The organism is Rhodococcus sp. NPDC079359 (genome assembly GCF_040702585.1).
In the GTDB taxonomy this organism is placed as follows: domain Bacteria; phylum Actinomycetota; class Actinomycetes; order Mycobacteriales; family Mycobacteriaceae; genus Rhodococcoides.
In genome coordinates this window covers 1-55,910 of the sequence record NZ_JBFBLH010000015.1, presented here as the reverse complement: position 1 = coordinate 55,910, position 55,910 = coordinate 1, and the positions used below count along the sequence as shown (strand labels likewise).

58 protein-coding genes, 1 tRNA gene and 1 riboswitch are annotated in these 55,910 nt (G+C 64.5%); of the genes, 29 read left to right on the top strand and 30 right to left on the bottom strand.

The features are described 5' to 3' along the window. Window positions 1-5 precede the first annotated feature (5 nt). The 8 genes from AB0362_RS24530 (at window position 6) to AB0362_RS24495 (ending at window position 6,211) form a co-directional block, all read left to right on the top strand. Window positions 6-887, top strand: coding sequence for a DUF3105 domain-containing protein (locus tag AB0362_RS24530; RefSeq protein WP_068048298.1), 882 nt, complete (start codon window positions 6-8; stop codon window positions 885-887). Continuing rightward, window positions 887-1,609 (top strand): DUF305 domain-containing protein, encoded by a 723-nt coding sequence (locus tag AB0362_RS24525; RefSeq protein WP_317534205.1) that lies wholly within the window; start codon window positions 887-889, stop codon window positions 1,607-1,609. Before AB0362_RS24530 ends, AB0362_RS24525 begins: the two co-directional genes overlap by 1 nt. A 68-nt stretch (window positions 1,610-1,677) precedes the next feature. Further along, window positions 1,678-1,750: transfer RNA gene (locus AB0362_RS24520), tRNA-Arg, on the top strand. A 60-nt stretch (window positions 1,751-1,810) separates the two neighbouring features. Then, entirely contained in the window at window positions 1,811-2,698 is an 888-nt protein-coding gene (locus AB0362_RS24515; protein ID WP_317534204.1) for a hypothetical protein, read from the top strand. Between the two features lie 14 nt (window positions 2,699-2,712). Then, the gene (locus AB0362_RS24510) at window positions 2,713-3,300 is read left to right on the top strand and encodes a class I SAM-dependent methyltransferase (protein WP_317810844.1); all 588 of its coding nucleotides are present in this window, start codon (window positions 2,713-2,715) and stop codon (window positions 3,298-3,300) included. 71 nt (window positions 3,301-3,371) lie between these two features. Continuing rightward, complete coding sequence (locus tag AB0362_RS24505) at window positions 3,372-4,715, top strand: DUF2254 domain-containing protein (protein ID WP_317810845.1); 1,344 nt, start codon at window positions 3,372-3,374, stop codon at window positions 4,713-4,715. Window positions 4,716-4,750: 35 nt separating this feature from the next. After that, window positions 4,751-5,284 carry a MarR family transcriptional regulator gene (locus AB0362_RS24500; protein ID WP_269595637.1) on the top strand — a complete coding sequence of 178 codons (534 nt, stop codon included), beginning with the start codon at window positions 4,751-4,753 and terminating at the stop codon, window positions 5,282-5,284. A gap of 102 nt (window positions 5,285-5,386) precedes the next feature. Then, window positions 5,387-6,211 carry a hypothetical protein gene (locus AB0362_RS24495; protein WP_068048313.1) on the top strand — a complete coding sequence of 275 codons (825 nt, stop codon included), beginning with the start codon at window positions 5,387-5,389 and terminating at the stop codon, window positions 6,209-6,211. A 19-nt stretch (window positions 6,212-6,230) separates the two neighbouring features. Here the strand turns inward: AB0362_RS24495 and AB0362_RS24490 are convergent, their stop codons facing one another. The 7 genes from AB0362_RS24490 to AB0362_RS24460 form a co-directional block, all read right to left on the bottom strand. Continuing rightward, complete coding sequence (locus AB0362_RS24490) at window positions 6,231-7,007, bottom strand: enoyl-CoA hydratase (RefSeq protein WP_317810846.1); 777 nt, start codon at window positions 7,005-7,007, stop codon at window positions 6,231-6,233. Further along, the gene (mmsB, locus tag AB0362_RS24485; protein ID WP_317810847.1) at window positions 7,004-7,912 is read right to left on the bottom strand and encodes a 3-hydroxyisobutyrate dehydrogenase; all 909 of its coding nucleotides are present in this window, start codon (window positions 7,910-7,912) and stop codon (window positions 7,004-7,006) included. The genes AB0362_RS24490 and mmsB overlap by 4 nt, the downstream gene beginning before the upstream one ends. Continuing rightward, on the bottom strand, window positions 7,909-8,967 hold the full coding sequence (locus AB0362_RS24480; RefSeq protein WP_317810848.1) for an enoyl-CoA hydratase/isomerase family protein: 1,059 nt from the start codon (window positions 8,965-8,967) through the stop codon (window positions 7,909-7,911). Before AB0362_RS24480 ends, mmsB begins: the two co-directional genes overlap by 4 nt. After that, entirely contained in the window at window positions 8,964-10,103 is a 1,140-nt protein-coding gene (locus tag AB0362_RS24475) for an isobutyryl-CoA dehydrogenase (protein WP_269595634.1), read from the bottom strand. Before AB0362_RS24475 ends, AB0362_RS24480 begins: the two co-directional genes overlap by 4 nt. A 7-nt stretch (window positions 10,104-10,110) precedes the next feature. Next, window positions 10,111-11,619 (bottom strand): CoA-acylating methylmalonate-semialdehyde dehydrogenase, encoded by a 1,509-nt coding sequence (locus tag AB0362_RS24470; RefSeq protein ID WP_149408044.1) that lies wholly within the window; start codon window positions 11,617-11,619, stop codon window positions 10,111-10,113. Window positions 11,620-11,697: 78 nt separating this feature from the next. Next, a complete protein-coding gene (locus AB0362_RS24465; RefSeq protein ID WP_317810849.1) occupies window positions 11,698-12,450 on the bottom strand; it encodes an SWIM zinc finger family protein in 753 nt (250 codons plus the stop codon). Next, window positions 12,450-15,281 (bottom strand): DEAD/DEAH box helicase, encoded by a 2,832-nt coding sequence (locus AB0362_RS24460; RefSeq protein ID WP_317810850.1) that lies wholly within the window; start codon window positions 15,279-15,281, stop codon window positions 12,450-12,452. Before AB0362_RS24460 ends, AB0362_RS24465 begins: the two co-directional genes overlap by 1 nt. Window positions 15,282-15,361: 80 nt before the next feature. Between AB0362_RS24460 and AB0362_RS24455 the strand changes: the two genes are divergently transcribed. The 3 genes from AB0362_RS24455 (at window position 15,362) to AB0362_RS24445 (ending at window position 17,925) form a co-directional block, all read left to right on the top strand. Continuing rightward, a complete protein-coding gene (locus tag AB0362_RS24455) occupies window positions 15,362-16,267 on the top strand; it encodes an NADP-dependent oxidoreductase (protein ID WP_317549851.1) in 906 nt (301 codons plus the stop codon). A 97-nt stretch (window positions 16,268-16,364) separates the two neighbouring features. After that, window positions 16,365-17,087, top strand: a complete 723-nt coding sequence (locus tag AB0362_RS24450) for an HNH endonuclease family protein (protein ID WP_262498624.1) — start codon at window positions 16,365-16,367, stop codon at window positions 17,085-17,087. A 10-nt stretch (window positions 17,088-17,097) separates the two neighbouring features. Further along, on the top strand, window positions 17,098-17,925 hold the full coding sequence (locus AB0362_RS24445) for a shikimate 5-dehydrogenase (protein ID WP_317549852.1): 828 nt from the start codon (window positions 17,098-17,100) through the stop codon (window positions 17,923-17,925). 1 nt (window position 17,926) lies between these two features. On the opposite strand, the gene nagB is transcribed toward AB0362_RS24445, so the two are convergent. From nagB to AB0362_RS24430, 3 genes are read right to left on the bottom strand one after another with little or no spacing between them, the layout of a single operon-like run. Then, window positions 17,927-18,739, bottom strand: a complete 813-nt coding sequence (gene nagB / locus AB0362_RS24440; protein WP_317549853.1) for a glucosamine-6-phosphate deaminase — start codon at window positions 18,737-18,739, stop codon at window positions 17,927-17,929. Then, window positions 18,740-19,924 carry an amidohydrolase family protein gene (locus AB0362_RS24435; RefSeq protein ID WP_317810851.1) on the bottom strand — a complete coding sequence of 395 codons (1,185 nt, stop codon included), beginning with the start codon at window positions 19,922-19,924 and terminating at the stop codon, window positions 18,740-18,742. Beyond that, entirely contained in the window at window positions 19,921-21,168 is a 1,248-nt protein-coding gene (locus AB0362_RS24430) for a PTS transporter subunit EIIC (RefSeq protein ID WP_068048343.1), read from the bottom strand. The genes AB0362_RS24435 and AB0362_RS24430 overlap by 4 nt, the downstream gene beginning before the upstream one ends. A 169-nt stretch (window positions 21,169-21,337) precedes the next feature. Here AB0362_RS24430 and AB0362_RS24425 point away from each other — a divergent pair, with 169 nt between their 5' ends. Next, window positions 21,338-21,574, top strand: a complete 237-nt coding sequence (locus AB0362_RS24425) for a PTS glucose/sucrose transporter subunit IIB (RefSeq protein ID WP_317810853.1) — start codon at window positions 21,338-21,340, stop codon at window positions 21,572-21,574. After that, a complete protein-coding gene (locus AB0362_RS24420) occupies window positions 21,571-22,032 on the top strand; it encodes a PTS glucose transporter subunit IIA (protein WP_149408051.1) in 462 nt (153 codons plus the stop codon). The genes AB0362_RS24425 and AB0362_RS24420 overlap by 4 nt, the downstream gene beginning before the upstream one ends. Window positions 22,033-22,034: 2 nt before the next feature. Here AB0362_RS24420 and AB0362_RS24415 read toward each other — a convergent pair whose 3' ends face one another. Then, complete coding sequence (locus AB0362_RS24415; RefSeq protein WP_037193713.1) at window positions 22,035-22,781, bottom strand: GntR family transcriptional regulator; 747 nt, start codon at window positions 22,779-22,781, stop codon at window positions 22,035-22,037. 179 nt (window positions 22,782-22,960) lie between these two features. On the opposite strand from AB0362_RS24415, the gene AB0362_RS24410 reads away from it, so the two are divergent. Next, window positions 22,961-24,178: a benzoate/H(+) symporter BenE family transporter gene (locus AB0362_RS24410; protein ID WP_149408052.1), complete on the top strand. Its 1,218-nt coding sequence runs from the start codon at window positions 22,961-22,963 to the stop codon at window positions 24,176-24,178. A 10-nt stretch (window positions 24,179-24,188) separates the two neighbouring features. Beyond that, window positions 24,189-24,662 (top strand): thioesterase family protein, encoded by a 474-nt coding sequence (locus AB0362_RS24405; protein ID WP_149408053.1) that lies wholly within the window; start codon window positions 24,189-24,191, stop codon window positions 24,660-24,662. 4 nt (window positions 24,663-24,666) lie between these two features. On the opposite strand, the gene AB0362_RS24400 is transcribed toward AB0362_RS24405, so the two are convergent. Then, window positions 24,667-25,692: a phosphotransferase family protein gene (locus AB0362_RS24400; protein WP_317810852.1), complete on the bottom strand. Its 1,026-nt coding sequence runs from the start codon at window positions 25,690-25,692 to the stop codon at window positions 24,667-24,669. A gap of 114 nt (window positions 25,693-25,806) precedes the next feature. Then, window positions 25,807-26,121, bottom strand: a complete 315-nt coding sequence (locus AB0362_RS24395; protein ID WP_149408054.1) for a hypothetical protein — start codon at window positions 26,119-26,121, stop codon at window positions 25,807-25,809. Window positions 26,122-26,714: 593 nt separating this feature from the next. On the opposite strand from AB0362_RS24395, the gene AB0362_RS24390 reads away from it, so the two are divergent. Further along, a complete protein-coding gene (locus AB0362_RS24390) occupies window positions 26,715-27,428 on the top strand; it encodes a hypothetical protein (protein WP_317810909.1) in 714 nt (237 codons plus the stop codon). A gap of 43 nt (window positions 27,429-27,471) precedes the next feature. On the opposite strand, the gene AB0362_RS24385 is transcribed toward AB0362_RS24390, so the two are convergent. The 3 genes from AB0362_RS24385 to AB0362_RS24375 are packed head-to-tail and all read right to left on the bottom strand — an operon-like array spanning window position 27,472 to window position 30,334. Then, the gene (locus AB0362_RS24385; RefSeq protein WP_149408056.1) at window positions 27,472-28,893 is read right to left on the bottom strand and encodes an NAD(P)(+) transhydrogenase (Re/Si-specific) subunit beta; all 1,422 of its coding nucleotides are present in this window, start codon (window positions 28,891-28,893) and stop codon (window positions 27,472-27,474) included. Next, window positions 28,893-29,216 carry an NAD(P) transhydrogenase subunit alpha gene (locus AB0362_RS24380; RefSeq protein WP_068048360.1) on the bottom strand — a complete coding sequence of 108 codons (324 nt, stop codon included), beginning with the start codon at window positions 29,214-29,216 and terminating at the stop codon, window positions 28,893-28,895. The genes AB0362_RS24385 and AB0362_RS24380 overlap by 1 nt, the downstream gene beginning before the upstream one ends. Next, a complete protein-coding gene (locus AB0362_RS24375; protein ID WP_068048363.1) occupies window positions 29,216-30,334 on the bottom strand; it encodes a Re/Si-specific NAD(P)(+) transhydrogenase subunit alpha in 1,119 nt (372 codons plus the stop codon). The genes AB0362_RS24380 and AB0362_RS24375 overlap by 1 nt, the downstream gene beginning before the upstream one ends. Before the next feature lie 254 nt (window positions 30,335-30,588). Here AB0362_RS24375 and AB0362_RS24370 point away from each other — a divergent pair, with 254 nt between their 5' ends. Both AB0362_RS24370 and AB0362_RS24365 read left to right on the top strand, forming a co-directional pair. Further along, complete coding sequence (locus AB0362_RS24370; RefSeq protein WP_317810908.1) at window positions 30,589-31,029, top strand: HIT family protein; 441 nt, start codon at window positions 30,589-30,591, stop codon at window positions 31,027-31,029. Beyond that, the gene (locus tag AB0362_RS24365) at window positions 31,026-31,670 is read left to right on the top strand and encodes a Type 1 glutamine amidotransferase-like domain-containing protein (RefSeq protein WP_317549860.1); all 645 of its coding nucleotides are present in this window, start codon (window positions 31,026-31,028) and stop codon (window positions 31,668-31,670) included. Before AB0362_RS24370 ends, AB0362_RS24365 begins: the two co-directional genes overlap by 4 nt. A 24-nt stretch (window positions 31,671-31,694) precedes the next feature. Here the strand turns inward: AB0362_RS24365 and AB0362_RS24360 are convergent, their stop codons facing one another. Further along, the gene (locus tag AB0362_RS24360) at window positions 31,695-32,006 is read right to left on the bottom strand and encodes a hypothetical protein (protein ID WP_068048371.1); all 312 of its coding nucleotides are present in this window, start codon (window positions 32,004-32,006) and stop codon (window positions 31,695-31,697) included. 192 nt (window positions 32,007-32,198) lie between these two features. Here AB0362_RS24360 and AB0362_RS24355 point away from each other — a divergent pair, with 192 nt between their 5' ends. From AB0362_RS24355 to AB0362_RS24345, 3 genes are all read left to right on the top strand, one after another. Beyond that, a complete protein-coding gene (locus AB0362_RS24355) occupies window positions 32,199-32,714 on the top strand; it encodes a DUF3558 domain-containing protein (protein WP_269595613.1) in 516 nt (171 codons plus the stop codon). Between the two features lie 4 nt (window positions 32,715-32,718). Continuing rightward, window positions 32,719-33,255 (top strand): DUF3558 domain-containing protein, encoded by a 537-nt coding sequence (locus AB0362_RS24350; protein ID WP_269595612.1) that lies wholly within the window; start codon window positions 32,719-32,721, stop codon window positions 33,253-33,255. A gap of 90 nt (window positions 33,256-33,345) precedes the next feature. Beyond that, window positions 33,346-34,728 (top strand): FAD-linked oxidase C-terminal domain-containing protein, encoded by a 1,383-nt coding sequence (locus AB0362_RS24345; protein ID WP_149408061.1) that lies wholly within the window; start codon window positions 33,346-33,348, stop codon window positions 34,726-34,728. Here AB0362_RS24345 and AB0362_RS24340 read toward each other — a convergent pair whose 3' ends face one another. From AB0362_RS24340 to AB0362_RS24295, 10 genes are all read right to left on the bottom strand, one after another. Continuing rightward, window positions 34,729-36,039 (bottom strand): aspartate aminotransferase family protein, encoded by a 1,311-nt coding sequence (locus tag AB0362_RS24340; RefSeq protein WP_317810907.1) that lies wholly within the window; start codon window positions 36,037-36,039, stop codon window positions 34,729-34,731. After that, window positions 36,040-37,176, bottom strand: coding sequence for an ABC transporter substrate-binding protein (locus tag AB0362_RS24335; RefSeq protein ID WP_094638603.1), 1,137 nt, complete (start codon window positions 37,174-37,176; stop codon window positions 36,040-36,042). Further along, entirely contained in the window at window positions 37,173-37,931 is a 759-nt protein-coding gene (locus tag AB0362_RS24330) for an ABC transporter permease subunit (RefSeq protein ID WP_317810906.1), read from the bottom strand. Before AB0362_RS24330 ends, AB0362_RS24335 begins: the two co-directional genes overlap by 4 nt. Then, the gene (locus tag AB0362_RS24325; RefSeq protein ID WP_094669468.1) at window positions 37,928-38,707 is read right to left on the bottom strand and encodes an ABC transporter ATP-binding protein; all 780 of its coding nucleotides are present in this window, start codon (window positions 38,705-38,707) and stop codon (window positions 37,928-37,930) included. Before AB0362_RS24325 ends, AB0362_RS24330 begins: the two co-directional genes overlap by 4 nt. Next, window positions 38,704-39,639: an ABC transporter permease subunit gene (locus AB0362_RS24320; protein WP_317810905.1), complete on the bottom strand. Its 936-nt coding sequence runs from the start codon at window positions 39,637-39,639 to the stop codon at window positions 38,704-38,706. The genes AB0362_RS24325 and AB0362_RS24320 overlap by 4 nt, the downstream gene beginning before the upstream one ends. Then, window positions 39,636-40,667, bottom strand: coding sequence for a TIGR03842 family LLM class F420-dependent oxidoreductase (locus tag AB0362_RS24315; RefSeq protein WP_149408066.1), 1,032 nt, complete (start codon window positions 40,665-40,667; stop codon window positions 39,636-39,638). Before AB0362_RS24315 ends, AB0362_RS24320 begins: the two co-directional genes overlap by 4 nt. Window positions 40,668-40,670: 3 nt before the next feature. After that, on the bottom strand, window positions 40,671-42,092 hold the full coding sequence (hydA, locus tag AB0362_RS24310; protein WP_317534187.1) for a dihydropyrimidinase: 1,422 nt from the start codon (window positions 42,090-42,092) through the stop codon (window positions 40,671-40,673). After that, window positions 42,092-42,931: a nitrilase-related carbon-nitrogen hydrolase gene (locus tag AB0362_RS24305; RefSeq protein WP_197477958.1), complete on the bottom strand. Its 840-nt coding sequence runs from the start codon at window positions 42,929-42,931 to the stop codon at window positions 42,092-42,094. The genes hydA and AB0362_RS24305 overlap by 1 nt, the downstream gene beginning before the upstream one ends. A gap of 104 nt (window positions 42,932-43,035) precedes the next feature. Continuing rightward, window positions 43,036-44,550, bottom strand: coding sequence for an ATP-dependent DNA ligase (locus tag AB0362_RS24300; RefSeq protein WP_317534186.1), 1,515 nt, complete (start codon window positions 44,548-44,550; stop codon window positions 43,036-43,038). Between the two features lie 208 nt (window positions 44,551-44,758). After that, window positions 44,759-46,336: a carboxylesterase/lipase family protein gene (locus AB0362_RS24295; RefSeq protein WP_269595602.1), complete on the bottom strand. Its 1,578-nt coding sequence runs from the start codon at window positions 46,334-46,336 to the stop codon at window positions 44,759-44,761. Window positions 46,337-46,434: 98 nt separating this feature from the next. Here AB0362_RS24295 and AB0362_RS24290 point away from each other — a divergent pair, with 98 nt between their 5' ends. The 6 genes from AB0362_RS24290 (at window position 46,435) to AB0362_RS24265 (ending at window position 52,031) form a co-directional block, all read left to right on the top strand. Continuing rightward, on the top strand, window positions 46,435-47,082 hold the full coding sequence (locus tag AB0362_RS24290; RefSeq protein ID WP_317534185.1) for a hypothetical protein: 648 nt from the start codon (window positions 46,435-46,437) through the stop codon (window positions 47,080-47,082). Between the two features lie 118 nt (window positions 47,083-47,200). Then, on the top strand, window positions 47,201-48,598 hold the full coding sequence (locus AB0362_RS24285; protein ID WP_317534184.1) for a sugar porter family MFS transporter: 1,398 nt from the start codon (window positions 47,201-47,203) through the stop codon (window positions 48,596-48,598). 63 nt (window positions 48,599-48,661) lie between these two features. After that, window positions 48,662-48,761, top strand: a riboswitch (TPP riboswitch). Beyond that, window positions 48,755-49,477, top strand: coding sequence for a TenA family protein (locus AB0362_RS24280; RefSeq protein WP_317534183.1), 723 nt, complete (start codon window positions 48,755-48,757; stop codon window positions 49,475-49,477). Its footprint overlaps the riboswitch before it by 7 nt. Beyond that, window positions 49,474-50,487: an ABC transporter substrate-binding protein gene (locus tag AB0362_RS24275; RefSeq protein ID WP_317534182.1), complete on the top strand. Its 1,014-nt coding sequence runs from the start codon at window positions 49,474-49,476 to the stop codon at window positions 50,485-50,487. Before AB0362_RS24280 ends, AB0362_RS24275 begins: the two co-directional genes overlap by 4 nt. Next, window positions 50,465-51,301 carry an ABC transporter permease gene (locus AB0362_RS24270; RefSeq protein ID WP_317549873.1) on the top strand — a complete coding sequence of 279 codons (837 nt, stop codon included), beginning with the start codon at window positions 50,465-50,467 and terminating at the stop codon, window positions 51,299-51,301. The genes AB0362_RS24275 and AB0362_RS24270 overlap by 23 nt, the downstream gene beginning before the upstream one ends. Next, entirely contained in the window at window positions 51,294-52,031 is a 738-nt protein-coding gene (locus AB0362_RS24265) for an ABC transporter ATP-binding protein (RefSeq protein ID WP_317549874.1), read from the top strand. The genes AB0362_RS24270 and AB0362_RS24265 overlap by 8 nt, the downstream gene beginning before the upstream one ends. A gap of 75 nt (window positions 52,032-52,106) precedes the next feature. Here AB0362_RS24265 and AB0362_RS24260 read toward each other — a convergent pair whose 3' ends face one another. Next, window positions 52,107-52,763, bottom strand: a complete 657-nt coding sequence (locus AB0362_RS24260) for an NAD(P)H-dependent oxidoreductase (protein ID WP_317549875.1) — start codon at window positions 52,761-52,763, stop codon at window positions 52,107-52,109. Window positions 52,764-52,836: 73 nt separating this feature from the next. Here AB0362_RS24260 and AB0362_RS24255 point away from each other — a divergent pair, with 73 nt between their 5' ends. Next, window positions 52,837-53,199: a helix-turn-helix domain-containing protein gene (locus AB0362_RS24255; RefSeq protein ID WP_149408076.1), complete on the top strand. Its 363-nt coding sequence runs from the start codon at window positions 52,837-52,839 to the stop codon at window positions 53,197-53,199. Window positions 53,200-53,214: 15 nt separating this feature from the next. On the opposite strand, the gene AB0362_RS24250 is transcribed toward AB0362_RS24255, so the two are convergent. Both AB0362_RS24250 and AB0362_RS24245 read right to left on the bottom strand, forming a co-directional pair. Next, window positions 53,215-53,535 carry a homoserine dehydrogenase gene (locus AB0362_RS24250; RefSeq protein WP_068048442.1) on the bottom strand — a complete coding sequence of 107 codons (321 nt, stop codon included), beginning with the start codon at window positions 53,533-53,535 and terminating at the stop codon, window positions 53,215-53,217. A 230-nt stretch (window positions 53,536-53,765) separates the two neighbouring features. Continuing rightward, window positions 53,766-54,536 carry a hypothetical protein gene (locus AB0362_RS24245; RefSeq protein WP_094688133.1) on the bottom strand — a complete coding sequence of 257 codons (771 nt, stop codon included), beginning with the start codon at window positions 54,534-54,536 and terminating at the stop codon, window positions 53,766-53,768. 187 nt (window positions 54,537-54,723) lie between these two features. On the opposite strand from AB0362_RS24245, the gene AB0362_RS24240 reads away from it, so the two are divergent. Continuing rightward, on the top strand, window positions 54,724-55,008 hold the full coding sequence (locus AB0362_RS24240) for a GNAT family N-acetyltransferase (RefSeq protein WP_068048422.1): 285 nt from the start codon (window positions 54,724-54,726) through the stop codon (window positions 55,006-55,008). The last annotated feature ends 902 nt before the right edge of the window (window positions 55,009-55,910 follow it).

Here is a 55,910-nt window from a genome sequence, read left to right as displayed (position 1 = left end):
CAGCGATGCCAACGGGTCCCGACAAAGGCAGTCAGAACAAGTCGGCTGCGAAGGCAGACAAAGCCATCAATGCAGCCAACAAGAAGTCAGCTCGCAAGAAGAAGGGCGGCGTGCCCACCGCGACGGGCAGGCAGATTCCCTGGCTGACAGTTGCCGGTGTCGTTGTCGTCGTCGGTCTCGTTGCGGGCCTCGGGATCAATCTGTATCCGAAGTACCAGGACCGCGCCGAGGCGCAGAAGTTCGCGCCGAGCGAGGCCAATCAGGATCCGTCGACCGGCATCGAGGGTGTCGCGATCCAGGAGTACCCCGCGGCTCTGCACGTCGGGCGCACACAGCGGGTCGCCTACGACCAGTCGCCGCCGTTCGGTGGACCGCACGATGCCGTGTGGGCCACCTGCACGGGAATCGTGTACCCCGAGGCCATTCGCACCGAGAATGCCGTGCACTCGCTCGAGCACGGTGCCGTCTGGGTCACCTACAACCCCGACGATCTGAACGAGGACCAGGTCCAGTCGCTGGCCGATCGCGTCGACGGTGAAACGCAGATGATGATGTCGCCGTACCCCGGCCTCGATTCCCCGGTCTCGCTGCAGTCCTGGGGCCACCAGCTCAAGTTGGACAGTGTGGACGACGAACGCATCGGCCAGTTCATCTCCGCCCTGCGCCTCAACCGTTTCGCCTACCCCGAGGTCGGGGCCAGCTGCGCATCGGTGCCTGGAACCGGTGACAACGCCTTCGACCCGGACAACCCGCCCCTGTTCGACGCCTCTGCACCCGGCGCGGACGCGGTACCGATGGACGGTGCCGGCATCACCCCCGATGCCAGCGAGACCGGCGGGACCGGCGGAGTTCAGCTGCCGAGCGATCTTCAGGTCCCCACCAACTGATGACCGAGCCGACGACAAACGACAGCGCGGACGCCACCGCGTCCGCCACCAAGCCGAGCCAGCGCACCGCGCTGGTTGCGCTGGCGCTGATCGCCGTCCTGGCGATCGGTTTCGCGCTGGGCTTTCTGGTGCAGAGTCCGTTCCGGGACGACAACACCGCACCTGCTGCGGACTCGGTGGACGTCGGCTTCGCGCAGGACATGACCGTGCACCACAACCAGGCGATCGAGATGGCGGCGGTGGCGTTGACCAACGCGCCGGATCAGGCCGTCAAGAGCCTGGCGTTCGACATGCTCACCTCGCAGCAGAACCAGGTGGGACAGATGCAGGGCTGGTTGGCCCTGTGGGACCGAGCGCCGATCTCGACCGACGGCTACATGACCTGGATGGCCGAGGACGACTCTCACGCTCACTCGATGGGCGGGATGTCCATGGATCCCGGATCCTCGGATCCCACCAGGGCCATGCCCGGCATGGCCAGTTCCGCTGAGCTCGCCGCGCTTCGCCAAGCCACCGGCTCGGATGTCGACGTGATGTTCCTGCAACTCATGCTGCGCCACCACGAGGGCGGCCTGGCGATGATGGAGTACGCGCAGACTCACGCGCAGTCACCGGCGGTGATCAATCTGGCGAACTCCATGGTCGCCACCCAGACCAGCGAGTCGACGCTGATGAAGCAGATGCTCGCCGAGAAGGGTGCGCAGCCGCTGCCCGAGGGGTGATTTCGGCTCGGGTCGCGGATGCGCTAGTCTTTCGTACAGCCCAACAGGCACACCGGTTAGTCCGGTGCGCCCCCGTAGCTCAGGGGATAGAGCGTTCGCCTCCGGAGCGAAAGGCCGCAGGTTCGAATCCTGCCGGGGGCACACATCTTTCACGCATGTCACCGTCGTACGGTGGCTGCTCGAACGAGACGGTGGACTTCGATGTCCGAGAATCTCCCCCGAGTCGAGACCGTCGTCGACGACCTGTACTCACTCCCTCCCGCTGATTTCGTCTCGCATCGTGCGGCGTACGTCACCCGGTTCAAGAAGGCTGGCGACAAAGCCGCTGCCACCCGAATCGGTGCCCTGCGCAAGCCCACGGTCGTGGCGTGGTTGGTGAACACACTGGCTCGACGAGACGAATCGGCTCTGGCGGAACTGTTCGATCTGGGTGAGCAACTCGAACGAGCACAGCAGCGCGGCGACGGCCCCCGACTGCGTGAATTGTCCACTGCCCGAAGCACTTCGATACGCGCCCTGACCGATCGAGCAGTCTCGCTCGGACGCGACCTCGGGGCGACCGTCGGCGACAACGCAGCCCGCGAGATCTCCAACACCCTGAACGCGGCGATGGCCGATGCGGAGATACGCGACCGCGTCCGCGCGGGCAGAACCGTGGTGGCCGAAACGTACAGTGGCTTCGGGCCTGCGCTGCTCTCGATCGTGCCGGACTCGCCCGACGATGACGACGCCACCGCCGATGACGACCCGGTTTCTGCCGAGGTCGAGGACAACCGGGAGAAAACCGACGAAGCCGAACGAAACCGACTGCTCGCCGAACTCGAGTCGGCCGAATCCGATCTCGATACCGCGCGAACCGAAGTCGACGAAGCCCAAGCGGACACCGAACGAAAAGCGTCCGAACTGCGCAGCGCTGCAGAAGAAGTCGAGCGAATCGAGACCGAGCTGAAGGCTGCCGGAGCCCGCGCGCAGGCTGCGCGAGAAGCACACGAGGCCGGTGTCGTAAAGGCGGAGTCGACGGCGGCGGCACTCGAGGCAGCCCGCGCCCGGGTCGTCGAAGCCCGGTCGGCTCTCGACTCCCTGACCTGACCTACCCTGGCGGGGTGACCACACGCTGGCAAGCCGAGAACTCCGCAGACGATTCCGCGCGCTACATCGAGCGATTCGACCGCCTGGCCGAACGCGGCGTGGATCTGCACGGCGAAGCCCGCATGGTCGACGCGGTGGTCTCGCCCGCGTCGAGCATTCTCGATGCCGGATGCGGGACCGGCCGACTCGGTGTCGAGTTGGCCCGCCGCGGACACCGTGTGACCGCAGTGGATCTCGATCCCGTTCTGGCCGAGGCCGCTCGAGCACACCCCGAACTCGACGTCCATGTCGCCGATCTGACGACGCTCGATCTGGGCCGGACGTTCGACGCGGCCGTGGCAGCGGGCAACGTACTCGTTTTCATGAAGCCCGGTACCGAACGCACTGCGCTCCAACGCATCTGGGCACATCTGACCGAAGGCGGAGTGTTCGTCACCGGATTCGCCACCGATCGGGAGTACACCGTGGACATGCTCGACGAGGATCTGGCGGCGGTCGGCTTCGTCCTCGAGCACCGATTCTCGACGTGGGATCTGCGGCCGTGGCGCACCGACGCGGACTGGGCGGTCACCGTGGCACGAAAGCCGGCCCTGCTGGTCTGACACGGCATCGGTCGAGCGACGGGATTCGAGACCGAGGGTTGATTCGGACGCCTACGGGAAGACTGTGCGTCATGAAGGAACACATGGCGAAGCTGCGGGAATCGTTCTGGTTCATTCCCGCCGTCCTCGGGGTTGTCGCACTCGTGCTCGCGCAGGCTCTGGTCAGTCTCGATCGCTATCTGCTCGATACCCGGGTGGATCTGACGGGCTCGCTGCTCTATCACGTGGGTGCCAGTGGCAGCCGAGACATCCTCGGCGCTATCGGCGGGTCCATGCTCGGCGTGGCTGCGACGTCGTTCTCCATCACCATCTCGGTCCTCGCCACCGCCAGTTCCTCGTACGGCCCCCGCCTGGTGCGCAACTTCATGGCCGACCGCGGCAATCAGGTGGTGCTCGGCATCTTCGGTGCCACGTTCCTGTACTCGCTGATGGTGCTGCGGTCGATTCGCTCGATCGAATCCGACGGCTCGGTCTTCGTGCCGGACATCGCCGTCAACGTTGCCGTCGCACTCGCGGTGGTCGACGTGGGTGTGCTCGTCTACTTCATTCATCACATCGCACAGTCGATCCAGGTGGCGACGCTGTCCGGCCGCGTCCGCGACGAACTGTCGGAGTCCGTCGACGCGCTCTACCCACCCGAGCAACCCACCGATGCGGCGTCGGCAGGGGGCGTCGTCAAGCCGCCCGTCTACACCACGGTGCTGGCCGAGGAGTCCGGGGTGATCATCGACATCGACGAGGACGCCGTGTTGAACATCGCTGCCGACACCGACACCGTGATCGATGTTCATCGAGTGCCCGGTGAACATGTCGTTGCCGGTGAACCGCTCGCCGATGTTCTGGCCGATCGATCGGCGAACATCTCCGCCGACGCGGTCGGACGGGTTCGAGGGTCGTTCGCCATCGGCACCAGTCGAACACCGCGGCACGACATCGCTTTCGCCGTCGAGCAGATGACCGAAATGGCTGTGCGCGCCCTGTCGACGGGCGTCAACGACCCGTACACGGCACGCAACGCCATCGACGATCTCACGGTCGGACTGGTCGCGGTCGTCCAGCGTCCCAGGCCCTCCCGCGCTCGTTGCGGCTCCGACGGCACCGTTCGGGTGATCACCCGCCGCGTCGCGGTTCCGTCACTGATCGACCATGCCCTCGATGCGGTGCGGATCTACGGCACCGGCAGCCCCATGGTGGTGCAGGCCGGCATTCGCCTCGCCGAGCGAGTGGGTCGTGCGGCACAGGATTCGGAGAACGTCGACGCCGTACTGACTCAACTGGACTTGCTGGACCGCACCTTGGCCTCCGGCGACACCGATACCGCCCGCACAGCCGAAGCCCGCGAGCAGATCTCGCTTGCCCGCGCCGCGATCACGGATCGAGTTCCGCTCGCAGTACCTCGCGTCGTCATTCGGTAGACGCCGGAACCGGACACCGTGGGAGGATGGTCGGTATGCCAGCACCGTCTCCGCTTCCCCTCGATCCCATTGCAGAGGCACACCGCCAGTGGACCAAACACGGATGGTCCGACGCCGCCGACGGTATGGCCGCAGTGACCTCGTTGATGCGCGCGCAGCAGATCATGCTCGCCCGGGTCGAGGAAGCGTTGAAGCCGACGGGACTGACCTTTTCGCGCTACGAGCTGCTGACGTTGTTGACCTTCACCAAGAACGGGGCTCTGCCGATGGCGAAGGCGAGCGCACGTCTGCAGGTGCATCCCACGAGCGTGACCAACGCTGTCGATCGTCTCGAGTCCGTGGGATACGTTCGACGCATCCCGCATCCGAGCGATCGGCGCACCACACTGGTCGAAATCACCGAGCAGGGGCGCACATTGGCCGTCGAGGCCACAGAGCGGTTGAACTCACTGGTGTTCGCACGCCCCGGTCTGGCACGGGACAAATTACTGGCGCTCGTTCGGATCTTGGCGGAACTACGTTCGGATGCAGGCGATTTCGACAGTGACGAGATCACTACATCGTTCTGAGTTCGATCGTGACTCGTCACAAGACAATGGCACACCCGTACCGTTCGTGGTGCAATTGCTCCAGGAACAGGTCGGAGCCGATCTGCTGAAGGGCGGGGCGGGGTGCTGGTTTTGGGGGTCGGGGCGGGTGCGCACGGCGCACGCGCAATTCTGACGTATCTGGACAGCCCCCACCGCACACCCATCGTGTCCAGGACGGTGCGCCGAGCCCCGGGTCAGTCGCTGTCCACCACGATCGCCACCGGCGTCGACGCCATCCACTCCATCGCCGCGACGATGTCGCTCCCGGTTCAGTTCTCCGCCATCGCCTATCGGGTTGCCACCGATCCCGGCTCGGTCGCCACCAGCGGTACGGCCCGCACGGCCTCGCTCGTTCCGGAAACCGCTGCGCAGGTGCGCTATCTGCGCTTCATCGGGCTGGTGCCCAATCACGGCGTCACTGTGTTGTGCGATATCGGAAGCACCGGAACCACTGTCACCGTCATCGACCTGGCGTCCACTCGCACCCTCATGACGCGGCGCACTGCCACGTTCTGCGGCGACGATCTCGATCACTCGGTTCGACGGCTGCTCTCGTCCAACGGTGTTCGTATCGGAATCGACGCCAGCCGGTCCATCAAGGAGCAACTGAGCGTCGACTCCGTCGTCAGCACCACCGATCCATCCGGTGCCGCGCGGCATGTGCTGACCCGACGTGACTTCGACGATCTGATCGCCGGACCGGTGCGGTACGCGGGCATGCTGGTGGAGCAGACCATCGAATTGTCCGGTGCCAGACCGCAGTCCATCGTCGTGGTGGGCGGCGGCGCGAACATCACCTCGATCGCGCGGTCACTCGAGCTGCGAACCGGCCTGACGACGCTGGTGCCGTCGATGCCGGAGTTGGTCTCGGCCCGCGGGGCCGCCCTCCTGTCCCCCGACAGGTAGAGCGACCCACAAGGCGACGCTACCGGTGCTGGAAGTTCGGCGTTCGCTTCTCGATGAAGGCCGACATGCCTTCCTTCTGGTCTTCGGTGGCGAAGGTCGAGTGAAACACGCGGCGCTCGAACAGAACACCCTCGCGAAGGCTCGACTCGAACGATCGGTTCACTGCTTCCTTGGCCATCATGGCGACCGGCAGCGACATCTCGGCGATGGTGGTGGCGGTCGCGATGGCGTCGTCGAGGAGATCCGCGACCGGCACGATGCGCGAGACCAGCCCTGCTCGCTCGGCTTCCTCGACCTTCATGTTGCGACCGGTCAAGCACATCTCCATGGCCTTGGCCTTGCCCACTGCACGCGTCAGGCGCTGCGACCCGCCGATGCCCGGAATGACGCCCAGCTTGATCTCGGGTTGCCCGAATACCGCGGTGTCCGAGGCGATCAGAACGTCGCACAGCATGGCGAGTTCGCATCCACCGCCGAGTGCGTAACCGGACACCGCCGCGATCAACGGCGTTCGAGCCGATGCCAGTCGGTCCCAGGCGGCGAAGAAGTCGTCGAGATACACGTCCATGTAGGACTTGGGCTGCATCTCCTTGATGTCGGCCCCGGCCGCGAAGGCCCGTTCGGAACCGGTGATGAGAATTGCACCGATGTCGGAGTCCGCGTCGAGTTCCTCGACCACCGAGACGACCTCGCGCATCAACTGGGAATTGAGCGCGTTCAACGTCTTGGGACGGTTGAGCGTGATGATGCCGACGCGTCCCCGACGTTCGAGCAGAATGGTCTCGTAGTCACTCACAGGTCTGCTCCGTTCGAGCGCTCGCGGATGTCGTTGATGATGCCGGAGAAGTCCACATCGGTGCCGCCCCCGGTTGTTTCCTTGAAGCGAGCGTACAACTCGGCCGCCCGTAGGCCCAGGACACCCTCGACACCGTTGTCGCGCAGTGCATTGGCGGCCAGGCCCAGATCCTTGTCCATGAGCGCCGCGGCGAAGCCGGGCTTGTACTCGTTGTTGGCGGGGCTCGTCGGTACGGGACCGGGCACCGGGCAATTGGTCGTCAGTGCCCAGCATTGACCGGACGCAGTCGAGGCCACGTCGAACAACGCCTGGTTGCTCAAGCCGAGTTTCTCCCCCAATACGAACGCCTCGCTGATGGCGATCATCGATACTCCGAGAATCATGTTGTTGCAGATCTTGGCTGCCTGGCCGTTGCCCGCTGCGCCGCAGTGCACCACCTTGCGACCCATGACGTCGAGAACTGCTGCAGCAGAGGCGAAATCCTCTTCGGAACCGCCCACCATGAATGTCAACGTTCCCGCCGCCGCTCCCCCGACACCACCGGAGACCGGTGCGTCCAGACTGCGGTGGCCTGCCTCGTGCACCAGCTTGTGCGCGGTGTGCGCGTCGGCGACGTCGATGGTCGAGGAGTCGATGAACAACGTGCCCGGCGCGGCAGCGGGCAGCAGGTCCGCGTACAACCCGAGTACCAGTTTGCCGTTGGGCAGCATCGTGATGACGATGTCGGCATCGGCGACGGCGGCCACGGCCGATTCGACCACGGTGACGCCGTCCTTCGTGGCCTGATCGAGCGCGGCGGGCACCAGATCGAAGCCCTGCACCGTGTAGCCGGCCGCAGCCAGATTGGCGGCCATCGGTCCACCCATGTGGCCGAGGCCGATGAAGCCGATCGTCTTCTCGCTCATGACTGCTCACCTTCTGTGTGTGCGTTCGACAGGCCCAGTTCCGCGTCCCCGAGAGGTGCGAAGTACCGGTCGACGTCCTCGGGCGTGACGTCTGCCGACGTACGCGGTTGCCATTGCGGGTTGCGGTCCTTCTCGACCACCTGTGCTCGAATTCCTTCGACGAGGTCGTGACTGCTCAGGGATGCGACCGACACGCGGTACTCCTCGTCGAGCACCGCCTCCAGCGTCGGCAGTGTGGCCGCCCGGCGCAGCGACCTCAGCGTCACGGCCAGCGACACAGGCGATTTGGACGCGATGTCCTCCGCGGACTTCTGCGCCTCCGGCACCGTGCTGGCTGCCAGAGCGTCGACGATGCCCTGGACGTCGTCGCCTGCATAGCACTCGTCGATCCATCCCTGCTGACCGGTAACCGTGGACTCCGGTGCCGGCTCGCTGAACGTCGCGACGGCCTCTCCGACGCTGACCGTCTCGAGTGCCGAGTAGAAGTCTTCCAGCTTGTCGGACGGGATGTAGTGATCGGCGAAGCCGACTGCGATGGCGTCGCCGGCATTCATCCGCGCCGTGGTGAGCGCGAAGTGGGTGCCGATCTCGCCCGGAGCACGCGAAAGTAGGTACGTACCACCCACATCCGGAACGAAACCGATTCCGACCTCGGGCATCGCGATCTTCGATCGCTCGGTGACGATGCGAGTGTTGGCATGTGCCGAGAGCCCGACGCCTCCGCCCATGACGATGCCGTCCATGATGGCGACGAACGGCTTGGGGAATCGAGCGATCGCGGCATTGAGGATGTACTCCTCGCGCCAGAAATCCTTGCTGCCGCTGCCACCGTCCTTGGCGTCGTGGTAGATGGAGACGATGTCTCCGCCTGCACACAGTCCTCGCTCACCGGCTCCGGTCAGAAGGACGACATCGACAGCGTCGTCGGTTGCCCACTGCGCCAACGTCGGCGCGATCTCACGCACCATCGCATGATCGAGCGCATTGATCGCTTTGGGGCGGTTCAGGGTGATCCGACCGATTCCGCCGGAGACCTCGAGGATGACGTCGCTCATGCGGCACCCACGATCGAACGCGCCACAACCACTCGCATGATCTCGTTGGTCCCTTCCAGAATCTGGTGCACCCGAAGGTCACGAACGATCTTCTCGACGCCGTACTCGCTGAGGTAGCCGTACCCACCCAGCAGCTGCAACGCGCCGTTGGCAACCTCGAAACCGGTGTCGGTTCCGAAACGCTTCGCCATCGCGCACATCTCGACCTTGTCCGCAGCATCGTTCTGCAACGCGTCCGCGGCCCGCCACAGCAGCGTGCGGGCGGCTTCGAGTTCGGTCTTGAAATCGGCCAGTCGGAACTGGAGCGCCTGCGCATCGAGCAACCGTGCTCCGAACGCCTTGCGCTCGGCCAGGTACGCAACGGCCTTGTCGAGGGCGGACTGCGCTCCGCCGATCGAACACGCGGCGATGTTGATGCGTCCGCCGTTGAGTCCGTTCATGGCGATGCGGAACCCGTCGCCCTCGTTGCCGAGCAGATTCTCGGCCGGAATGCGGACTCCTTCGAGAACGACCTGCCGGGTGGGCTGAGCGTTCCACCCCATCTTCTTCTCGTTGGCTCCGAAGGACAGTCCCGCCGAATCCTTCGGCACGATGAACGCGGAGATGCCACGAGGGCCCGGTGCACCGGTACGCGCCATGACGACGTACACCTCGGAAGTGCCTGCGCCGGAGATGAATTGCTTGACGCCGTCCAACACGTATTCGTCACCGTCCCGGACCGCCTTGGTGCCGAGCATCGCGGCATCCGATCCCGCGCCGGGCTCGGTGAGGCAGTAGCTGCCCAGCTGATCCATCGTGCACAGGCCCGGCAGCCATCGCTGCCTCTGCTCGTCGGTTCCGTAGGTGTCGATCATCCAGGCGACCATATTGTGAATGGAGATGTATGCCGCGATGGACGGGTCACCGGTGGCCAGCTGCTCGAAGATCCGCACCGAATCGACTCTGGTCAGACCCGATCCGCCCACGTCCTCGCGAATGTAGATGCCGCCCATTCCCAGTCCCGCTGCCTTGCGCAGCACGTCCACGGGGAAATGCTTGCTCTGGTCCCATTCGATCGCGTTCGGGGCCAGAAACTCGTCGGCGAATTCACGAGCGGTGTCGTTGATCGCCCGCTCGTCCTCGTTCAATGTGAACATCGCCGAATCAGTCCATGTTCGGAATGACGAAGTGATTCTGTGCCGCAGCCTCTTTGGTGCCCGACGGCCAGCGCTGCGTGACGGTCTTGGTCTTGGTGTAGAAGCGGATCGAATCGGGTCCGTGCTGGTTCAGATCACCGAATCCCGAGCGCTTCCAACCGCCGAACGTGTGGTACGCGATCGGTACCGGAATCGGCACGTTGACCCCGACCATGCCCACCTGGACGCGGGAGCAGAAATCGCGTGCAGTGTCGCCGTCACGGGTGAAGATGGACACGCCGTTGCCGTATTCGTGCTCGGTGGGCAGGCGCAGCGCGTCCTCGTAGTCCTTCGCACGAACGACGATCAGGACGGGCCCGAAGATCTCTTCCTTGTAGATCCGCATGTCGGTCGTCACTCTGTCGAACAGTGTTGCGCCCGCGAAGAATCCACCCTCGTGGCCTTCGAGGCTGAAACCGCGCCCGTCGACGACCAACTCGGCACCCTCGTCGACACCGATCTGGGTGTAGTCGTTGACCCGCTTCAACGCATCGCTACCCACGAGCGGGCCGAAATCCGCGTCCTCGTCGTCGGAGCGACCGATCTTCAACTTCGCCACCCGCTCGGTGAGCTTGGCGACGAGCGCATCCGCGGTCTCTTCACCGACCGGAACCGCGACGGAAATGGCCATGCAACGCTCGCCCGCGGAACCGTAGGCGGCACCGAGAAGGGCGTCGGCGACCTCGTCGAGATCGGCGTCGGGCATCACCAGGGCGTGGTTCTTGGCTCCACCGAAGCACTGTGCGCGCTTGCCGTGTTTCGCTGCGGTCTCGTAGATGTACTGCGCGATGGGAGTCGAGCCGACGAACCCGATCGCCTTGACGCGGTCGTCGGTGAGCAGTACGTCGACGGCGGTCTTGTCACCGTTGACGACGTTGAACACACCCGGCGGCAGTCCTGCTTCGAGGAAGAGTTCGGCGAGCTTGAGCGGGACGGACGGGTCGCGCTCGGAGGGCTTGAGGATGAATGCGTTTCCGCAGGCGATGGCCGGGCCGGCCTTCCACAGGGGAATCATCGCGGGGAAGTTGAAGGGGGTGATTCCGGCTACGACGCCGAGCGGCTGACGCATCGAGTAGACGTCGATTCCGCCGCCTGCACCCTCGGTGTACTCGCCCTTGAGCAGATGCGGAACGCCGACGGCGAACTCCACGACCTCGACGCCGCGCTGAATGTCGCCCTTGGCGTCGGCGATCGTCTTGCCGTGCTCGGAGGACAGCAGGCGGGCCAGTTCCTCGGTGTCGCGAGTGACGAGCGCCAGGAACTTCATCAGGACTCGGGCTCGGCGCTGCGGGTTCCACTTGGCCCATTCACGTTGGGCCTGTTCGGCATCGGCGATGACGGCCTCGACCTCGGATACGTCGGCCAGGGGAACACGGGCCTGAACCTCGCCGGTGTTGGGGTCGAACACGTCCCCGAAGTTTCCGGAGGTGCCGGCGACATGCTTGCCGCCGATGAAGTGCGTGAGTTCGCGAGCCATGGAGTTTGTCCGTCCTCGAGCGTGGAAAGTGAAGTACGCCCATCCTATAGTCGGATGTCCACGTAAGTCCAGAAGTCGTCACATTCGGTCGTAGAACTGCCTCAGATCGGCACCGGCGCGACTGACCTCGGCCTCGGAGGAGCCGTCGGCGCGGAAAATTCGACGCAGGATCAACGGATCGAGATCGTCCATCGCCGGAGCGAACGACACCTGGGGAAGTTCGGGGAACGACGCGCGATCGCCGAACCAGTCATCGGGGTCGAACTCGTCGTCCCCGTCGCCGACGCCCTCGATCAGTTGATCGAGATCGACTCCACGCAGCGTCAGGATGGTGGCAGCGGATGCGTCGATGTGCTCGGCGGCGATGTACATCAGCGCCGCCGCGTGTTTGCAGGGCCACCCGTCGTCGGGGCACGTGCAGTCGAAATCGAGCTGCCCCTTGTCGTGCGGCAGCAACACCGACGCCAGCGCCTGCGGAATGGCGTTGGAGGCCAGCTCGGCCAGCATGCCGGGGTTCGAACGCACCCGGCCGACCAGTGCGGCAACCTCACCCTGCGTGAGCGGGTCGACGGTGACCGAGGCCGAGAACGGCTCGAGCTGACTGCCCTGCACCTCGCCGTATATCTGCCCGCGCTCGACCCCGAGAGTGAGCACCTGCCCTTGGCGCGCATACGTTCTACCCCGAGCGATCCGGCCCGGATCCGCGAGGTCTTCCATGGCTGCCACGAAATGCCTGCCCCACCACGTCTGCCCGAAGGCGCCGCGCTTGTTTCTGGACTCGATGCCGCCCTTGGCTTTTCGACGCTTGGCGTACTGCGAGAAGTCGACCATCACTCCCCCACCGCATCCTCACTGAGGCGGAACAGTTCCTGCAGCTCCGCGGTGTCCATCTCGGTCACCCAGTTCTCGCCGGTGCCCACCGCCAGATTCGCCAGGTCCTGCTTGGAGACGAGCATCGAGTCGATCCGTTCCTCCACGGTGCCCACGCACAGCAGTTTGCGCACCTCGACGTTCTTGCGCTGCCCGATGCGGAAGGCCCGGTCCGTCGCTTGATTCTCCACCGCCGGATTCCACCAACGATCGAGATGAACGACATGGTTGGCGGCCGTGAGGTTCAACCCGGTGCCGCCGGCCTTGAGCGAGAGCATCATGATCGGTGGACCGTCGTCGCTCTGGAACTTCTCCACCATCTCGTCGCGCTTGGCCTTGCTCACCCCGCCGTGGAGGAACGGCACCTCGGTGCCGAACCGTTCGGCGAAGTAGGGTGCCACGAGCTCACCGAACTCCCGAAACTGCGTGAACAACAACGCTTTCTCATTGTCGCCGAGAATCGAGTCGAGCATGTCCTCCACCAAGCCGATCTTGCCGGAACGATGCTGCCCCCTCTTGAGCACCGGCGAGCCGTCGGACAGGAAATGGGCAGGGTGATTGCACACCTGTTTGAGACGAGTCAGCGCGGACAGCACCGCGCCCATGCGCTTCATGCCCTTCGCGTCGGCGATCTGCGCCATCATCTCGTCGACGACCGCTTTGTACAGCGCAGCCTGCTCGGCCGTGAGGTTGGTGCGCACGGTCATCTCGTTCTTCTCGGGCAGATCCGAGATGACCGTCGGATCGGTCTTGACGCGGCGCAGAATGAACGGCGACGTGATGGCGCGCAGACGGGAAACCGCGTTCTCGTCGTTCTCGCGCTCGATCGGAACCGAGAATCGCTTTCGGAAATCCGACGGCCTACCGAGCATGCCCGGATTGGCGAAGTCGAGAATGGACCTCAGCTCGTCGAGACGATTCTCGACCGGCGTTCCGGTGAGCGCCAGCTTGTGATCCGCGGGGATCGCGAGCGCCGCCTTGGCCTGCACGGTGCCCGAGTTCTTGATGTGTTGCGCCTCGTCGAGGACCACACGACGCCACGTCTGCTCCGCCAGCTGCGCGCGATCCTTGGCCATCAGCGCGTACGTGGTGACGATCAGATCGTGCTCGGCGATCGCCCGGTCGAGCTCCTCGTCGCGTAGTCGCGTCGGACCGTGGTGTACCAGAACCCGCAGTGCCGGAGTGAATTTCGCCGCCTCACGCTGCCAGTTTCCGACCACCGACATCGGTGCCACCAGCAGCGTCGGCGTCGCACTCTTCTCGTGCGCGAGCAGTGTCAGCACCTGCAGCGTCTTGCCCAGCCCCATGTCGTCGGCGAGTACCGCCCCGAGACCGAGCCGGCTCATGAACGCGAGCCAGTCGAGTCCGCGTTGCTGGTAGGGCCGCAGAGTCGCGTTCACACCGTCGGGCACCGGGATGGTTTCCGGAACCGCCCCGGGTTCGAGCAACGTTGCCGCCCAGCCGGTGGCGCGGATGTCCTGGACCGGAGCAGGTGGCGGATCGGCCAACGTCATCTCACGCATCAGCGTGCTGAGCGCAGTCCCGTCACCGTGATGCTCGGCGACGTACTTGGCGGCTCGCGCGAGCTGACCGCCGTCCGCGAGCACCCACTGACCGCGGAGCCGCACGAGATCGCCCTTCGAGACGGCGAGCCTGTTCATCTCCGCCTCGGTGAGCACCATGTCGCCGAGTTGGAGTTGCCAGTCGTAGGACACCAGTTCGTCCATGCCGACCGCCCGGTCGGCTGCCGCTTTCGTCACCGCCGGTGTATCGACGCGCAATCTCATCGACGGATCGAGCCTCGTCCAGGCCCGGGGAAGCAGAACCGTGGTTCCGGTGGCCTGCAGTGCCGTCGCACCGTGTTCGACGAGGTCGATGACCACCGACGTCGGAAGCAACAGATCCAGGGTGCCTTCCTGAGACGGCAGATCGCGCAGTCTCGGGTACGCCGCCACGGCCTCACCGAGCTTGCGGACAGCGATGGAGAGCAGCGTGGCATCGACCTTGCGGCTCATCGGAACCGGTCGCGGCGCTTCGCCGTCCGCGCGCAGACACACCTGCAGCGTCCAGTACGACTCCACCGCTTCCTCGGAGGAACTGTCGACGGCGTCGTCGTCATCGGGTTCGAGCAGCCGGAGCACCAGTGAGGGTTCGTCGACGGTGAGGCTTCCGCGCCACTTCTCGAGCAACGCCGACATCTGTTGGGTGCCATCGGCATACGGGTCGTCGCGAACCAGAGCCGACAACAGTGGATGCTCCGAGTCGGGTCTACCCAGAACCGATCTGACGATCGGATCGGTGAGCTCCTCCACCATGTCGTCGAGAATCTTCTTGGGCCGCTCACCTGCGCGCTGCACCGACGGCATCGCGACGGCGAGTTCGCTGAGCCAGGCACGTTGACGCTCGCCCCCGACCAGACGCCACCGTGGCCACCACTGCCCGTCCATCAACTTCAGGGCCGGAACGACGCGACCGCCGCGGACCCAGCGTTCGATTCCGCGGGCGACATGCGCCAGGTAACGGAGGTCACCGGAGATCGCCGCGTGGTCCGGCGGCGTCCGCAACAGCAGATCGGCTCCGTCGTGCGGGGCGAGTGCGATGGCCGGAACCTGCACCGGGGCCTGCGCGGTGGCGGCGCGTCCGGGTGCCGGAAACGACACCGCAGCACGGTGCCGAAACGTTCTGGTGAGCACGTGCGCGTGGGTCGGCGGCAAGTCGGGCTCATCCCCGGTGGTGATCTCGTCGTCCCACAGCATCAGCCCGGCACCGGGAGACCAGAGACCGTGCAGCATCGGTCCATCCAATCAGCAAGCACCGACAGACTTCAGGTGAGGCGCTTCGAGCGAGTCGCTGGGTGAGGCACAGTATGTACATGATCGCGTACGGCTTCAGTGAATACGGCGGACCCGACACCGAATACCTTCTGGACCTACCCGTCGCCGAGCCGGGACCTGGCCAGATTCTCGTCGCGGTCCAATCCGCCGGCGTCAATCCCGCGGATTGGAAGGTGCGGGCGGGCAATCGCAAGGACACCGTGCCGATCACCCTGCCTGCGGTTCTCGGCCGGGAAGTATCGGGCACGGTCGTGTCGGCCGGTGCCGGTGTGGCCGACTTCTCGGTGGGCGACCACGTGTTCGGAGCCACCGCGTCGGGATACGGAGGCTATGCGCAGTACACCGTGCTCAACGCGTCGAGCACAGCCCACAAGCCCGAATCCGTGTCCTGGGCGGCCGCAGCCACTCTGCCGGTGGCCGCCGGGACCGCATACGACGCGCTGGCGCGGCTCGCCGTGGGCACGGGTAATTCCATCCTGGTGCTCGGCGCGGGCGGCGGCGTGGGTTCGACCGTTCTGCAACTCGCGCGAGCCGACGGTATCGACGTTCTCGCAGTCGCGAGTACGGGCAAGCAGGAGTGGATCGAGAGCCTCGGAGCCGAATTTCTCGCGTCCGGCGCCGATTTCGTCGACTCGCTGTCACGACCGGTGAACGGCATCATCGATCTCGTCGGGGGCGAGAGCTTGCGCGCCGCCGCGACCGCTGTGACGGCGGGGATACCGATCGTCAGCGTTGCCGACCCGGTGCTCGCGGCGCAGTGGGGTGGTTCCGGTGTCGATCGCGACCGCACCACCGCGGCATTCGCCCGGCTGGCCGACCTGACTGCGTCGGGCATCATTCGTCCGCGTATCGACCATGTGTTCCCGCTCGAGCGTGCGGGTGAGGCTCTCGCCCTGGTCGAGGACGGGCACGTGCTCGGCAAGGTCGTGGTCGAGGTTCGCTGATGCCGGGTTGGCGTGAGCGGAGAACTGTCGGTGCGTTCCGGCACACTGCTGTCACAAGGAACGACGACCGAGTACGAAGATCGACGATGGGGCGTGCGTGAGAAAGCTGTGGGTGGCGGTACTGCTGGTGATCGCTGCGGCCGTGATGGCTGTGTTCGGCTCGTGCGACCGGCCCGCCATCCCCGGTTTCTCCCCCGCCGAACCCGCTCCGGGTAGTCCCACTCGCACTCAGGTCGAGCAGTTGCTCGCGCAGGTTCGCGTGGTCGCCGCCAGGCCCGACGCCCTCGGCTACGAGCGCGGATGCAAGAGCGGCGAAGGGTGTGTGTTCGGCCCGGCGTGGACGGACGACTACGACGGGCCGGGTGGTCACGACGGCTGCGGTACCCGCGACAACGTCCTGGCGCTGTCGATGACGGAAGTCGAGTTCCGGGCCGGCACTCGCGACTGCGTCGTGCTGTCGGGTTCGCTCGCAGATCCGTACTCCGGTGAGCCGATGCAGTTCACCAAGGCCGATGCCGGAAAGATTCAGATCGATCACGTCTACCCCCTGTCCGCCGCGTGGGACATGGGCGCGAACACGTGGTTGCCCGACAAGCGAATTCGGTTCGCCAACGACGTGGCGTTCAATCTGCTCGCGGTCAACGGAGCCGACAATCAGAGCAAGAGCGACAAGACACCCTCGCAATGGTTACCGCCGAACGAGGCGTACCACTGCTTCTACGCGGGAAAATACCTGTCGGTCGCCGCCCAGTACGAGTTGCCGATCACCCAGGCCGATCAGGGTGTTCTCGCTTCGGTCGCCTCGACGTGCGCGGCGTAAAGTCTCAGCGATGGCACCAGCACACGCGCGCAGCTTCCTCGACCGTGAGACACAGCTCTGCATGTCCCTGTCCGGCCGACCGAGCAACATCGGAACACGCTTTCACAACTATCTCTACGACGAGTTGGACCTGAACTTCGTCTACAAGGCGTTCACCACCACCGACCTCGCCGCTGCGGTGGGAGGCGTTCGCGCGCTGGGCATTCGAGGCTGCGCCGTCTCCATGCCGTTCAAGGAAGATGTCATCGAATTGGTCGACGTGATGCACGAGTCCGCCAGCGCGATCGCATCCGTCAATACGATCGTCAACGAGAACGGCGTCCTGCACGCATACAACACCGACTACCAGGCCGTCGCGAACCTACTCGGCGCGAGTGATTTCTCGACCGACTACTCGGTGGCCGTCACCGGCAGCGGCGGTATGGCCAAAGCTGTCGTTGCCGCGCTGCGGGATTCGGGTTACACCCGGGGTACCGTCGTCGCCCGCAACTCGAACACCGGCCCTGCCCTCGCCGAGACCTACGGCTACGACTGGTCCGCCGAAGCGGTGGGCGCAGACCTGTTGGTGAACGTGACCCCGGTGGGAATGGCCGGCGGACCGGACGCTGATTCGGCACCGTTCACCGACGAGCAGATCGACGCGGCGAAAGCCGTGTTCGACGTCGTCGCCATGCCGTCGGAGACGCCGCTGATCGTCGCCGCTCGGGCCGCCGACAAACCCGTGATCACCGGCGCTCAGGTCATCGCCCTGCAGGCGGCAGAACAGTTCGTCCTCTACACCGGAGTCCGGCCGTCGGACGAACAGATCGCGCACGCATCGGAGTTCTCGCGCAGGTGACTCACAGGTGCTGCCACCGGGGCTTGTTGGCGTAGGCGTACCGGTAGTACTCCGCGAGTGCGAGCGACGACGCCGCGGACTCGTCCAACAGCACCGTTGCGTGCGGGTGCCATTGAATGGCCGACGCCGGACAGTACGCCGACAGCGGTCCCTCGACGGCCGCCGCCACCGCGTCCGCTTTCGACTCCCCCGTTGCGATCAACACGAGGTGGCGCGCCTCGTCGATGGTGCCCAGCCCCTGCGTCAGCACGTGATGCGGTACGTCCTCGGGAGAATCGAAGAACCGGGCATTGTCGACGCGCGTCTGTTCGGTGAGCGTCTTCACCCGCGTCCGCGACTTCAGTGAAGATCCGGGCTCGTTGAAGCCGATGTGCCCGTCGGTGCCGATTCCGAGGATCTGGACGTCGACGCCACCTGCGGCCGCGATCGCGGCGTCGTACCGCTGCGCCTCTGCCGCTATGTCGTCCGCTTCGCCGTCGGGCGAGAACACTGCGGCGTCGTCCAGGTCGACGTGGTCGACGAAGTTGTCTCGAATGAACGAGAAGTACGACTGCTCAGCGGTTTTCGGCAGTCCGATGTACTCATCGAGGAGGAAGGCACGACAGTGCGCGAACGACAGGCCGTCCTCTCGATGCCGCCGCGCCAATTCGCGATACGTGCCCACCGGGGTCGACCCGGTTGCGAGGCCCAGTACAGGAGTGGAGCCGGCGGAACGACTCAGGTTGCCGGTGGAGCCGGCTCGTACTATTCGTTCGACGATGTCGGCGGCCGTTCGATCCACTGCGTCGACCCCCTCTAGGATCACTACCTCCATCTAGCTGCCCTCTCCGATTACAGTTCCGCCTCTGATCACCTGCAGTGGCTCGAACGCCGCGTCGACCACCAGGACGTCGGCTCTCATGCCCTGTTCGAGGCAACCGATCTCGGAGTCGAGGCCGATCGAGGCCGCCGGAGTCGACGATGCAGCCCGCACGGCCTCGACCAGGGGCACGCCGGCGTCCAGCACGGCTCGGCGCACCAGGTCCAGCACGGTAGCGGTTCCGCCCGCGATCGGAGCGGTCTCGTTGTCTGCGTCGCGGGACAACCGTGCAACCGCGTGGCGGACGGTCACATCCAATGGTCCGAGTCGATAGCGACCGTCCGGCATGCCGGCTGCGGCCATCGCGTCGGACACCAGCGCGATCCGTGCGCCGCCGACGAGATCGAACACCGCACGCACGGTCTCGTCGGCGAGATGCACTCCGTCACCGATCAATTCGAGCACCATCACGCTGCGCGCCGCGGCCGCCAGGCACTCGCTCACCGGGCCCGGCGACCGATGATGCCAGGTCGGCATTCCGTTGAACAGATGTGTTGCAGTCATGGGGCCGTTCCCCAACGACTCGATACCGCGTCGCGTGGTGAGCGCGTCGGCGTCCGTGTGCCCGATGCTCGGCAGTATTCCGTTCTCCCGCAACATCTCTGCGATGACCGCGAACCCGTCGATCTCGGGCGCCAGGGTCATCGACCGCACCGCGCCGCGGCCCGCGCCCAGTATGTCGCGGAGCAGTCCGGGATCTCCGCTGCGCAGCGACGCCGGGTCCTGTGCGCCGCAGCGTGCGACGGCGAGAAACGGCCCCTCGAGGTGGACGCCTGCGATGTCACCGGATTCGTACAGATCGGCCGACAGTGACGTCTGCGCGATCAGCCGATCCGGCGGTGCCGACACCAGTGACGCGAGCATCGTCGTGGTCCCGCGAGAGCGGTGATGCCGTACCGCCGTCATGAGATCGACGGCCGGTGAATCCGGAAACGACGCCCCAGCTCCACCGTGGCAGTGCAGATCGACCAACCCGGGGAGGATCGTCGAATTCGTTTGCGGTACGGCCTCACCGGGCCACGCCGATGTCGGCCCGACCCACGAGATCCGGTCTCCCGTCGATGCGACGACGCCGTCCTCGATCACTCGGTCGCGCGTGACGACCCGTCCGCGGTGCGTCGTCGCAGTGGATGCGGTCATGCTCGATCGGGTTCGAGCACGGCGTCGTCCTCACGTCCGGGGGTGCGCAGGTTCCACTTCTTGATGACGAAGCTGAACAGGAAGTAGTAGATCACCGCGTACACCAGGCCGATCGGAATGAGGAGCCATGCCTTGGTGGCGATTCCGTAGTTCAGCAGGTAGTCGATGCCACCGGCGGAGAAGAAGAAGCCGTCGTGGATTCCGAGGGCATTGGTCAACGCCATCGAGGTTCCGGTCAACACTGCGTGGATGATGTAGAGCGGCCAGGCCACGAACATGAACGAATATTCGAGCGGCTCGGTGATTCCGGTGACGAAGGCAGTCAGGCCGGTGGACAACATGATTCCGCCGACGATCTTCTTCTGCGACGGCTTGGCGTTGCGGTAGATCGCGAATGCCGCAGCGGGGAGGGCGAACATCATGATCGGGAAGAATCCGGTCATGAACACTCCGGCGGACGGGTCGCCGGCGAAGAACCGGTTCAGATCGCCGCGGACCAATTGACCGCTTGCATCCTGGTAGTCCCCCACCAGGAACCAGACGACGGAGTTCAGAATGTGGTGCAGCCCGGTGGGAATGAGCATGCGGTTGGCGAAGCCGTAGATTCCGCTGCCCACCACACTGTGGTCGGCGACGGTGTTGCCCACCCATTGTAGAGCGCTGTAGAAGAGTGGGTACACGAACGACATGATCACGGCGACGACGAGTCCGGTGATCGCCGTCATGATCGGCACCAGACGACGGCCGCTGAAGAAGCCGAGATAGTCCGGCAGCTTCTGGCGATAGAAACGCTGCCAGAGAATTGCCGAGAGCAGTCCGATGACGATTCCTGCCAACACGCCGTAGTCGATCACGGCCGGGTCACCGTTGGCATCGACCTCTCCGTCGAGCACGACCGGCGACATTGCCGTGAAGACGCCGTTCATCACCATGTAGCCGACCACCGCTGCGAGCGCGGTCGAACCATCGGACTTCTTGGCCCAGCCGATGGCGATACCGACCGCGAAGATGAGGGGAAGCCAGGTGAAAACCGACTGACCGGCGGCGGAGATGACCGCAGCAGTGGTCTCCAGTGCGCTGAATCTCCCCAGCAGGTCGTCCTGACCGAGCCGCAGGAGAATTCCGGCGGCAGGCAGAACAGCGATCGGCAGCATGAGGCTGCGACCGAACCGCTGCAGCCCGGCCAATGATCGTGATTCCTTCTTCGGCTCGGTATCGATCGAGTCCGTCTTCTTCGGGGTCATGGCGACCTTCTCTTCGAGGCTGGTCCTTCGAGGGCGATTTCGCTGTTGTGACCGGATGCCATCAGGGGTACTGTCCGGTCATTACCAGTTGTAGTTTGGCCAGGTGGCAGGCTCGTGTCAACCCGGCCGTGTGATCCACTCGACAGATACAAGCCGGCAGAAAGCGAGAATCCACATGTCCAAAGCGGACGCGATCGTCGAAGGCCTCGGCGGTGCCGACAACATCGTCGAGATCGAAGCGTGCATCACTCGGCTGCGCACCGAGGTGAAGGACGGGTCGTTGGTGAACGAGGCGGCGCTCAAGGCGGCAGGTGCCCACGGCGTATTTCACAAGGGAACCGCCGTTCAGGTCATCGTCGGTCCCGAAGCGGACACGCTCGCCGAAGACATCGGCGACATCCTGTGAGCACAAGGACGATCCTCAGCCCGGTTGCCGGGCAGGTCATCTCGCTCGCCGACGTGCCCGACCCGGTGTTCTCGGCGCAGATGGTCGGCTCCGGTGTCGCGCTACGCCCGGCTCCGAGCGACGGGTCCGTCGAGGTTCGTTCACCGGTCGCGGGCACGATTCTCAAACTTCACCCGCACGCGTTCGTCGTCTTCACCGAGGACAAGGCGGGCGTGTTGGTGCACATCGGCATCGACACCGTGAAGATGAAGGGCGCGGGCTTCGAACTCGTTGCAGCAGAGGGCGATCGAGTCGAGGCCGGCGACCTCGTCGTCACCTACGATCCCGCAGCGATCGCGGCGGCGGGCTACTCGGATGTCGTTCCGGTGGTGTTGATGGATTCGAAGCCGGATTCGGTCACGAGTGCGAGCATCGACGACACCGTGGCAGTGGGCGACCTTCTGTTCGAGCTGCCCTGATCTCACCGACGCTGCGGGGTGCGTCGCCCGCCTTCGACTTCCATCGACAGTTGATACCGATCGCAGCGGTACCAGCTCTCGGTATGTTCGAGCGGCTCGTCGCCGCTGAAGGAGACGCGGTCGAAATACAGCACGGGGGCGCCACGCTTGGTGCCGAGCAGGGTGGCGGTATCACTGTCTGCTGCAGTGGCTTTGACGGTCTGCTCGGCCCGGTCGATGGTCAATCCGTAATGGATCTGCACGGCCTCGTACACCGATTTGCTCAGGTCGTGCTCGATGAGGCCGGGGAGCAGGGAAGCCCGGTACCACGCATCGTCGACGCTGACCGGTTCGGCGTCGGCCAGTCGTAGACGCTTGACGTGGTAGGTCTGTTCTCCGTCGGCCAGGCCGAGGGCGCGAGTCGTTGCCGCCGAAGGGCTTTCGAGCCGTGCGAACAGCACCACCGTCGTCGGCGTCAATCCTTGCGCGCGCATCTCCTCCGAGAACGACGCCAGGTGCAAACGAGACTGCACGGTGCGACTGGCCACGAACGTGCCCTTGCCACGCACCCGAACCAGGTGTCCGTCGTTGACGAGCTGGCCGATGGCCTCGCGGACGGTGATGCGGCTGACGCCGTAGTCCTCCATCAGTTTTCGCTCGCTGGGCATCAGATCGCCGGGCTGCAACTCCTTGGTGCAGCGGTGCAACAGAATCGCGCGAAGCTGTTCGTGCTTCGGAACCTGACTGTCCCTCAGATGTACGGGCATCACCACTGCGCCGGCCTTTCCGTCACTCGCCGACCCAGCGGTACGGACTGGTCCGGTCCAACCCAAAGACTACGTCACGTCGACCGTGCCCCGACAGCGTTCGGCCACCGACTCGGAGCGCCGACCCGGCTCGACGGGAAACGACGCGACAGGCGACGGCCCACAGTGCATCATCGTCAGTCGTGACCACTGCCGACGCCGCCGACAGACCGACGCCGCTCTCGACCCCCATCAGCGCGGGAATCGTGGCCTCACTGGTCGGCTTCACCAGCTCGTTCGCCGTCGTGCTGACGGGCCTGCGGGCGGTAGGGGCCAGCCCGACCGAGGCGGCCTCCGGATTGCTGGCGCTGTGTGTCACCCAGGCCGTGGGCATGATGTGGCTCGCGCGCAGATACAGACAGCCCATCACGCTGGCGTGGTCGACGCCGGGCGCTGCGCTGCTCGCCGGAACCGGCATGGTGGTCGGAGGGTGGCCCGCCGCAGTGGGTTCGTTCGTCACTGTTGGGGTGCTGATCGTCCTGACCGGCCTGTGGCCACGACTCGGCGCCGCGGTCTCGAAGATCCCGATACCACTCGCTCAGGCGATGTTGGCCGGAGTGCTGCTACCGCTGTGCGCGGCACCGGTCGTTGCATTTGCCGACTCACCCGCCCGGATAGCTCCGGTGGTACTCGTCTGGCTCCTGGTACTTCGATTCAACGCGCGATGGGCGGTTCCCGCTGCGTTCCTCGCGGCGGCTGCAGTCATCGCAGCGGACTTGATCGGCGGCGGCACACCCATCGCGGCATCCGATCTGATTCCTCGGATCGACTGGACGATTCCGCACTGGACGTGGCAGGCGACCGTCGGTATCGCGGTGCCGCTGTACATCGTCACCATGGCGTCGCAGAACATCCCGGGCACCACCGTCATGGCGTCGTTCGGCTACCGAATTCCTTGGCGTGCGTCGATGACCGTCACCGGAACCGGAACCGTCCTCGGGGCTTTCGCGGGTGGGCACACGATCAACCTCGCCGCGATCAGCGCTGCGCTCGCGGCGAATCCCGGTGCCCATCCGGACCCGAAGCGGCGTTGGGTCGCGGCTTTCTCCGCGGGCTCCTCGTATCTGGTGTTGGCGCTGCTGTCCGCGGCACTGGCAACCCTGGTTGCCGCAGCGCCTGCAGGCGTGGTCGAAACCGTTGCCGGACTTGCCTTGTTGGCAACTCTCGCGGCGTCGTTGTTCGGTGCACTCGAACATGCATCGGACAGGGAGGCGACCGTTCTGACGTTCCTCGTCGCCGCTTCCGGCCTGACATTCGCAGGAATCGGCTCCGCATTCTGGGCACTGGTGGTCGGGCTGGTGGTCCGTGCGATCCTGCGTCGTCGGTCCCCGGCGACGCCCGCTCCCGACGCCACTGGTTAGGGTCACGTTCATGACCGATCAGGTGAACCCAGGGCCGGAGTTGTCGCACGCATCGGATTTTCCGGCTCTGTGGCCCGTGACGACGCGATGGGACGACAACGACCACTACGGCCACGTCAACAACGTCACCTACTACGCGTATTTCGATACCGCCGTCAACGGTTGGTTGATGGAGACGACGGGACTCGATATCCGGACACTGCCGGCGATCGGAGTCGTCGCCGAAACCTCGTGCCGCTACCTGTCCGAGCTGAGCTTTCCGGATCGCCTTCAGGTGGGCTTGGCCGTCGAGAAGCTGGGCACACGAAGCATCGTGTACTCGCTCGGGTTGTTCCGCGAGGCCGGCGACGATGCGTTGGAGTTGGCGGCGAGGGGTCGATTCGTACACGTGTACGTCGATGGGGTCACCCGTAAGCCGGTGGCGATTCCGCCCGAAATCGAGAGCGCAGCGCGCACTTTGGTGATCGGGACCGCGTCGAGCTGACCGACTAGAGGCCGATCTCGTCGGCCGTACGCAATGCCCTGGTGACGATGTCGTCGATGAGCGTCGTGGTCGGCCCGCCTGCCACGGCCCGGTTTCGCGAGTCGGCTTCCATCCGCCGCATGACGCCTTCGGCGATGATCGAGAGCTTCCACAGCGCCAACACCTGCCAGAATCCGACGTCGGAGACGTCGCGCCCGGTGTGCTGCGCATACGACTCGACAAGCTCGGCCCTGGTGGGAAAGCCCGGCAGAGTCGACGCCATGAACGGACCGGCGACCCCGTCGTCGGCTTGCGGCCAGTAGGCCAGCAGACCGCCGAGGTCCGCCAACGGATCTCCGAGTGTGCACAGCTCCCAGTCGACGACCGCCGCGACACGGCCGTCTTCGCGGGCCGTGATGACGTTGCTGAGGTGGAAGTCGCCGTGCACCAGGGTCACCTCGTGCTGCGGAGGAATCCCCGCTGCCAATCGAGTTGCCAGCGAATCGATACCGGGTACGTCGCGAGTGCGCGAGGATTGCCACTGCTTCGTCCACCGGGCGAGTTGGCGAGCGGCGTACGGTTTGTGACTGGCCAGATCTGCCAGACCGGCGGAGTCGAGATCGACGCGGTGGATGTCGGACAGCGCCACCGTGAGGCCGAGTCCGATGCGGCGTCGGTGATCGGGGTCGAGTTGTTCGGCTGCCGCCACCGAGTCGACGACGATCCCGTCGACGAAACTCATCAGCACGAGCGAGACCTCGGACACCGAAGGATCCTCGGTGATCGCAATCATCTTCGGAACCGGCACCGCCGTGTTCTGCAGGCCGGACAGAATTCGATGTTCGCGCACGACATCGTGTGCGGAGGCCAGCAGATGCCCCAGTGGTGGACGTCGAAGCACCCAGTTACTGCCACCGGCGTCGCGGACGGCGTAGGTGAGATTGGACTGACCGTTGCCGATCCGCTGGAAGGTGAGGGGCGAGGTTGCGCCTATCCCCAATCCTGCGATCCAGGTCGATACTGCGTCTTCGTCCAGTCCCACTGCGCCCATACAGAACCCTCACTTCGCCGCGCGACACCGTTGTCGACTGCCGTCATCGGAATTCGACCGATAGTAGCGAAGCGGAACCTGCCCTGATGCGAAAGACTCCGGGCCCGGGACGAGTCAGCTGGCGCGCACGAACGCGGGGACCAGATCCGGTGCTGCGGCCGGCACCGCTGCGCCGCGCTTGGCGGCGATTTCGTCCACTTCACCGATCAGCATTGCGACCAGCGTCTCCGGTTGGGCCGCCCACACCGAGGAGATGTTGCGCACCTCGGCCGGAGCGAAGAGGCCGCTGTTGGTCAGCGCATCGATCCACTCGGCGACGGCCTCGGCGGTGGGCTCGGGCACCGTGGATCGGTCGAGAGAGTCCGCCTCGAACTCGTTGCAAAAGAAGGCGCGGACCATGTCGAGCTGTCCCTGAGACATTGCGGTCATGTTCTTCTCCTTCGAGTGTCCGGCGTCCGTAGTTGTCGAATACCCCGTGCCGACGGGTTACGACGGGTAGCACGGTCCGTTTCCAGATCGTTATCGTTCGGGCTGTAACGGTCGAATGCGGGTTTCCGATGCGGCTGAAACTACGCCTTTCCGGTGGGTCTCGCCCAGGGTGAACTGGACTATGTGAGTATCGTCACACAGATTTACCCATCCGATCAACGCTTTGCAACGAAGTCATAGTTCGCTTTACGAACTGCTGTGACGGGGAACAATGCGAGTACAAACGCCCAGCTGAGAGGGCCGAGGCCCGACCCGGGGTGCTGTTCGGCACTCGGACATGAGCACCACCGAATCGAATCCACTCCGCTCCATTGCAGGTCAGAGGATTGTTCGGACGCATGAAAACATGCTCGTACACCTGCATTTGGCGCTGAAACAAACTTCGAGAATTTGACGAGGCGGACTCTGCCCCTCCACGATTCATGGTTCCGCACACGCGACCCGGTGTGATCGAATCGTTACCAGAGCAGTGATCAGCCGGTTCCCAAGTTCCTCACATCCTCCGTTCAGCAGGTTCTGGCACCGTGGCACCCATGCCACCACCGAGCCTGGACTCCGGACCGATTCGCGCGTCGACCGACGCAAAGACGACTGCGCTGCCGTCCAGCACCTCGAGCCGCAGACGCAGGCGCGCCGTCATCGCGCGCTCGGCCGTGTCAGGTGCCTCTGCGGTCCTGCTGCTGATCTTCCTGATGCGGGCACCGCACATCGCAACCACGACGTCCTGGGAATCGACCCCGGCCGCGGCACTGGCCGCTCATCTACTCGATGCGATCGATGTGACCGCGGTGTTGATCGCCGTAGCCGCGCTCGCCGTCGTGGCGCTGATACGCAAGCTGCCGTACGGCATCGGGGTGGTGATTGCCTGCACCGTCGGTGCCGTCGTGACCAGTGCGATCGCTCGCGAGATCATGGGAGCGTCGATGCCGTCCGCAGACCTTCCTAGCGGTCAACTCGTCGCCGTGGCCTCGCTGCTCGGAGCTGCATCCATGGTGGCGTCCGCGGCGTGGCGGCCCGTGATCCTCGGTCTGGGAACCGTCGCAACACTCGTAGTGGCGGCGGCCGCCCTGATCGTCGGATCCTTGTCCATCACCGGGATCGTGAGCGCCGCATCGATCGTGTTCGTGTGGTGGCCGGCGTGCTCGATCGTCATGCTCTTCTCGCCCGATGCAGCTGCCCGTGAAGCCCGCAACCCGATCGATACGGCCGCTCTGGCCGTTCGACGCAAGACGGGGCGCTCCCGGTGACGAACAACCGGAGCGCCCCATCGGTACTGCTGACTGCCCGTGACTAGAGAGCCTTGAGCTCCTCGGTCACCTCCGAAACCGATTTCTTCGCGTCGCCGAACAGCATCGAGGTTCCCTCGGCGAAGAACAACGGGTTCTCGATGCCTGCGAATCCGGACGACATCGACCGCTTGAGAACGATGACCGACTTCGACTGATCGACGTTCAGGATCGGCATCCCGTGAATCGGGCTCGACGGATCGTTGCGCGCCGCCGGATTCGTGACGTCGTTCGCGCCGATGACCAACGTGACGTCGGTACGGGCGAACTCGTCGTTGATGTCGTCCATCTCCTTCATCGCGTCGTATGCGACGTCGGCTTCGGCAAGGAGCACGTTCATGTGCCCGGGCATGCGACCGGCGACGGGGTGAATGGCGTATTTGACCTCGACGCCTTTCGATTCCAGCAGCTTGGCCATGTCCTTGACCGCGTGCTGCGCCTGCGCAACGGCGAGGCCGTATCCGGGAACGACGATGACCTGGTTGGCGTACGCCATCTGGATGGCAGCGTCGGCTGCGGAGGTGGCCTTCGCCGTTCCGCCGCCTGCACCCGCAGGACCTGCAGCAGCGTCGCCCCCGCCGAATCCACCGGCGACGATCGCCGGAATGGAACGGTTCATGGCCTTGGCCATCAGGTTGGTCAGGATCGTGCCGGACGCGCCGACGATCATGCCGGCGACGATCATCGCAGTGTTGTTGAGCGCCAGGCCTGCGGCCGCCGCAGACAGACCGGTCAGAGCGTTGAGCAGCGAGATGACGACCGGCATGTCTGCGCCGCCGATGGGCAGCACGACCGTCAGACCGAGAATTCCGGCGAGTACGAGAACCGCTACGATCCACCACTGCGACACCCCGCCGCCCGGAGTGGCGTTGATGCCGATGACCACGGCGGCGCCCACAGCACCGATCAGCAGCAGAGCATTGAGCGGCTGCTGCAACTTGCCGATGGTGATGGGCGAGCCGGGCAGGGTCTCCTGCAGCTTGAGGAACGCGATCAGCGATCCCCAGAACGAGATCGACCCGATGATGGCCGCGAACAGCGACCCGATGACGATGTGGACCGTCGGCGATTCACCGTGCTTGAAGTTCGAGAATCCCGACGTGTCGAGGAATTCCGCCCACGCGATCAGCGCAACCGTTCCACCGCCGACGCCGTTGAACAGGGCCACCAACTGTGGCATCGCGGTCATCTTCACTCGGCGAGCAGGCGGGATACCGAGCGCGACGCCGACGACCAGGCCGACGACGATCAGAATCCAGTTTTCGGTATCGCGAACAGAGATCAACGTCGCCACGACGGCGAGGAACATGCCGACAGCGGCGATCTGGTTGCCACGCACGGCTGTCTTCGGTCCGGTCAGACCCATCAGTCCGTAGATGAACATGCCGAAGGCGACGATGTAGAGAATGTTGACGAGATTGTCCATCAGGAGTCAGCACCCTTCGTGGCCTTGGCAGGAACGGGCTTGGACTTGAACATGCCGAGCATGCGGTCGGTGACCACGAATCCACCGATGACGTTGACCGTTCCGAACACGAGAGCGACGAACAGGATGACCTGCAGGCCGATGGACGGATCCTCGACCTTGCCGAGCACCACCAGGGCACCGAGCACGACGATGCCGTGGATGGCATTGGTTCCCGACATCAACGGGGTGTGCAAGGTGTTGGGCACCTTGGAGATCACCGCGAAGCCGACGAACCCGGACAGCACCAGGATCGCGATGTTCGCGAGCAGCGGGGTGTACATCAGTTCTCCTTCTCACGTGTCACGCAGGCACCGGCGAGAACCTCGTCCGAGAAATCCGGAGCGAGCTTGCCGTCGACCAACATGAGTTCGAGCAATGCCGAGATGTTCTTCGAGTACAGCTCGCTGGCGTGCTCGGGCATCGAGGCCGGCAGGTTCAACGGGGAGCAGATGGTGACGTCGTGCTTGACGACGGTCTCGCCGGGCTCGGTGAGTTCACAGTTGCCACCGGTTTCCCCTGCGAGGTCGACCACGACGCTGCCCGGCTTCATGCCCTCGACGGCCGCGGCCGTGACCAATCGCGGGGCAGGGCGTCCGGGAACCAACGCGGTCGTGATGACCACGTCGAATCCCTTGATGGCCTCTTCGAGAGCCTTCTGCTGTTGCACCCGCTCGTCTTCGGTCAGCTCACGCGCGTATCCGCCCTCGCCAGCGGCGTCGATCCCCAGATCCAGCCACTGCGCGCCGACGGATCGAACCTGATCTGCCACCTCCGGACGCACGTCGTATCCGGTGGGGCGGCCGCCGAGACGCTTCGCGGTGGCGAGCGCCTGCAGACCTGCCACGCCGACGCCCAGCACCAGCACGGTAGCGGGCTTGACGGTGCCCGCAGCGGTGGTGAGCATCGGGAAGAACCGGGTGGACTCCGACGCTGCCAACAGCACGGCCTTGTAGCCGGCGACGTTGGCCTGAGAGGACAGTGCGTCCATCACCTGCGCCCGTGAGATCCGCGGGATCGCCTCGACGGCGAAAGCCTGTACTCCGGCCGCCTTCAACGCCCCGATGCTGTTCTCCGCGTTGCGCGGTGCCAGAAATCCGATGAGCGTCGAACCCGACGTCAGCTTGGCGATCTCGGCGTCGGACGGCGGCGCGACCTTCACCACGACGTCGGCCGACCATGGATCACCGATGGTCGCTCCGGCGGCGACGTACAACTCGTCGGGAATCAGAGCGCCGAGACCGGCGCCGGACTCGACGACGATCTCGACGCCCTTGCCCGCCAGGGAGGCAACGATCTTGGGCACCAGAGCGACACGACGTTCGCCCTCCCCCGATTCCCGAACCACACCGACGACAGTCGTGGATCCCGAACCCTTCTCAGTGCTCTGCGATGTATCCAAATCTCCGTCTTCCTGCGTTGAATGGTGTCCACGAATCGACCAACGGCTCCGAGCCTGCGACGAGCGGACGAACCCATGCGACAAGGCACAAGGTCCCTGATAGTAGCCAGAGGAGACAGACCGCGGGTAGCCCGGAACACAGTCCGATTCGTTCTGAATCGAGTCCGTTTCGACATTCCTCGGCCACGGGGAGCGCAATTGTGATGCGCGCCATATGGGTCTATCGGTGATGAACGGACCCTACAGTGACAACCGTGGAATCTTGCATCTTCTGTGCCATCGTCGCGGGCGACGCTCCCGCGCATCGCGTGTTCGAGAACGACCATGCTGTCGCGTTTCTCGACATTCGGCCGGTCACTCGCGGCCACCTGCTCGTCGTTCCGCGCGAGCACGCCACCGATCTGAATGCGACCCACCCGGACGCGGCCGCAGACGTGTTTCGCGTCGGGCACACGCTGGCGCGCGCGGTCCGGCACTCGGACCTGCGCGCCGACGGAGCCAATCTCGTGATCAACGACGGTAAGGCCGCATTTCAGACGGTCTTCCACCTGCATCTGCACGTGGTGCCTCGTTGGCATCGGGACCGCTTCCGGTTCGCGGCCGGCTTCGTGACACGTCGTCTGAGTGAGCCCGAGCGTGTCGCGGACGCCGTTCGTGTCGGGTTGGCCCGGCTCGATGGCGAACCGACGGCATGAAGCTGTTCCTGTCGTCGTACCGATTCGGTGGCCACTCCGACGTTTTCGTCGAGCTCACCGGCCCACCGTCCGATCTCGCCGTGATTGCGAACGCATCGGACGCGTGGCCGCGCGCCGCTCGCGAATCCTCGCTCACAAGCGAGTTCGTTCCGCTGCGGGCGCTCGGGTATCGGCCTGCCGAGCTGGATCTGCGCGAGTACGTGGGTCGGCCCGCTGCTCTCGAGCGCGCCCTCGACGACTTCGGCGCGGTGTGGGTTCGCGGGGGCAATACGTTCGTCCTGCGCGCTCAACTCGCCCGCTCGGGCGCAGACGAGGTCATCGCCGAGCGTGTTCGGCGAGGATCGATCGTGTACGGCGGATACAGCGCGGGCGCGTGTGTTGCCGCACCGTCGTTGATCGGCGTCGAGGACGCGGACGACCCCGGCGAGGTTCGGCCCGCAACAGGTGTCGATCCGGTGTGGACCGGACTGGGCCTGGTCGGTTTCTCGATCGTCCCGCACCTGAATTCCGTTCTGGACGAGAACGATTCGGGGCAAGCAACGATGCAGCGCCTGCGCAGGGACGGCATCGACTGCCGTGGGTTGACCGACGAACAGGCCATCGTCGTCGATGCGTCGGGAACGCGTGTGCTCGGTAGTTGACCGTCCTTCGGCCCGGGCGAGTCTTCAGCCCAGGCGAGCAAGTGGAGCGAGTCGGTCCAGCGAGGACCACGCCAGCGAGCACCGTCTGGCGGTCATTTCGTCCGCATCGAGCACCAGCATGTCGAACAACTGGCGAGGGGCCTGATGCCACGAGTCGGCAATCTGCGCGATGGCTGCTCGATCGAAGAGCCCCGACTGTGTCAACGCCTGAACCCACTCGTCGATCTCGCCTCGGTGAATGCGCTCGATGGTGTCGTATTCGATTCCGCCCCCGAGAAATTCGTACGAGAACATCGCGGCCACGTAGTTCCAGGAGTCACTTCCGGGATCGATCATGGTGCAGCCTCCTTGTCGACTCGCACCGCGTGGAGTGCGAGGTTCGCTGCGCTGGACGCTAGCGTGGCGAACTACAAATTTACGTGTCGACGACGCATCGATCTGGTAACGCCTGAGGCTGGTGTTACTGATGTGACTCACTTCCATCAAACGCTCACCCTCTCCCCGACGGGGTGGGTAAAGTCCGAGTTCGTGCGCACCCGAGCCGTTGCAGCCTTGATCGCTGCGGTCGCATGCGGGCTGTTCGGATGCTCGAACACGCCGGCCACCGAGGCCGGTCCGGATACGTCCGAGACGGCCGACCGACCCATCACCGAAGAACTCTTCGTCGGTGAATGCGGCTCGATGGACGACGCAGAAGTGCAGGAACTCACGGCCGTATCCGACCTGACGGCGGTGTCCGAGAACGCCATTCGTTGCCGCTGGGAATCCACGAGCGGCGCGTACGCGATGTTCACCTGGTACCGCGGCAGCCCCATCGACCGAGAGAGTTCCGTGGCCGAGGCCGTCGGTCGCACCATCGAGCGCATCGATGTGGACGGTCACCCTGGATTCACCGCCGCGGCGTCGGGAGCGTCGTGCGAGGCCGGAGTCGAGAACGGGGACGGCTTCGTGCACTGGTCCGTCAACTTCGTGGTCGACGGCCCCCGCGATTCCTGCGACGTCGTCGAGGATCTGGCCAGAATCACGATCTCGAAGGCGAAGTAGCCCGATGTCGACATTCCGCTCCGCCGATTCCACCCGCCGCGTCGTCGCCGCTGTCCTCGTCACTGCGGCCGTCGGTACCGGATGCACCACCACCGTGACCGGTACGGCCGTGCCCGCTCGATCCGGCGGCAGTGGGCAGTTCGACAAGCTGCTCGAGGAGTGCATCGCCGTCCCCGATCCCACCATCGCCGAAACAGTGGGTGCCGACCTCGTCGAGCAGTACTTCTACGGTGCAGTGTGCATGTGGACCGGCATCGGCGGCGGCGGACTCATCGATGTGACTTTCGCCTGGTTCGAGAACGATGCACTACCGCGCGAGCGAGACCTGGCCGATCGGCTCGGCTACGCGACCGAAGACGTCGCCGTTGCCGGCACCACGGCGTTCCTGTCACGACGGCCGGACGATCCGTCGTCGTGCGGAATCAGCGCGGCGTACTCGGGTGTCATCACTTGGTGGGTGCAGTACCGAGGCGCCAGTCCGGCCGACCCGTGCGCCGCCGCCACCGAACTCGCAGAACTGACGCTGCAACGCAATCAGTGACCGAGCGCCGACCGGCCCCGACTCCACCGCACACGCGGCCGTGACACACTCGAGTGGCGACGGTCACAACTTCGATGTGAGGAGACCGAGATGTCGGTGACGACCGATACAGATGCCCGCCTGAGCGAGCTCGAATCCCTGCTGTCACCCGGCGCGGTGGTCACCGACCCGGACATCACCGAGGGCTACCGACGCGACTGGGCGAAGGATCCCGACGCCGGCACCCCACTGGCCGTCGTGCGCGCACAATCCACCGAGGACGTTCGTGCCGTCATGCGGTGGGCCACCGAGCACAACGTGGCGGTCGTCCCACGCGGCGCCGGGTCGGGCCTGTCCGGTGGTGCCACCGCCGTGGACGGCGGAATCGTGCTCACCACCGAGTTGATGCGTGAGATCGCCGTCGACCCGGTGACCCGCATCGCCGTTGTACAACCCGGGCTGCTCAACGTCGAGGTCAAGAAGGCCGTCGCAGAACACGGCCTCTGGTACCCACCGGACCCGTCCTCGTTCGAGATGTGCTCCATCGGAGGCAATGCGGCCACCAATGCGGGCGGCCTGTGCTGTGTGAAGTACGGCGTCACCACCGATTACGTTCTCGGTCTCGAGGTCGTCCTGGCCGACGGTACCGCCGTCCGACTGGGTGGGCCACGCCTGAAAGATGTTGCGGGCCTGTCCCTTGCGAAGCTGTTCGTCGGCTCCGAGGGCACGCTGGGCATCATCACCGAGATCACTCTTCGACTGATCCCGGCGCAACCTCCCGCCAGTACGGTGGTCGCGTCGTTCGCGTCGGTGCACGACGCGACCGCCGCAATTCTGGCCATCACCCGGAACCTGCGGCCGTCGATGCTCGAGTTCATGGACCGCGCGTCCATCGGTGCCGTCGAAGATGCCATGAACATGGGACTCGATCGCGAGGCGGCAGCGATGCTCATTGCTCGGTCCGACTCCCCCGGCGCCGACCGAGGTCGCGAGATCGAGATCATGGCGGCCGCGTGCACCGAGGCCGGCGCATCGGATGTCTTCACCACCGACGACCCCGACGAGGGTGAGGCCTTCGCTGCCGCACGGCGATTCGCCATTCCCGCGGTCGAGCGACTCGGCAGCCTGCTGCTCGAGGACGTCGGCGTTCCACTGCCCGCACTTCCGGCCCTCGTCGACGGAATCGCCGAGCTGTCCACGAAATACGATGTGCTGGTGGCGGTCATCGCCCACGCCGGTGACGGCAACACCCACCCCTTGATCGTCTTCGACCCCGAGGACGCCGACATGACACGGCGCGCCAACATCGCCTTCGGCGCGATCATGGATCTGGCGATTTCGTTGGGCGGCACCATCACCGGCGAACACGGCGTCGGTCGCCTCAAGAAGGCCTGGCTGCCCGATCAGGTCGGTGAGGACGTCATGGAACTCACCCGCAGGATCAAGACTGCCCTCGATCCAGCGGGCATCCTCAACCCCGGTGCGGTGCTGTGATCACCCGTCGACGGTGAACCCGTCCGCCACCGTCAACACCTCGTCGAGGATTTCCAGTCCCTGACGAATCTCGTCCTCGGACGTCGTCAGCGGCGGCGCGATCTGGAGGCGATTGCCCGATACGAAGGGCCACAGACCGCGGGACTTCGCCGCTGCGGTCACCGTGCCCATGGCCGCCGCGTCCTTGCCCGACGCGGCGAACGGCACCAACGGTTCCCTCGTCTGGCCGTCCTTGACCAATTCGACTGCCCAGAAGAATCCCTTGCCGCGCACCTCGCCCACGCTCGGATGAGATTCGGCCAGCTTCGACAGGCCCGCCCCGAGTACGTCCTCGCCGACGTGACGCACGTGCGGAAGAATCTTGTCGCGCTCGAACACTCCGATGGATGCCACGCCGGCCGCGCACCCGAGCACGTGACCGGAATAGGTCAACCCGCCGGGATAGGGCTTGTGATCGAACTGCGAGGCGATCTTCTCCGAGATGACCACCCCGCCCAGAGGCACGTACCCGGAGTTGACGCCCTTGGCGAACGTGATCAGATCCGGTGTCACATCCCAGGCCTGGCATGCGAACCATTCGCCGATTCGCCCGAACCCGACCATCACTTCGTCGGCGATGTAGACGATTCCGTACTTGTCGCACAGCGCCCGAACGCCGGCCAGATATCCGGGCGGCGGGATCAGCACACCGTTGGTGCCGATGACCGATTCGAGAATCAGTCCGGCGATGTTCTGCGCACCCTCGAGCACGATGACCTGTTCGAGGTGTGCCAGTGCTGCGGCCGTTTCGTCCTCGGGAGTCGTTGTCCCCCATGGTGACCGGTAGGGATACGGCCCGAAGAACCGGACGACGTCGACGTTGGTGGGTTCGGTGCCCCAACGCCTCGGCTCACCGGTGAGACCGATCGCAACTCCGGTTCCACCGTGGTACGAGCGGTACGCCGCAAGCATCTTAGTGCGTCCGGTGTGCTGTCGCGCCAGCCGCACCGCGTGCTCGACGGCTTCTGCGCCACCGGTCGTGAAGAACACTCGGTTCAGATCACCCGGCGCACGTTCGGCGATCAACGCCGCGAGTTCACTGCGCTTGTTGTTGGCCACGGTCGGAGAGATGGTCGTCAGAACTTGGGCCTGTTCGACGATGGCGGCGACGACGTCAGGGTGTTGATGTCCGAGGTTGACGTTGACCAACTGTGACGAGAAGTCCAGGTATCGCTTGCCCTTGTCGTCCCAGAACCACGATCCCTCCGCACCCTCGACGGTGATCGGATTCAGTTCGGCCTGCGCCGACCAGGAGTAGAACACGTGATCCATCTACTTGCCGCCTTCCTCCAGTGTGACCTCCATCGGAGCGTACGACTCTCCGGTCACGTCCACACCGTCGGCCTTCAACAAATCCAAAGCCTCGGTGACGTACTCGTTGGTGTACGCCTCGGCGTCGGGGTCGGCCGTCAGCACGGTCGATCCCTCGGCATTCCGGGTGGACTTCGCGATGTCGACCGTCTGCTGCCAGGCCGCCTCGTCGATCATTCCGATCCCGTCCGCGGACGGCCAGATCAGTTTGTTGACTTCGTTGACCTGCCACAGCTGATGACTCGCGCCGAGTGTCGAGCCCGCAGCGACGGTGATGTCGCGGCACGTCTCGACGTTGTCGCGGCAGAATATCCAGCCCTTCAACGATGCCGCCAAGAATTTGACGGTCTGCTCCCGGTACGCCTCGTCGGAGAGCTTGTCGGTATTGGCCCAGATCGCGTCCTGCAGCATCGCGACACCGTCGTCGTTCCAGTTCAGCGACGTGAAATCGTCCTCCGTGTAGAGCGCACCGGTTGCGGGGTTCACGGTCTCGAGCAACTGGGCGTACTCGTTGTAGGACATCGCCTGGGCTGCGGCGATATCTCCGGACAGAAGGCCGTTCATGTCGAACTGCTGCTGCACCAACGTCACGTCGGAGGGACTGACCCCGGCCTTGGTCATACCGGCGAACAGCTCGAATTCGTTGCCGTAGCCCCAGTTTCCGACTGTCTTGCCCTGGAGGTCGGCCGGTGTGGCGATGTTCTGATCCTTGAACGAGACCTGCAATGTGCCCGACTTCTGATAGATCTGGGCCACGTCGGTGATGCCGGCTCCGGCCTCACGGGATGCGAGCGCCTTGGGTACCCACGCGACGGCGTAATCGGCCTGCCCCTGTGCGAGCACGGTTTGCGGAACGATATCCGTTCCACCGTCGAGGATTTCGACGTCCAGCCCCTGTTCCGCATAGAAACCCTGATCGACGGCGGCGAGGTAGCCCGCGAACTGGCCCTGTTTGAACCACTGCAGTTGCAGCTTGATCGTGGTGTTCCCGTCGGCCGCGGTGTCGGTGTCGGTCGTGGTGGTGCTGCAGGCCGAGGCGACCACCGCCAGAGCCATGACGACGGCGAGAAGGGGTCGGGGGGTTCGAGTGATGTTCATATCCATCTTTCCTGGGGACGACGCCGGGACACGAGTTTCTCGAGCAACAGAACAACCACGAAGAAGAGCAAACCGACTGCGATGGCACCCATCACGTAGGCCCACGCCCGGGGGTAGGCCGTGTTCGCCGCGGCGGAGGTGATCCGCGACCCCAAACCGTTCTGCAGTCCACCGAAGTACTCGCAGATGATGGCAGCAATGACAGCATTGGGAGCGGCAACCCGCAACCCGGTGAAGATGTGCGGAACGGCGGATGGGAGGCGAACGATGCGGGTGAACTGCCAACCGCCGACGGCATACGACGTCATCAGGTCGTGGTGCACAGCCGAGACTTGCCGCAGTCCTTTTGCCGCGCTGACGAATACCGGGAAGAACACGACGATGGTCACCACGAGACGCCGCGGTAGGTCGGTGGTCGAGGAGAACATCGAGTTGAACACCGGCGCAAGAGCGACGATGGGAACGGCTGCGGCACCCGCCGCCAACGGGGTGAGCAGTTCGTCGACGATTCGCAGCCGAACCGCGGCCATTGCTGCGAGGAGACCGAGCACCGCGCCTGCGATCAACCCCACGAAAGCATTGGTTCCCGTTGCCAGACTTGCCGATCCGATATTGCCGAGGTTGCGCACGAATTGCTCGGCGATGGCGCTCGGCGACGGCAGCAGGAACGACGGAACCCCCGCGACGACCGTGAGCAACTGCCACAGTGCGAGTGCCGCGGCACCGAACACCACCGGTGGCAACCAGAGCTTCATCGCAGATCCGCACTGCGCACCGCACGGCCGTGCAATGCGTCACGAACCGCGGTGATGGACGCGAAGAACTCCGCCGATTCGCGTGGATCCCCGTTCGCATCGAAACTGTCGATCGTGAGTGTGTCGACGATCCGTCCCGGCCGAGGGGACATGACAACCACCCGATCGGACAGGTACACCGCTTCGGGAATCGAATGGGTCACGAACACCACTGCTGCGCTGGACTCCTCGGCGATGCGGAGTAGGTCGTTCTGCATCTTCTCGCGGGTCATCTCGTCCAGTGCCCCGAACGGTTCGTCCATCAACAACAGTCCAGGCGTTCGAGCCAGCGCCCGTGCGATCGCCACTCGTTGCTGCATCCCACCGGACAGCTGGCTGGGAAATTTCTCTGCGAAATCGGTGAGTCCGACGAGGTCCAGCAACTCGCGAACCCGTTCTGCTCGCTGACGTTTGGGAACCTTGTGCAGTTCCAGCGGCAATGCGACATTCGATTGCACTGTGCGCCAATCGAGCAGCCCTGCCTGTTGAAAGGCGATGCCGTACTTCTGTTCGACGCGGGCTCGGCGAGCGGACAGGCCGAACACCGATACCGAACCGGACGTCGGTTGCTCGAGATCGGCCACGATGCGGAGCAACGTCGACTTACCGCACCCCGAAGGCCCGATCAGCGAGACGAATTCACCGGGGGCAATCGCGAGCGATACATCCTCCAGCGCAGTCACTCCCCCGTCGAACGTCTTCCCCACGCCCTCGACGAGTACCGCATGCTCGGTCATGACCGATCCTTTCGACCGGGCGAGCGGCCCGCATAACGGCCGAGCGCGATATCGAGCAGCGATACCAGTGCGGTCACCACCAACCCGAGCACCGCTGCGCCGAGAACAGCGGCGTACAGGCGGGACGCGTCTCCTGTTGCCTGCTGCGAGAACACGATGATCTGCCTACCGATACCGCCGGTCGTTCCGGTGGAGATTTCGGCGACCACGGCACCGATCACGGCGGCGGCAGCAGCCAGACGCAGAGACGGGATCAGGTGCGGCACCGAGGCGGGCAGGCGAAGCCGAACGAGGGTGCTCCACCATCCGGCCGCGTAACTGTGCATCAGATCGAGTGCTGCCCGATCGGGTGCACGCAGGCCGCGTAGCATTCCCACCGCCACCGGGAAGAACGCGAGATACGACGCGATGACGGTGATGCTCATCCACGGCTGCCAGGCGTAACCGCCGATGGCGATCTTCCCGCCCCAGCCCGCGACGAGCGGTGCCAACGCGATCAGCGGAACCGTCTGCGAGACGATCACATACGGCAACACGGACCGCTCGACCCACACGAACCGTTGCATCGTCACGGCCAGCAACAGCCCGACCACCGTCCCCAGCGCGAACCCGAGTACGGCGAGCCCGAACGTGAACAGTCCACTGGACACGATTGCGGCACCGACACTGCGAGCGCCGGCGACGTTCACCTCGGGCTCGGTCAGCGCCGCCAACACCGACCACACGTGCGGTAGTGCACCGTCGTCGGTACGCGGCAGCACCCGCACTCCGGCGACACTCACCCCGTTCTCGGGGACGAGCACTTTCACCAGCTCCCAGACCGCCAGCAACGAGCCGACGGCCACCATTGCCATCACCGGACGCCGCACTCCTCGATTCGCACCGGCGGAAGTGGGTGCCACCACCGCAGCCTGATCGAGCAGACTCGTCACGACGTTGCCGTCACGCTCGGGCGGATCTGCGGAATGATGCTCTCTCCGTAGGCCTCGAGTGTCGCGGCCTTGGCGTCGTGCTGCAGGTACACCGAGAACTGGTCGACGCCGAGTGTTTCCAGCTCTTTCAGCTTGGCGATGTGATCGGCCGGGGTGCCCAGTAGGCAGAACCTGTCGATCACCTCGTTCGGAACGAATTCTGCGTGCGAGTTTCCTGCTCGACCGTGCTCGTTGTAGTCGTACCCTTTGCGCGCTGCGATGTAGTCGGTGAGAGCCTGCGGAACACCACCGCCATCGCCGCCGTATCGCGAGACGATATCGGCGACGTGGTTGCCGACCATCCCGCCGAACCAACGACACTGATCTCGGGCGTGTTCGAGCCCTGCGTCGGTACCGTCGGTCACGTAGGCGGGAGCTGCAACGCAGATCGAGATCGAATCCGGGTCGCGACCCGCCTGCTCGGCCGCAGCGCGGACCCGACCGATCGTCCAGGCCGCGATATCGGGATCGGCCAGCTGCAGAATGAACCCGTCCGCCACCTGACCGGTGAGCTCGAGGGCTTTGGGTCCGTACGCCGCAACCCATACCTCGAGCCGGGACCGCTCCGCCCACGGGAACTGCACCGTCGTCTCACCGACCCGGGCGCTCCGCCCGTTGGCCAGGTTACGGATCACCTCTATCGATTCCCGCAGCGTTGCAAGGGTTGTCGGCTTGCCGCCGAGGGCACGGACGGCCGAATCACCGCGGCCGATGCCGCAGACGGTCCGATTGCCGAACATGTCGTTGAGCGTCGCGAACGTCGATGCCGTCACCGTCCAGTCGCGGGTGGCGGGATTGGTGACCATCGGGCCAACGGTCACCCGCCTCGTCGCGGCCAGAATTTGGCTGTAGATGACGTACGGTTCCTGCCACAGCAGGTGCGAATCGAACGTCCACACATGCGAGAAACCATGTGTCTCTGCCTGTCTGGCCAGGTCGACAACACGGGACGCCGGCGGATTGCACTGGAGCACTACCCCGATGTCCATGGCTCAGATCAGATTCTGAGACAAGTCGCGTCGGACGAATCGGCCGTGTCCCGCAGTGCCGGAATAGGATCCACCGTCGACGATGATCCGGCCACGCGAGATCACGGTATCGACATGCCCGTCGATCTCGAAACCCTCGTACGCCGAATAGTCCATGTTCATGTGGTGGGTCTTGTCGACGCCGATGCTGGTGTGTCCGTTCGGGTCGTAGATCACGATGTCCGCGTCGGCACCCGGAGTGATGACGCCTTTCCTCGGATACATCCCGAACATCCTGGCCGGAGTGGTGCAGCAGACATCGACCCACTTCTCCAGCGTGATCTTGCCGCTCTTGACTCCCTGGAACATCAGATCGATGCGGTGTTCCACCGAACCGATCCCGTTGGGAATCCTGGAGAAATCGCCGACACCCATCTCCTTCTGGTCCTTCATACAGAACGGGCAGTGATCGGTACTGACGGTCGACACGTCACCGGTGCGCAGGTACCGCCACAACTCGTCTTGATGTCCCTCGGCTCGCGACCGCAGTGGCGTCGAGCAGACCCATTTGGCACCTTCGAAGCCCGGTGCACCGAGTTGTTCCTCGAGCGAGAGATAGAGGTACTGCGGACATGTCTCGGCAAACACGTTCTGCCCGTTGCCCCGGGCCTGCGCGATCTGTTCCAGAGCCTGCTTGGCCGAGACGTGCACGACGTAGAGCGGTGCACCGGTGACGTCGGCCAACATGATGGCTCGATGCGTCGCCTCCTCCTCGAGCTGCCACGGCCGCGACGTGCCGTGGAAGTACGGGGCCGTGTCTCCACGCGCGATCGATTGAGCGACGAGTACATCGATCGCGATGCCGTTCTCCGCGTGCATCATCAGCAGTGCACCCGTTTCGGCGGCGGACTGCATCGCGCGCAGGATCTTGCCGTCGTCGGAGTAGAACACGCCCGGATAGGCCATGAACAGCTTGAAGCTGGTGACGCCCTCGGATACCAACTCGCTCATGGCTTTCAGCGAATCGTCGGTGACATCGCCGATGATCTGATGAAAGCCGTAATCGACAGCGCATTGCCCCGCGGCCTTGTCGTGCCATTGCGCGAGAGTGTCCTGGACGCGCTGTTCGGGTGTCTGAATCGCGAAGTCCACGATCGTCGTCGTGCCACCCCAAGCGGCTGCGCGCGTTCCGGTTTCGAAGGTGTCGGAGGCGAACGTACCGCCGAACGGCATCTCCATGTGCGTGTGTCCGTCGACCCCACCGGGAATGACGTATTTGCCGGTCGCGTCGACGACGACGTCCGCCGAGGTCTTCAGGTCCGCGGCCAGGGAGACCGATCCTGGTGCCAGCACGGCGACGATGCTCTCACCGTCGATGAGCACATCCAATTCCTGTGCGCCGGTGGTGGATACCACGGTTCCGCCGTGCACGAAGGTGGTGGCCATCAGGGTTGCACCAGCGGTCCGTATGCGTCGGGCCTGCGGTCACGATAGAAGGCCCACCGGTCGCGTACCACCTTGAGCAGGTCCATGTCGAGGTCACGCACGATTATTTCGGGTTCCGTATCCGACGCCACTTCGCCGACGAATTTACCTTCGGGGTCCACGAAATAGCTGGTCCCGTAGAAGTCGTCGTCACCGTATTCGGATTCGATTCCGACTCGATTGATCGCGCCCACGTAGTACTCGTTGGCGACGGCCGAAGCGGGCTGTTCGAGCTTCCACAGATAGTTCGACAATCCACGCGAGGTAGCCGACGGATTGAAGACGATTTCGGCACCGGCAAGACCGAGCGCCCGCCAACCTTCCGGAAAATGCCTGTCGTAGCAGATGTAGACACCGATACGCCCGACCGCGGTGTCGAACACCGGCCACCCCAGATTGCCGGGGCGAAAGTAGAACTTCTCCCAGAATCCGTTCACGTGGGGGATGTGGTGTTTTCGATACTTGCCGAGATAGGTGCCGTCGGCGTCCACCACGGCAGCGGTGTTGTACAGAAGTCCGGGCTGTTCCTGCTCGTACACGGGCAGAATCATCACGATGCCGAGTTCTTTGGCCAACGCGGCGAAACGGTCGACGGTAGGCCCAGGTACCGATTCGGCATATTCGTAGAATTTCGCGTCCTGCAATTGGCAGAAGTACGGACCGTAGAAAAGTTCTTGGAAGCAGACGACTTTCGCGCCCTGCTCGGCGGCGGACCGAGCAAACCCCTCGTGTGCCGCGATCATCGATTCTTTGTCACCGGTCCACTTGCTTTGGACCAGAGCAGCTCGAACTGTGGACATCATTGGCACTCCATCTCTCGCTGGCTTGCACCCTCGAGAATATTTTGCGCCGTGTTACGGGGTCGTTCGGCCGGTTTCGTATGTATTAATCGTCGGGACTGTTTTCACGAGTGTGGAAGGAGTGCGCGCACGGCGTCGATGGAGTCCGCGGTGGCGAGGTCCTTGTCGGGGCGATACCGCAGTACTCGCGCGAATCGCAGGGCCACGCCGCCCGGGTAGCGCGGGCTGACCTGCACACCGTCGAGTTCGATTTCGACGATCAGTTCGGGACGCAGGTACACCGTGTGCTCGTCGCGTTCGCGCTCGTGTTTCGGGAATTCGTCGGTCTGCCACTGCAACAGAACGTCGGTCAGGCCCTTGAATGTCTTACCGACCATGATCGGGTCACCGCCGTCGGGATTGCGAGCTCCGAGGTGCAGGTTGGACAGGTAACCGGTGCGACGCCCGTATCCCCACTCGGCTCCGAGGACGACGAGGTCGAGCGTGTGTTCGGGTTTGACCTTCTGCCAGCTCTTTCCGCGGCGGCCTGCGGCGTACGGCGCACCGAGCGCTTTGAGCATGACCCCTTCGTGCCCGGCGTCGAGTGCAGCGTCGAAGTGGGCCGCTGCTGCGTCCGCATCGGGCCGAACGGCACTCGGAATTCGGTGCCCCGGCGCTACCCGGTCCAGTGCGGCGAGGCGCTGCTCCAGCGGGGCATCGAGCAGGTCCACGCCGTCGAGGTGCAGGCAGTCGAAGAAGTAGGGCTGCAGCAGCAGCTCGTGTGCACTCTCGGCACCGAACCGACTCATCGTTTCCTGGAACGGCCTGGGCCGTCCGCTGTCTTCGAGCGCGAGGGTCTCCCCGTCCAGGACCACCGAATCGCACGGCAGCTCGAGAACCAGTTCCACCAGCTCGGGCACACTCGCAGTGATGTCGCGCAGGGTTCGCGTGTAGATGCTCACGTCGGTTCCGGAGCGGTGCACCTGAATTCGCGCACCATCGAGCTTGTATTCGACGGTGAGGTCGCCGGACAACTGTTCCCAGGCAGCGTGTAGAGACTCCGCGGGAGAGGCAAGCATCGGACGGACCGGGCGACCGACCTCGAGCCGGAATGCATCCAACGCCTCGACGCCACCGGTGATGGCGGCATTGGCCGTCGCAGGCAAACGACCCGAGAGCATGAATGCGCGACGCACCGGTGCCTGCGGCAGGTTCGTGGCCGCGGCAACAGCGTCGACCATGATTCCTTCGAGCGCGCCCTGACGCAGCTCGCCGGTGACGAGCCGGATCAAAAACCGACGCTCCTCGGCTGTGCTGCGCGAGAACAGGTCGGTCAGTATCGCTACCCGCCGAGCAGCAGAACCGGCCCCCGACGTCGCCGCGACCGAAGATATCGCCTCGTCCACCTCGGCAACCGTCAGCGTCGAGTCGGCAGCGGCCGCCACGTCGAGATCGGCCAGGGTGCGCCAGCCGACTCCTATCCGCCCCTGCGGCAATTCCCCCGACAGCCACGACACAGCGGGCTCGATGTCGTCGGTCTCGGCCTCGGCGAGCAGGGCAGCGATCTGCCCGATCTTGATCTTGCGCGAACGCGTCGCCGATACTGCGCGGGACGTTTCGACGATCTTCGACATCAACACACATCGAACATAACCGCCCCCACCGACAGACTCGCCTGATCAGGTCATTCCGCAGGCTCCACTCCCGCGCGCTGACATCCAATTGTTACCGGTGTGACTCGAGCGACCACTGTTCTTGCTGTTACGTTCGATTCATGTCAGCCACGTCCGTGCGACAGAACGCGCAGGAGTGGAGCCTGCGGAACGACTCCGTTGCATGGACGACGTGTCAGCTGAACCCGAGAACGCGGTCGCCCCACGCCGCGCGCATGTCACCGTCGGGGTCGTCGACGAGAGTGTCGGATGCATCGATCACCAGCGTCCAGCGCGTCTTCTCGGTGTACGGAGCCCAATGCTTGGACGCATCGAGCGCGGCGGGGACACCGTACCGCGCGAAAGCGAGCCAGCGTCTCTGCATCCGCGCGGACACCGCCATTGCGGGCTTTCGGCCACCGAGCCAGAAGGTGGGGTCTCGGTTGAGCGTTCCGAAATTGCCGAAGACGTACGGCAGCTCGGTCGCATGTCCCGCTCCCACCCGTGCGGCCTTGAGCATCGGCGTCGCATGATCGAATCGGTACATCCATGTCGGCGAATGCCTGCTGTGCGCGTCGGCGATCCACAAACTGGGCATGAGAAATCCTGCGTCCCGCGAAATAGCCTGTGCTCCAGCGGGTTTGTCCCTGTCCGGATACGCCGCCATGATTTCGGCGACACGATAGGCCGGCAGATCCGCGTGGTCGTGCGCGATGGCGCGGAACATCTCGGAGACGGTGTCCGAGGTGATCGGCATCAACGGAGACTTCATGAATCGGAAGATCGAGGGCTCGTCGTGGTTGGTGCCGATGATCAACGGGATCTTGTGCGAGAGCCCCTTCTGGAAGGCAGCCACGGGATAACGCGGAACGATATCGCCGTCGACGACCGGCGAAAGACCAAGTGTCCCAGGAACTGTCGTCGGGATCTCGTAACAGAGCGTGTCGCCGGCGGTGACCAGCCTGGTGAAATGCATGTCGAACAATTCGCCGATGTCTTTCCGGTCGACGCCCACCAATTCGAGGAATCTCGACGCCACCGCGGCTCCGCGGTCGGGGCCGTACACCGAGGTCGCAGGCGCGCTCTGCACGATAGCGCGCTGGAACAGCCCCTCGGCCTTGGGAGAAGTCATCAACGTGGTGACCGACGCTCCCCCGGAGGATTCACCGAACACCGTCACCTGATCGGGATCACCGCCGAACGCAGAGATGCACTCGCGGACCCACTGCAGTGCGGCAATCTGATCTCGCAGCCCCAAATTGGTCTCGAACGTGTGCTCGTCGGTGGAGAACGAGGAAAGGTCGAGGAACCCGAACGGGCCCAGCCGGAAATTGATGGTCACCACCACCACGTCGCCGTTCTCGCTGAGGTTCCTCCCGTCGTAGACCCGCTGGGCGGACGATCCGAGCGAGTACGCACCGCCGTGGATCCAGACCAGCACCGGCCGCAGTTCCGCGCCGGGACGGGGAGCCCAGATGTTGAGCGTGAGACAGTCCTCGGAAATCGACAGCGACGGATCGATCGGCACCGGACTGTCGCGACCCTGCGGAGCCATCGCACCGAACTCGAGGCCGTCAAGCACTCCCGACCAGGGCTGCAACGGACGCGGCGCACGGAACCGGAGCTTGCCCACCGGCGGCGTCGCGTAGGGAATACCCCTCCAGGCCACGATGGGCGACGCATCGGCAGCGACCGGATAGCCGAGAACGTCGCCGTAGGGCGTGCTCACGAGCACGGTGGAATCGGACGCAGCGGAGTCAGACGCGGTGTCCATGGAACCTCCCCTTCGGTCGTTGCCCAACGTACCAACATCAACCATCCCCTCGGCGACGATACGCACAGCGTCGACGCCCGCGAGCGAAGGAACCGGCGATGAAGACAATCGGATGTGCCGCAGTGGCAATCGTCGGGGCGTGCCTGCTCGGAGGCTGCGGCTCGAGCGGGGAAGGCAACGGTCCGATGGCGACCGTGATCACCGACCGCCCCACCCCGATCACCACGGCTCCCTCCGTCACCTCCGCCGCGCCGGCATCACCGTCCACCCCAACGACGACCACGCCGACGTCCACCACGGCGGCACCGACGAGTCCTGTTGCAGCCCAGGCAGAACCGCAGGACTACGCGGGCAAAGCACCCGGCTGGTACTACTTCACGAGCCCGAGCGGAAAATTCGAGTGCGGTATCGCCGTGCTCGAGTCCTCGATCGCCGGATGCCACGGGTCACTGCCTGATTCGGCACCCGAGGTTCCCGGCAGCGGGGCGTCGGGAACGGCGGTGAAACCCAACGCTGTGCAGCTGATTGCCGGGTCTGCGGCGAAGTTCGAGAGCTTGGGTGATCCCAAGTTCCACCGTTTCGACGGCCCTGCGGCGGCCTTGCCGTACGGCGAAGTGCTCACAATCCCCGGAAGTGGCTCCACCAACGGCCTCCAGTGCAGCGTCGACGAGCAGACCGGGGTCACGTGCACCGATCAGGTAGGCCACGGTTTCACCGTCTCGGACGACGATTTCGACCTTCGTTGACGGTCTCGTTCGCGCGGCAAACAACCAGGCGTAATGTCCGGGGACGGTACGACAATCCCTGCCGTACGGTCTCCCCAGCGGCCGACGCCTGTGCGCGCGGCCGGAAGGTGCATCACTCATGAATCAGACCTCGGACCGCCACACAGCGAAGGTCATCGGCGTCAGCATCGCCGCTGCTGTGGGCGGATTCCTGTTCGGCTTCGACAGCTCGGTCATCAACGGCGCTGTCGACTCGATCGAAGATCACTTCCTCCTCGGTTCGTTCACCACAGGCTTCGTGGTCGCGATCGCGCTCATCGGGTGCGCAGTGGGTGCCTGGTTCGCCGGCAGCCTCGCAGACCGCTGGGGACGCAAGAAAGTCATGCTGCTGGGCTCGGCCCTGTTCGTCATTTCCTCGATCGGTTCGGGATTGGCCTTCAGCGTCCCCGACCTCATGCTCTGGCGCGTACTCGGTGGCCTCGGAATCGGCATCGCCTCGGTGATCGCCCCGGCCTACATCGCCGAGATCGCTCCGGCCAAATGGCGCGGCTCCTTGGCCTCGCTCCAGCAATTGGCCATCACCATCGGCATTTTCGCCGCTCTACTGTCCGACGCCCTTCTCGCCGGCGCAGCCGACGGCGCGTCCAACGACCTGTGGTTCGGCATCGAGGCATGGCGCTGGATGTTCCTGGTCGGCGTGGTTCCCGCTCTCGTGTACGGGTTGCTGGCCACCCTGATCCCGGAGTCTCCGCGTTACCTCGTCGGTCAGCATCTCGACGAGGAAGCAGCCCGAGTCCTCGCCGAGATCACCGGGGAACTGCACCCGGACGAGCGCATCCACGAGATCAGGCTGACGCTGCGCAAGGAGTCGCGTTCGTCGTTCGCCGACATTCGCGGTCCGAAGTTCGGCCTGCAACCCATCGTCTGGGTGGGCATCACCATGGCTGTGCTGCAGCAGCTGGTCGGCATCAATGCGATCTTCTACTACTCGACGACTCTGTGGCGTTCGGTCGGTTTCACCGAGGATCAGTCGTTCACCACCTCCGTCATCACCGCGGTGATCAACGTCGTCATGACGTTCGTGGCGATCCTGTTCGTCGACCGTATCGGTAGGCGCAAACTGCTGATGGCCGGCTCGATCGGCATGTTCGGCGGACTGGTCATGGCGTCGGTGGCGTTCTCGCAAGCGACCGGCAGCGGCGACAACGTCACCTTGCCCGCTCCGTGGGGTGCGATCGCCTTGGTCGGGGCCAATCTGTTCGTCATCTTCTTCGCCTCGACCTGGGGTCCGATCATGTGGGTCATGCTCGGTGAGATGTTCCCCAACCGCATGCGCGCCATGGCACTCGGCATCGGTACCGCAGCCAACTGGATGGCCAACTTCGCTGTCACGCTTGCTTTCCCGCCGCTGACGTCGTCTGTGGGTCTGTGGGTGATCTACGCAGGGTTCGCGTTGTTCGCCGCGCTCTCGTTCTTCTTCGTCAAGGCCAAGATCCGGGAGACCAAGGGTATGGAGCTAGAAGACATGCTGGGGTGATGCCGGACCGCAGATACAGGGGCAACAGCAGCACCATCGAGTGACCGGTGTTACTGTCACTGTCGTTCTGACACGGGGTGTGTCCGCCGATGCGGATGCTGAGATCAAACCCGCCGAACCTGATGCAGGTAATGCTGACGAAGGGATGTCAAGGCGATGACGCCTGTTGTATCTGCGGACCCGGTCCGCTTCACCGATCTACTGTGGGATGCGTCCGAGAACATTCGACGGGCGATCGACGACCTCGAATTTCTTCGGCTCCTCGGGGCGGGGACGCTTCCGCTCGATGCGTTCCGTCGGTACCTCGAACAGGACTCGCTCTATCTGGGCGGATACGTCAAATCGCTGTCACTGCTGGCAGCGCACGCACCGAACCCGGCCGTCGGCGCGTTCTGGGCAAGCGCCGCCGCGAGTGCGATGGACGAAGCCGCATCGCACGAAGCGATGCTGAACGGTGGAGCACTGCCCCCGTCGCCCCGGACGCCCGAGCCCTCACCGGCATGCCTGGGCTACACGTCCTACCTGACCGCGACGGCGGCAACCGAACCGTATCCTGTTGCGGCAGCAGCTGTTCTGCCGTGCTTCTGGATCTACGCCGACGTCGGTCGCTCACTCGCCAGTGCAGCGAAGGCTGTTCTCGATCGAGATCCCGAGCATCCGTACGCGCAGTGGGTGGCCGCGTACGATGCGCCGGAATTCCATGCCATCGTCGACGCCGCCAGGACATTCGTCGATGACGCCGCAGCGGCCGCGACGCCGACGCAGCGCGAACAGATGATCGACGCCTTCGTCGTGGCATCGAGATACGAATTGATGTTCTGGGACAGCGCATTACATCCCACCCCATGGCCCCTGGCCGAGAGTGCGGTGTACGCATGAGAACCACTCGGATTCTCGCCGCGTTGGCGGCGGCAGTCGTTGCCACGACCGGCCTGGTGGGGTGCTCGGACTCGACGGACTCGAACACCATTCGGTTCGCCCTCGACTGGACGCCGAACACCAACCACACCGGCCTGTACGTGGCCCTGCAAGAGGGCTATTTCGCAGACGCAGGTCTGGACGTGGAGATCCTCCCGTACAACAACACCGCGGCAGACACTCTCGTCGATGCCGGAAACGCCGAGTTCGGAATCAGCACACAGAGTTCGGGCGTCTTCGCCACCTCGGCGGGCGCGCAGACCGTCTCGGTCCTCGCGCCGCTCCAGCACTGGGCGACCGGTATCGGAGTTCGTGCAGACAGAGACGACATCCCGAGCCCGAAAGCACTCGACGGCAAGGTCTATGCCGGCTTCGGCGAGTCCGGCGAACAGGCCGGCCTGCAACAGGTGATCAAGAACGACGGCGGCACAGGCGAATACGAGACGGTGGTACTGGGCACATCGGCGTACGAGGCGGTCTACTCCGGTACCGCCGACTTCACCGTCTCCTACTTCGCGTGGGAAGGCATCGAGGCCGAGCACAGCGGAACTCCGATGAAGTACTTCGACTACACCGACTACGGATTTCCCGACGCCTACGCCATCACGATCAGCGGCAACGAACCGTGGCTCGACGCCCACCCGGACGAGGCGAGGAAGTTCGTGCAGGCACTGCAGCGCGGCTACCAGCTCGCTGCCGACGATCCGGACAAGGCCGCACAGGATCTGATCGACGCCAACCCGGGAACCTTCACCGACGAATCGCTCGTCTTCGAGAGCCAGGAGATGCTCGCCGCGAAGTACATGAAGGACTCCAACGGCGAGGTGGGACGACAGAGCCTCGACAAGTGGGCCGCCTACTCGAAATTCCTCTACGACAGCGGTGTGCTGGCCGATCAGAACGGCGCGCCTCTGACTGCGGAGCCGGACTGGTCGACGTACTTCACCAATGACTACCTCGGCGATCGATGAGTCGGTAGCCGCTGACCGAGGTTCCTACTCGTTCAGCGGTATCCGAGCCTCGCTGCGGTGGGCGTGGCCCGCGCTGACCGTCGTCGTCCTACTCATCGCCGCCTGGCAGATCTATGTCGAGATCAGCGGCATCCGGCCGCAGGTGCTGCCGTCCCCCAGCCGCGTGGTGGTCCAGGGTTGGGCGCAGCGCGACGCGATCGCCGAGAACGCAGCGGCGACCCTGCAGGTGACCCTCGTCGGCTTCGCGGTCTCCCTCGCCCTGGCGTGGTTGCTGGCCATCGCGGTGGATTTCTCGCCGTGGCTGCGGCGCGCGTTCGTTCCCCTCTTCGTCGTATCGCAGACGCTCCCGATCATCGCGATCGCGCCGCTGCTGATCATCTGGTTCGGCTTCGGGCTGCTTCCGAAGATCCTGGTGATCGCACTGGCCACGTTCTTCCCGATGGCCATCGGGCTCATCGAGGGTTTCGCGGCGGCCGATCGAGACGCACGATCGCTGCTGGCCAGCATGGGAGCATCGCGCTGGCAACAGTTTCGATACGTGCGGCTACCGTCGGCGCTTCCGCGGTTCTTCACCTCTCTTCGCATCGGAATCACCTACGCCGTGGTCGGCGCGATCTTTGCCGAATATGCCGGAGCCAGTGCAGGGCTCGGCATCTACATGAGTCAACAGAAGAACTCGTTTCGTACCGATCTGGTTCTCGCCGCGGTTGCCGTGACGGCCGTGATCAGTGTGGTCCTGTTCGTCTCCACCTTTGTGGTGGAGCGGTTCGTCGCGCCTTGGGCGCGTCACGGTTCGGTGGGTCTTCATGTCTGACCCCGACACCTTCGTCGATGTTCGCGATCTCACCAAGTCGTTCGGCGAAAAGCCTGTGCTCGACGGTATTTCGTTCGGGGTGCAGCCTGGTGAGTTCGTATCGATCATCGGTCCCAGTGGCTCGGGCAAGAGCACTGTGTTCAACATGCTCGCCGGGCTCGACCGACCCGATTCCGGCACGGTTCGGGTACCGCCGTGCGCCTACATGCCGCAGAAGGATCTGCTGTTTCCGTGGCGTTCGGTATTGGACAACACCACCCTCGGTCTCGAAGTGCAGGGCGTCGCCAAGAAGGAGGCGCGTGCGCGGGCACGCGAGCTGTTTCCGGTCTTCGGCCTGGACGGGTACGAGTCGGCCAGGCCGTTCGAGCTCTCCGGCGGTATGCGCCAGCGAGCGGCGCTGTTGCGCACGGTGGTGCAGGGTCGATCGGTAGTGCTGCTCGACGAGCCCTTCGGGGCGCTTGACTCGTTGACGCGAAGCGACATGCAGGCCTGGTTGCAGCAGGTCTGGTCGGAGTTTCGATGGACGGTACTGATGATCACGCACGACATCCGTGAAGCGGTCTACCTCTCCGATCGCGTGATCGTCCTCTCCCCCAGACCCGCCCACGTTCGACGCCAGGTCGAGGTGACGCTACCCCGCCCACGCGGGCTCGAGATCGTCACGACGCCGCAGTTCGCAGCGGTCGAGAAGCAGCTGATGGACGTTCTGCTCAGCGCGTCGACGCTCTGACCGACATAACGACGCCGACCTCGGGTGGTGTCGTTGTCTGGCCGTTCGAGCGGACTTCGCCAGGCTACTGGGCCCTCACCTGGCAGTTGTCCCACCCAATCGCAGCGCGAGATCGTCGACGGCGGAGAACGCCGCCTCGAGATTGGCTTGCGCCTTGGGAATCTGCGGCGCGAGTGCGGGCACCCGCTCGGCGAGCGTCAAGTCGACCGGAACGAAGTGAACCTCCATTCCCAGCGCAACTTCGAGCACCTGACGCAGTTGTGCAGTGGTGTGATCGGCGGACGCGTTGTCCGTACCGGGGGTGTAGTCGTTTCCCCGGCTGGTCACCACGACCACGGGCTTGCCGACGAGGGGTGCGGTGTCACTGTCGAACGGCACGGTGATGCCCGGAACGTGTACGTAGTCGATCCAGGCTTTCAGGGTCGACGGAATCGACCAGTTGTACATCGGCGCACCGATCAGCACTACGTCCGCAGAGATCAATTCCTCGATCAGTTCCACCTGCAGCGCCTCGGCAGAGGGCTCCACGGTTTCGTCTGCGGTTCGCAGATGAGGTGCCCAATGCAGCGCGGAGGTGGGCAGATGCGGCAGCGGACTCGTGTGCAGGTCTCGATGGATCACCGAGTGGTCCGTGCCGATCCCATGCCAGGCGTCAGAGAAGCGGGCCGTGACCCGACGGCTGGTCGAGCGGACCGGGTCGGCGGACGAATCGAGGTGCAACAACTGCGGCACTGAACGCTCCTCACATGATGGGTGCTTCGAGCCTATGCGTAGCGCCGCGTTCGCTCGCTCCTATCCTGGACGAATGGACTTCCGATTCGTCATGCCTGCCCTCGATTCGCGATCGGCCACCTCGCTGGCGGCGGTCGTTCACGAGCGCACCGGGTCAGACGTCGACATCAGGATCGGCGGTTCGGAGGTCCGACTCGACGACGCGACACGCAGCGCGGTGTTGGAACTTCTCACCCAGCTCGCGACCGGCCGGGCGGTGGCAATCGGTACCGTCGACGAGTTGCTGACCACCTCGCACGCTGCCGAGGTGCTCGGTGTTTCGGACACCTATGTCAGACGGTTGGCCGATGCAGGCGATCTACCGATCGAAATGCGCGGCACCCACAGACGATTTCGGCTCGAAGACCTTCTGCGGCATCGTGATCGATTCCGGTGACGATGACGGTTGCCGTCACCCGGCCTCACGTTCGAAGTGCTCGGACTGGACCGTCATGAGATCACGGAACGCCTGTCCGGCGGCCAGCCAGAGCTGTTCGGAGTCGATGTAGTCCACCCCTCGGACCTCGACGTCGCCCAGGTAAGCGCCGACGTCGACCGACAGCATTCCGATGACCGAAGAGACGTCGGCATCGAGATACGTGGATTGGGTGTTCTGCAGCTCGCGGAACTGAGCCGAGAAGAATTCAGCTGGGATCCTGCGATCGACGAACTGGGCGATCAGGAACAGGAAGCGGGACGCATGGGCGGAGCCCGTCCGGAAGGAATGTTCCATGGTGAAGACCTCTCCCCACGGTCGACAGCACCCCTCGCACTGTCGACCGTTGAGCTCGCTGGTACCCGAATTTCGATGATCGGACGAACTCTCGAACATCGATTCGACCCAGGGGCTAAAACAGGGAGCTCGTCCTACCAGGGCCAGATTAATCGGACCTTTCTCCGGTTTTGACCGGAAAAGGCGATTTGATGAGGAGTCACAACTACACAGTCCCGAGCTGTGGTTCTCTACTGAAACGATCCCAGCGGAGCACGATCCGGAGTGTCCAGTTGCCAGAACTGCCAGCCGTCCCGCTCTTCGACGTCACCACTGATATGTGTTGCTACCGCACTGGCAGCGACGGAAGGATTGTCGAACCGTCGGCCTTCCATCGGTCCTGCGGTGATCTCGAGTCGCTGCGTTTCGGGATCGTAGCGTCCGCTCAGCCGATAGCCCTCGCAATCGGCGACCACGCGTACTCGGTTGTCGATCACTTCTTCTTCCAAGGCCGCCTTGGCCGACTTACGGGGTGCTTTCACCCGGGGAGTACGTACCCACGTCTGTTCGGGGCCGACATCGATCGTCGTGTCCAGCGTCGAGCTCAGACCCAGCAGGTCCCAACGCTCGCTGCCGTGCAGCACTCGGTCCACCGCGATTGCGTGGTGCCCGGTCCTGGTGCGCAGTGGCGAATCCTGGACCCAGAGGTCGACCTCTCCGCGAATGTCGGTGGCCATCTCTTCCGACGACACCATGTAGAAACGCGGCTCTTCGTTCGCGAGATCGACGAACACCCAGTACGAGGATCCGGTGTCGTCACTCTCGAGCGATTCGTCCTGCCTGCGGGCCTTCCAATCACCCGTCACCTTCGATCGAACTCGAACTATGCACGACGACGTGCCGTCCATCGACCAGACCTGCACGGGATTTCGGCGCGACGTCGTCAGCCGCTCCGCACGTCCACCGCGCTGAGCGACGGTTCGGATGAATGCCTTGATTCCCCGGTCGGATGTGTCTTCCACGGATTGCCACCTTCAGCCTCGAGAGCGACCCGTACTTATGAAGAGCGGTGTTGCGACGGGTGGCGCTGGCACGACTCGGTTTCCCTCACCCTACTGCGTCGATGCCTGCTCGAGTAACCGCAGAACGCCCCACCGGAGGAGTGCCGGTTACCGTGGTGGCACCGAAACTCGGCCAGGAGGTACCACCATGCCGGTCAAGATCACCCACGACACTGTTGACCACAGGTTCGAGATCCATGTCGATTCCGAGCTGGCAGGCTACTCGGAGTACCTCGAATCGGACGGATCGCGAACGTTTCATCACACCGTGACGCTTCCGCAGTTTCGCGGCCGAGGACTTGCCGCCGCCCTCACCGAATACGCGCTCGACGACACCAGCACGCAGGGTCTGCGCGTTGTCCCCGCGTGCTGGTTCGTTCGCGACTTCATCGCAGCCGCGGGCGATCGCTATTCACATCTGACCGTCCTCTGACCGTCAGCGACGGGACGACATCACCTCGACGCTGATCTCGGATTCCGATTCGCAGTCCTTCGAAGCCATGTCCTCCGCAGCCTCACCATCACATGAATTCGCTTCTGCAACAGTTGCTTCGGCAGCTCTCTCCGCCGCGACCCGACGCCGTTCGTAGTTCTGCGCACCCCGCGCGACGCGTTGTCGATGTTCGTTCAGGATCTGTTCGTAGTGGTACATCTGTTCTCCTACAACAAGAGTGGACGCCGAGCACAAAGCATTGCTGTGCGGCGAAGAATTGGATCGATTGCTGCATGTCGTCGGCATGAACCGACCGATTCTGCCGAAGGCTCACTCAGAGAACATGATCGGCAACCATGGCAAGCCGCGTATAGACGAATCGACGGCCCACGGAAATCGCGCCTGCTGCCATTGTCCACCTCCACGGTCTCTGCGATGTGCCTGTGCCACGATCATGCACGGCTGCAGCGACGAACTCCACCGATTAAATTGAACGGGTGACGACGAAGGAGTTGTTGTCCACCAATTCTCCTGGCGCAGCAGGTGATTCGCGTCGACTTTGCCCTCTCTGCGATGCCGCGAGACCCACACAGTGACGACGCCTCGAACCGACCCCCGGACGCTGCCCGGTAACACTCGTACGTAGTGTCCGTCCCCTGAGTCGAGGTGATGATTGCGAGCCCGCAACCGCGCGCCGGCACCTGGCTCTGTCCTTGCTTTTCGCAAAAGCGCGCGCGTTCGTCGGGTGCGCGGGAAATGGTGAGTGGTCGGGGTGCGATTCCGCGCGCGGATAGCGAACGCGCGCGCGTGTGTGTCGGGGCCAACGCTCCGGGGCAGTTCGGGGCGGCGGTGTGCGGGTCGACGCGTCTGGGTTGCCTGCGACAGCGCGCGGAGTGACGAAC

What these genes read in the sequence shown, in the direction of transcription:
- AB0362_RS24530 (WP_068048298.1), top strand. Translation starts at nt 6, where the DNA reads ATGCCAACGGGTCCCGACAAAGGCAGTCAGAACAAGTCGGCTGCGAAG.
- AB0362_RS24525 (WP_317534205.1), top strand. Translation starts at nt 887, where the DNA reads ATGACCGAGCCGACGACAAACGACAGCGCGGACGCCACCGCGTCCGCC.
- AB0362_RS24515 (WP_317534204.1), top strand. Translation starts at nt 1,811, where the DNA reads ATGTCCGAGAATCTCCCCCGAGTCGAGACCGTCGTCGACGACCTGTAC.
- AB0362_RS24505 (WP_317810845.1), top strand. Translation starts at nt 3,372, where the DNA reads ATGAAGGAACACATGGCGAAGCTGCGGGAATCGTTCTGGTTCATTCCC.
- AB0362_RS24500 (WP_269595637.1), top strand. Translation starts at nt 4,751, where the DNA reads ATGCCAGCACCGTCTCCGCTTCCCCTCGATCCCATTGCAGAGGCACAC.
- mmsB (WP_317810847.1), bottom strand. Translation starts at nt 7,912, where the DNA reads ATGAGCGAGAAGACGATCGGCTTCATCGGCCTCGGCCACATGGGTGGA.
- AB0362_RS24480 (WP_317810848.1), bottom strand. Translation starts at nt 8,967, where the DNA reads ATGAGCGACGTCATCCTCGAGGTCTCCGGCGGAATCGGTCGGATCACC.
- AB0362_RS24475 (WP_269595634.1), bottom strand. Translation starts at nt 10,103, where the DNA reads ATGTTCACATTGAACGAGGACGAGCGGGCGATCAACGACACCGCTCGT.
- AB0362_RS24470 (WP_149408044.1), bottom strand. Translation starts at nt 11,619, where the DNA reads ATGGCTCGCGAACTCACGCACTTCATCGGCGGCAAGCATGTCGCCGGC.
- AB0362_RS24465 (WP_317810849.1), bottom strand. Translation starts at nt 12,450, where the DNA reads ATGGTCGACTTCTCGCAGTACGCCAAGCGTCGAAAAGCCAAGGGCGGC.
- AB0362_RS24460 (WP_317810850.1), bottom strand. Translation starts at nt 15,281, where the DNA reads ATGCTGCACGGTCTCTGGTCTCCCGGTGCCGGGCTGATGCTGTGGGAC.
- AB0362_RS24455 (WP_317549851.1), top strand. Translation starts at nt 15,362, where the DNA reads ATGATCGCGTACGGCTTCAGTGAATACGGCGGACCCGACACCGAATAC.
- AB0362_RS24445 (WP_317549852.1), top strand. Translation starts at nt 17,098, where the DNA reads ATGGCACCAGCACACGCGCGCAGCTTCCTCGACCGTGAGACACAGCTC.
- nagB (WP_317549853.1), bottom strand. Translation starts at nt 18,739, where the DNA reads ATGGAGGTAGTGATCCTAGAGGGGGTCGACGCAGTGGATCGAACGGCC.
- AB0362_RS24435 (WP_317810851.1), bottom strand. Translation starts at nt 19,924, where the DNA reads ATGACCGCATCCACTGCGACGACGCACCGCGGACGGGTCGTCACGCGC.
- AB0362_RS24430 (WP_068048343.1), bottom strand. Translation starts at nt 21,168, where the DNA reads ATGACCCCGAAGAAGACGGACTCGATCGATACCGAGCCGAAGAAGGAA.
- AB0362_RS24405 (WP_149408053.1), top strand. Translation starts at nt 24,189, where the DNA reads ATGACCGATCAGGTGAACCCAGGGCCGGAGTTGTCGCACGCATCGGAT.
- AB0362_RS24400 (WP_317810852.1), bottom strand. Translation starts at nt 25,692, where the DNA reads ATGGGCGCAGTGGGACTGGACGAAGACGCAGTATCGACCTGGATCGCA.
- AB0362_RS24395 (WP_149408054.1), bottom strand. Translation starts at nt 26,121, where the DNA reads ATGACCGCAATGTCTCAGGGACAGCTCGACATGGTCCGCGCCTTCTTT.
- AB0362_RS24390 (WP_317810909.1), top strand. Translation starts at nt 26,715, where the DNA reads ATGCCACCACCGAGCCTGGACTCCGGACCGATTCGCGCGTCGACCGAC.
- AB0362_RS24385 (WP_149408056.1), bottom strand. Translation starts at nt 28,893, where the DNA reads ATGGACAATCTCGTCAACATTCTCTACATCGTCGCCTTCGGCATGTTC.
- AB0362_RS24380 (WP_068048360.1), bottom strand. Translation starts at nt 29,216, where the DNA reads ATGTACACCCCGCTGCTCGCGAACATCGCGATCCTGGTGCTGTCCGGG.
- AB0362_RS24365 (WP_317549860.1), top strand. Translation starts at nt 31,026, where the DNA reads ATGAAGCTGTTCCTGTCGTCGTACCGATTCGGTGGCCACTCCGACGTT.
- AB0362_RS24360 (WP_068048371.1), bottom strand. Translation starts at nt 32,006, where the DNA reads ATGATCGATCCCGGAAGTGACTCCTGGAACTACGTGGCCGCGATGTTC.
- AB0362_RS24350 (WP_269595612.1), top strand. Translation starts at nt 32,719, where the DNA reads ATGTCGACATTCCGCTCCGCCGATTCCACCCGCCGCGTCGTCGCCGCT.
- AB0362_RS24345 (WP_149408061.1), top strand. Translation starts at nt 33,346, where the DNA reads ATGTCGGTGACGACCGATACAGATGCCCGCCTGAGCGAGCTCGAATCC.
- AB0362_RS24340 (WP_317810907.1), bottom strand. Translation starts at nt 36,039, where the DNA reads ATGGATCACGTGTTCTACTCCTGGTCGGCGCAGGCCGAACTGAATCCG.
- AB0362_RS24335 (WP_094638603.1), bottom strand. Translation starts at nt 37,176, where the DNA reads ATGAACATCACTCGAACCCCCCGACCCCTTCTCGCCGTCGTCATGGCT.
- AB0362_RS24330 (WP_317810906.1), bottom strand. Translation starts at nt 37,931, where the DNA reads ATGAAGCTCTGGTTGCCACCGGTGGTGTTCGGTGCCGCGGCACTCGCA.
- AB0362_RS24325 (WP_094669468.1), bottom strand. Translation starts at nt 38,707, where the DNA reads ATGACCGAGCATGCGGTACTCGTCGAGGGCGTGGGGAAGACGTTCGAC.
- AB0362_RS24315 (WP_149408066.1), bottom strand. Translation starts at nt 40,667, where the DNA reads ATGGACATCGGGGTAGTGCTCCAGTGCAATCCGCCGGCGTCCCGTGTT.
- hydA (WP_317534187.1), bottom strand. Translation starts at nt 42,092, where the DNA reads ATGGCCACCACCTTCGTGCACGGCGGAACCGTGGTATCCACCACCGGC.
- AB0362_RS24305 (WP_197477958.1), bottom strand. Translation starts at nt 42,931, where the DNA reads ATGTCCACAGTTCGAGCTGCTCTGGTCCAAAGCAAGTGGACCGGTGAC.
- AB0362_RS24295 (WP_269595602.1), bottom strand. Translation starts at nt 46,336, where the DNA reads ATGGACACCGCGTCTGACTCCGCTGCGTCCGATTCCACCGTGCTCGTG.
- AB0362_RS24290 (WP_317534185.1), top strand. Translation starts at nt 46,435, where the DNA reads ATGAAGACAATCGGATGTGCCGCAGTGGCAATCGTCGGGGCGTGCCTG.
- AB0362_RS24285 (WP_317534184.1), top strand. Translation starts at nt 47,201, where the DNA reads ATGAATCAGACCTCGGACCGCCACACAGCGAAGGTCATCGGCGTCAGC.
- AB0362_RS24280 (WP_317534183.1), top strand. Translation starts at nt 48,755, where the DNA reads ATGACGCCTGTTGTATCTGCGGACCCGGTCCGCTTCACCGATCTACTG.
- AB0362_RS24275 (WP_317534182.1), top strand. Translation starts at nt 49,474, where the DNA reads ATGAGAACCACTCGGATTCTCGCCGCGTTGGCGGCGGCAGTCGTTGCC.
- AB0362_RS24270 (WP_317549873.1), top strand. Translation starts at nt 50,465, where the DNA reads ATGACTACCTCGGCGATCGATGAGTCGGTAGCCGCTGACCGAGGTTCC.
- AB0362_RS24265 (WP_317549874.1), top strand. Translation starts at nt 51,294, where the DNA reads ATGTCTGACCCCGACACCTTCGTCGATGTTCGCGATCTCACCAAGTCG.
- AB0362_RS24255 (WP_149408076.1), top strand. Translation starts at nt 52,837, where the DNA reads ATGGACTTCCGATTCGTCATGCCTGCCCTCGATTCGCGATCGGCCACC.
- AB0362_RS24250 (WP_068048442.1), bottom strand. Translation starts at nt 53,535, where the DNA reads ATGGAACATTCCTTCCGGACGGGCTCCGCCCATGCGTCCCGCTTCCTG.
- AB0362_RS24240 (WP_068048422.1), top strand. Translation starts at nt 54,724, where the DNA reads ATGCCGGTCAAGATCACCCACGACACTGTTGACCACAGGTTCGAGATC.